Here is a 57,671-nt window from a genome sequence, read left to right on the forward strand (position 1 = left end):
GGTCGGGGCTGGGTATGTCACTGCCTGCGCGGGTGTGGTCCTCACACGCCGGCGGGGGTGGTGGGGGCCGGGCGGGGCTTGAACGGGGCGCCCGCGCCGGGAGCCCCCGGCGCGGCCTCCGCGTTCGTTGCGGCTTCGCTAGATGATCAGGGACAGGAGCAGGACCAGGCCGCCCGCGACCACCGAGATGATCGTCTCCATCACGGACCACGTCTTGATCGTCTGGCCGACGTCCAGGCCGAAGTACTCCTTGACCAGCCAGAATCCCGCGTCGTTCACGTGCGAGAAGAAGAGCGAACCCGCGCCGATGGCCAGGACGAGCAGGGCCGTGTGGGCCGTCGACATGTCGGCGGCGAGGGGGGCCGCCAGGCCGGCCGCGGAGATCGTGGCGACCGTCGCGGAGCCCGTCGCGAGGCGGATGGCCACCGCGATCAGCCAGGCGAGCAGCAGCGCCGGGATCGACCAGTCCTTGGAGAAGTCGAGGATCATCTGGCCCACGCCGACGTCGATCAGCGTCTGCTTGAAGCCGCCGCCCGCACCGACGATCATCAGCACGCCCGCGATCGGGGCGAGCGACTTCTCGACGGTGCCCGACAGGCGGTCCTTGGTGAAGCCGGCCGCGCGGCCCAGCGTGAACATGCCGACGATCACCGCGGCCAGCAGCGCGATCAGCGGCGAGCCGATCACGTCGAAGACCCGCTGCACCGTGGTCGCGGGATCGTCGACCACGATGTCCACCAGCGCCTTGGCGAGCATCAGGACGACGGGCAGCAGCACCGTGGCGACCGTGGCGCCGAAGCCGGGACGCTTGTCCAGCTCCTCCGAGGGGCGCTGCGGGATCATCTTCTCGGGCGCGGGGACGTCCACCCAGCGGGCGGCGACCTTCGAGAACAGCGGGCCCGCGATGATCACCGTCGGGATGGCGACGAGGACGCCGAGCGCGAGCGTGACGCCCAGGTTGGCCTTGACCGCGTCGATCGCGACGAGCGGGCCGGGGTGCGGCGGGATGAGGCCGTGCATCACGGAGAGACCGGCGAGGGCCGGGATGCCGATCCGCATCAGCGAGTAGTTGCCGCGCTTGGCGACCATCAGGACGACCGGGATCAGCAGCACGATGCCGACCTCGAAGAAGAGCGGCAGACCGATCACCGAGGCGATGAGGACCATCGCCCAGGGCATCGCGCGCCCGCCCGCCTTGGCGAGGATCGTGTCGACGATCTGGTCGGCGCCCCCGGAGTCGGCGAGCAGCTTGCCGAGGATCGCGCCGAGCGCGATCAGCACCCCGACGCCCGCGACGGTGTCGCCGAGCCCGCCGGTGAAGCTGGTGATGGCCTTGTCGAGCGGCGCGCCCGCGAAGGCCCCGAGCGCGAGCGACCCGACGGTCAGCGCGAGGAAGGCGTGCAGCTTGAACTTGGTGATGAGCAGGACGATGACGGCGATGCCCGCGAGGACGGCGATCCCCAGCTGGGCGTGGCCCGCGGAGGTGATCGGTTCGACGGGGTCCGCTGCCAACATCTCGACGCTGAGACGGGTCACGGTTGCTTCCTAGTACGTGGGTGGAACGCGCCGCCGGGGGCGCGGGAATCTTCCTTGCGGAGCAGGCTCAGCCGAGGTCGCCCAGGGCCCGCACGGCCCGCGCGGCGATCTCCTCGGGGGTGCCCGCGACATCGACGGCGACGCCCGCCTCGTCCGCCCCCAGGGGCTGCAACGTGGCGAACTGCGAGTCCAGGAGCGCGGTCGGCATGAAGTGGCCCTGCCGGTGCGACATCCGGTCCTCGATGAGCTCCCGGTCGCCCGTCAGGTGCACGAAGACGATGTCCGGGGCCGCGGCGCGCAGCCGGTCGCGGTAGCTGCGCTTCAGCGCCGAGCTGCTGACCACGCCGCCGCGCCCGGCCCGCCCGTGCGCCCAGCCGCCGATCGCGTCGAGCCAGGGCCACCGGTCGTCGTCGGTCAGCGGCGTGCCGGAGGACATCTTCTCGATGTTGGCCGGCGGGTGGAAGTCGTCGCCTTCGGCGTACGGAACGCCGAGCTGGTCCGCGAGCAGGGGGCCGATCGTGGTCTTGCCGGTTCCTGCCACGCCCATGACTACGACGACGTGGGGGGTGCTCATCGCTGCCTGCCTCGCTGTCTTCATCGACATCGGTCGGTTGTTCACGTCACTGAAACCCATTAGGTCTGACGAATTCAAGAGACTGTGACATAAAAGTCTGACTTATTGTTCCCGCGCCGATCCTCGTAGGCTTCCGCCATGACCGCACAGGCCCGAGGGCTGCACTCCCGCGTACTGGAAAGCCTCGGGCCCGCCATCACCGCGGGCGAGTACCCGCCGGGCAGCGTCCTGCGCACCGACGAGCTGGCCCAGCGCCTGGAGGTGTCCCGCTCCGTGATGCGCGAGGCGGTGCGGGTCCTGGAGTCCATGCACCTGGTCGCCTCCCGCCGCCGCGTGGGCGTCACGGTGCGGCCGACCGAGGAGTGGAACGTCTACGACCCGCAGGTCATCCGGTGGCGCCTGGCCGGCGCGGACCGGCCGCGGCAGCTGCGCTCCCTGACCGTGCTGCGCTCCGCCGTCGAGCCGGTCGCCGCGGGCCTCGCCGCCCGGCACGCCACGGCCGCCCAGTGCGCGGAGCTCACCGAGTGCGCCCTCGGCATGGTCGCCCACTCCCGCGGCCACCAGCTGGAGGGCTACCTGAAGCACGACGTCGCCTTCCACCGGGTGATCCTCAACGCCTCCGGCAACGAGATGTTCGCCCGCCTCGGTGACGTCGTCGCCGAGGTCCTGACCGGCCGCACCGCCCACCAGGTCATGTTCGAGGACCCGGACCCGCCCGCCGTCACCCTGCACGTCAAGGTCGCCGAGGCGGTCCGGGAGGGCGACGCCGTCCGCGCGGAGGCGCTGACCCGCGAGATCGCCCTGGGCGCCCTGGACGAGCTCGACATCCTCGCGCCCTGAGGACCTGCGCACGAGCGCCCGTACCGGGTCGGCCAGAATGGACGCCATGTCCCGACGCGCCGCACGCCCCGCCCCCGCCTCCTGCCCCTGCGGGCATCCGCAGCCGTACGAGAAGTGCTGCGCCAGGCTGCACCGGGGCGAGGCCGCCGCGAGCACCCCGGAGGAGCTGATGCGCTCCCGCTACAGCGCCTTCGCCGTGCGCGACGAGGGCTACCTGCTGCGCAGCTGGCACCCGCGGACCCGGCCGCCGCGCGTCGAGTTCGACCCGGCGCTGCGCTGGGTCGGCCTGGACATCGAGGAGACCACCGAGGGCAGCGCGTTCCACACCACGGGAACGGTCACCTTCCGGGCCAGGTACACCGATGGCGGTCGCCCGGACTCCCTGCACGAACGCAGCCGCTTCGAGCGCGTCGACGGCGCCTGGGTGTACGTCGACGGCACCTTCATCGACTGAGCCGTCTACTGGGCCGTCTATTGGGCCGTCGGCTGAGCCATCTACCGAGCCGTCTGCTGGGCCACCGACTGGGCCACGCCTGGGCCACCGACGAGCCGTCCGCCGACCGGCCCGTCGGGTGACCGGTCCCTCCCGCCGCCGCCCGCGAAGCCCCCACCCGTCCCCGTACCCGTAATCGCACATCGTCGTACACGCCGGCCCGGCGGTGTCCCCGCCGCCCCACCCGACGGGACCCGGCCACCGCGTGCCCCGTGCGCGTGGGGCTGCTGGGAGCGGGGCTTCACACGGGGTGTGAACCCGCGTCCCTGCGCCGCCCCTCCGGCCCTGCCCACGGGCCCAAACGCCCTGGCCCGCCCGCCAGTTCGACGCCCGCGCGGGGCCGCGCACATAGGCGGGAACCCTCGCTGCGGCCGACCGGCGCCGCCAGTAGCGTCTGCCTGCCCCCCCCTGTCCCGTACGCAGTAACGCGAGCAGCCGTGCGAAGGAAGAGGCGCCCGATGGCCGACACCGGACAGCACCAGCCGAGCTACGAGCGCTACCTGGGGGGCAGCCCCGAAGCGGAGCGCCGGCTCTTCGAGCGCATGGCGCGGGACCTGATGAAGGTCCAGGAGAAGAACCGTGCGGCGGCCCGTGCCGCCGGCGCGGACCGCGCCCTGCACGCCAAGGCGGCACTCGGCGTCCTCGACGCCCGGCTGCGCTTCGACGACGACCTGCCCGAGGACCTGCGCCACGGCTTCGCGCAGCCCGGCGCCGAATATCCGGCGACCCTGCGGCTGTCCAACGCGGGCGGCATCCGGCAGGCCGACGGGGCACCCGACCTGCGGGGCGCCGCCGTGCGCGTGGCCGTGTCCGCCGAGGAGAGCCACGACCTGCTCGCCACCAACCACCCCGTCTCGCACGCCCGCGACGCCCGGGAATTCGTCGCCTTCGCCAAGGCGATGGCCGGGGCCACCACGCCCCTGCGCAAGGGCCTCGCGCTCCTCGTCAGGCTTCCGCTCGCCGTCGGCCTGGCCCCCGCCGCCCGCATGCGCCGCACCGTGCGGGCGGCCACCCGGCACGCCGTGCACAGCCTGGCCGCCGAGACGTACTGGAGCCGCAGCGCCATTCTGTGGGGCGCGGCAGGACCGGTCCGCTACCTGCTGCGTCCCGTGGGCGCCGCGGGCGCCGCCGTGTCCGACCCGGCCCGCCGCGACCCGCAGTACCTGCGCCGCGAGCTGGAGACCCGGCTCGCCCGCCAGGACATCGTCTTCGAGCTGTGCCTGCAGCGGTACGTCGACGCCCGCCGCACGCCCGTCGAGGACGGCTCCGTGGAGTGGCTCGAGTCCGTCGCCCCCGCCGTGCCCGTCGCCCGGCTCACCGTGCCGAGCCGGGACCTCGACACCGCGGAGGCGCGCGGTGCCGCCGAGCGCGTCGAGGCCATCGGCTTCAACCCCTGGTACACCACCGAGGAGTTCCGCCCGCTCGGCAACCTCAACCGCGCCCGCAAGGCCACCTACGAGGCGAGCGCCGCCCACCGCGGCGGCCTGCGCTTCGTCACGGCCGCCCCCCTGCGCAACGGCATCCTCGGCGTGCCGTCCGCCGCCGCCTTCCGGCTCCTGAACCGCGCGGTGCCCTGGCACCGCCTGCCGGTGCCCGCGGGCCTGCTCAACCTCGTCTTCCTGCGCAAGGCGCTGCGCCGGTACAACCTCATCGACACCGACGTGCCCGAGGCGCCGCCGCGCACCGGGCCCGCCCCCGCGCCCTTCGACGAGCAACTGCGCACCGTCCGCTCCTTCGACGGCAGCTACAACGACCTCTCCGAGCCGGCCATGGGCGCGGTGGGCGCCGCCTTCGGACGCAACCTCCGGCCGGTCTACCGGCCCGACCTCTTCGACATCCCCAACCCGGTCACGGTCAGCCGCCAACTCCTGCACCGCGACACCTTCCTGCCCGCCACCTCGCTCAACGTGCTCGCCGCGGCCTGGATCCAGTTCCAGGTCCACGACTGGGTCAACCACCGCCGCCACAAGCCCGGCGGCAAGTCCGTCGAGGTGCCGCTGCCGCCCGGCACCACCTGGTTCAACACGCCCGGCGGGCCCGCCGAGCGGGTGATGCGCTTCGCCGACAACGAAGGCATCGACGTCCCCGGCGACCGGCCGCCCCTCCTCTTCGCCAACATGGCCTCCCACTGGTGGGACGGCTCCGAGGTGTACGGCGAGAGCGAGGCGACCGCCCGCTTCCTGCGCGCGCCCGACGGCGGCCCCGCCCTGCGCCTGGAGGAGGGCCACCTGCCGCTCGGCCCCGACGGCATCCCGCTCACCGGCTTCGCCGAGAGCTGGTGGATGGGCCTGAGCGCCCTGCACACCCTCTTCGCCCGTGAACACAACGCGGTCTGCGAGGCGCTGCGCCGGGCCTACCCGTCGATGAGCCAGGACGGCGTCTACCACACGGCGCGGCTCGTCGTCTCCGCCCTCATCGCCAAGATCCACACCGTGGAGTGGACGCCCGCGATCCTCGCCACCGAGGCGATCGACGTCGGGCTGCGCACCAACTGGTCCGGACCGCCGAGCAGTTGGCTGACCAAACTCGGCCTGTGGCTCTTCGAGGCACACTCGCTCACCGGCATCCCCGGCACCCTGCCGGACCACCACGGCGTGCCGTACTCCCTGACGGAGGACTTCGTCACCGTCTACCGCATGCACCCGCTGATCCCGGACGACTTCGAGATGCGCGAACACCGCTTCGGGCAGCGCCTGGAGAACCTCTCCTTCCACGACATCCAGGGCGCCGCGGCCGAGGCCGCCATCCGCAAGACCGGCCTCGCCGACACCCTGTACTCCTTCGGCATCGCCCACCCGGGAGCGATCACGCTGCACAACTTCCCGCACGCGCTGCGGCACTTCGAGCGCGACGGCGAGATCATCGACCTGTCCGTCGTCGACCTCGTGCGCACCCGCAGGCGCGGTGTGCCCCGCTACAACGACTTCCGCGAGGGCCTGCACAAGCAGCGCATCCGCCGCTTCGAGGACCTCTCCGAGGACCCCGACACCGTCGCCCGGCTCAAGGACGTCTACCGCTCGGTCGACGAGATCGACACCGTGGTCGGCCTGTTCGCCGAGAATCCGCCGCACGGCTTCGGCTTCAGCGACACCGCCTTCCGCATCTTCATCCTGATGGCCACCCGGCGGCTGCAGAGCGACCGCTTCCTGACCGTCGACTTCCGCCCCGAGATCTACACGCCGCTCGGCATCGACTGGGTGCAGCAGGGCGGCATGAACTCGGTCCTGCTGCGGCACTGCCCGGAACTCGCGGGCCTGCTGCCGCGCGGGGCGAGCGCGTTCGCGCCGTGGCGGCAGGTGCGTCCCGCGGGCGACGGCGGCGGACGTGCCGGCGGCTGAGGGCGGGCCGGGACACCCGGGCCTCGACGCCCTGTTCGCCCGCCCCCTCCTGGAGACGCTCTGGCGCCGCCGCACCCACCGGGTGAGCCGCGGCGCCACCGTCCCCGCGGGCTCGATGAGCTACCGCTCGCCGCACGAACCGCGCCCGCTGTCCGAGCTCGAGGAGGCGGTGCTGATCGCGCTGACCGGCTGCACCGGACTGACCATGCCGGACCGGCCCTTCGACGATCCGCGCGACGGCAAGCCCATCATGGCCAAGCCCAACATGACGATGGCGGGCCGTACGGCGGGCAGCCCCGACAACGCGCAGGGCACGCACTTCTTCCTGATCAACGACTCCGGCACGTACTTCCTGCGCCGGCTGCCCCCGGCGCCCGACACGCCCCTGGACGCGGCCGCGCTCCTGGAACGGGCCCGGCTCGCCAAGGTCCGCGTCCTCGACCACCGCCTGGACGTCGCCGACGGCCTGCGCGACTTCCCGGCCTACCTCGACTCCAACCGCTTCCTGTCCAACCTGCCGGGCACGACGCTCCTCTTCCCGGTCGTCGACCTCTCCCACCAGTACATCAACGCCCTGATGTACCTGCTCACCCAGCCGGACGGCGCCCGCCCCACCCTCGTCGACGACCGCAACTTCCACCGCACGGCGGGCGTACGGAAATGGGTCCGCAACGGCTTCCTCAATGCCGACCTGAAGCTGCCGCTGGGCGCGCTCGGCCCGCTGCGCACCCAGATCGAGGCGGACCTGCTCCTGCAGAACCTGATGCTGACCGCCGAGGCGATGGGCCTCGGCGCCTGGATCCACGCCTCCGTGAACCCGCAGATCGCGCTCGGCGACCCGAAGTTCTCCCGCGTCTACGGCCGGATGCTCGGCTTCACCTTCGTCACCCCGCGCTGGCGGCTGCCGGACGTGTGGCGCTGGCACGTCCCGCTCCCCGGGTACGCGGCCCTGCGCTCCCAACCGGTGGGCCTGCGCTCGCCCGGCGGGGAGCCCCTGATCGAGGCGGCCTGCCCGCCCGCGCACCGCACGATGGGAGAGGCGGTCGACGCGGTGATCCGCGCCAAGTTCGGCGCCGGCGGCGTCTACACCGACAAGGACGTCTTCGCCCGCATCTACAAGGGGGAGTACGGCGGGCGGTACCTGGCGGAGGCGAGCGAGTACGAGGACCGGGTGATCGCCTGCGCGCGGGACATCTGCGAGTACATCCTCACCACCCACCGCCGCTTCCCGGCCCACACGGACGCGATCCACGTCCCCGGCATCTGGCTCCAGGTCCACCACGTGGAAACGGAGTACTACGAGAAGTACTTCAGGAACGGCCTGACCCCCCACCACAGATCACACACGTCCACGTGGCACCCCTGAGCCAGTGACACCCCTGCCCCCCCCGAACCGAACCGAGACCAGCTGCGCCCATTCCAGCCGGTCCGGCGTTCGAGGCCATCGCGCGCGCTGCCGTGACGGACGAAGCCGCGCCCATTCCAGCCCGTCCGGCGTTTGAGGACGAACTCGGCGAAGCCGGTGACCTGCCGAGCCCCGCCCGGCGGAGCCGGAACGTCCGGGAAGGGGCGGGATCGGGGAAGGAGCCCCCTCCCTCACCCCAGCCCCGGCACCACGCAGTCGACAAGAAACGGCCCGGGCTCCGCCAGCCCCCGCTTCAACGACACCGCGAACTCCTCCGCGGACGCGGCCCGCTCCGCCGGCACCCCCATCCCCCGAGCCAGCGCGACGAAGTCGAGCACCGGCTCCGAGAGGTCGAGCAGTCGCCGCGACCGCACCCCACCCGCGACCGCCCCCACCGCCCCCAACTCCAGATTCAGGATCGCGTACGACCGGTTGTCGAAGACGACCGTCGTCACGTCGAGCCCCTCCCGCGCCTGCGTCCACAGCGCCTGCACCGTGTACATCGACGCCCCGTCCCCGACCAGCGCGAGCACGGGCCGGTCGGGACAGGCCACGCCCGCCCCCACCGCCAGCGGCAGCCCCTGCCCCATCGCCCCGCCGGTCAGCGTGAGCCAGTCGTGCGGCGGCGCCCCCGCGGTCGCGCCGGGCAGCCACAGCCCGGAGGTGTTGGCCTCGTCGACCACGACGGCCCCCTCCGGCAGCAGCGCCCCGATCACGGCGGCGGCCGTCTCGGCGGTCAGCTCACCGGTGGGCAGCGCGGGCCGCCCGGCCGCCGGACGCCCGGCGCGCGCGGGCGCCGCGGCACCCGCACCGGACGGGTCGACCACCTCGGCGAGCCCTTCGAGCGCGGCCGTCACGTCCTCGGCGCCCGCCGCGAGCGTGTGCACCGCACACCCCTCGGGCACCAGCACACCCCGCTGCCCCGGATACGCGAAGAAGGCGACCGGCGACGCGGCCCCGGCGAGCACCAGGTGCCGTACACCCGTCAACTGGCGCACCGCGTCCGCGGCGAAGTAGCCGAGCCGCTCGACCGGGGTCCGGCCCGCGCCCCGCTCCAGCCGCGCGGGGAAGGTCTCGCAGAGCAGCTTCGCGCCCGTCGCGGCGGCGATCCGCCCCGCCGCGGCGAGCCCGCCCCCGCGCACGGCGGCCCCGCCGAGCAGCAGCGCGACGCCCTCGCCGGAGCGCAGCGCCCCCGCGGCGCCGGTCACCGCGTCGACCGAGACGAGGCCCCGCCGCGCCGGGGCGGGCGGGACGGCGGCCGGGGGCGCGTCGACCGCGGACCAGGACACGTCGGCGGGCACGACCAGCGTGGCGATCGCCCCGGGCGGTCCGGTCGCGGCGGCCACCGCGTCCGCGACGTCACCACCGAGTCCGTCGGCCTGGTACGTGCGGCGCGTCCAGGCCGACACCGTGCCGGCGAGCGCCCCGATGTCGGACTCCAGGGGCGCGTCCAGCCGCTTGTGGCCCAGGGCGTGGTCCCCCACGACGTTGATCAGCGGGGTCGCGGCCCGCCGCGCGTTGTGCAGGTTCGGCAGGCCGCCCGCGAGACCGGGCCCGAGGTGCAGCAGGGTGCACGCGGGGCGGCCCGTCATCCGCCCGTACCCGTCGGCGGCGCCGGTCGCCACGCCCTCGAAGAGGCACAGCACGGGCCGCAGCAGGGGCGTTCGGTCCAGCGCGGCCACGAAGTGCATCTCCGAGGTGCCGGGGTTGGCGAAGCAGGCGCGCACACCCCCGTCCACGAGGCCGTCGATCAGGATCTGGGCTCCGTTCGGCATGGCGGTCCGCCTCTGCTCGGTGGCCTGGGCGCGCGGTGGGCGGCGGCGCCCGGTGCGTGGGGGAGGCCAGTCTTCACGGGGTCGCGGTCGCGGCGGCAGCCGGGATCCGGCCAGCCGGCGCGGGCGTGCCGGGGCCGAACCTGGCCCGGTAGCCGGACGGGCTGAGCCCGGTCTCGCGGCGCAGCCGGGCCCGCAGGCTGGCCGTCGTGCCCAGGCCGCTGCGGCGCGCGACGACGTCCAGGCGCTCCTCGCCGCGCTCGATGAGTCGGCAGGCCAGCGCCACGCGTTCGCCGGTCAGCCAGGCCAGCGGGGTGGTGCCGAGCTGGGCGCGGAAGCGGCGGTGCAGGGTCGCGGGACTGACCCCGGCGCGGGCCGCGAGGGCGGTCACGGTGAGCGGCCCCCCGGCCCCGGGGGCCGCCCCCGCGGGCTCGCCGAGCCGCTCCTGCGCCCAGGCGAGCAGGGGCGCGAGCGAGACGTCGGGGACATCGGGGACCGGACGTTCCACGAACTGCCGCTGCCCGCCGTCCCGGTGGGCGGCGAACACGAGGCGCCTGCTCACGGAGTTGGCGACCTCCGCGCCGTGGTCGCGGCGCACGAGGTGCAGGCCGAGGTCGAGGGCGGCCGAACTGCCCGCCGCGGTGAGGATGTCGCCGTCGTCCACGAAGAGCACGTCCGGTTCGAGACGTACGGCCGGAAACCGCTCCCGGAAGGAGTCGGCCCACTGCCAGTGCGCGGTGGCCCGGCGCCCGTCGAGCACCCCGGCCTCGGCGAGCGTGAACGCGCCGCTGCAGAAGCCCACCAGGCGGGCGCCGCGCGCGTGGGCCCGCCGGACGGCGGCCAGGACGGCGGGCCGTCGCGGCACGTCGGTGTCGGGCCGGTTGGGCACGATCACGGTGTCCGCGCGGTCGGCCGCGTCGAGCCCGGCCACCGAGGTCAGCGTGAAGAAGCCGTCCCGCATCCGGGTGTCCGGCTCGGGGGAGCAGAGCGTGAAGTCGTACAGCTCACGGCCCAGTTCGGGTCGGCGCAGGCCGAACACCTCGGTGGCGCAGCCGAGTTCGAAGGGGTTGGAGTTCTCGTCGACGATGACGACGACGCGGTGCGGTCCCGGCGGTCGAGGTGCCGGGGGTGCCGGGGGTGCCGGGGGCGTCGGGCGTGTTCGGGGCCGGAGCTGCGAGGATTCTTGCGGCATGTGCGATTTCTAGCACTCACCCGTCGTGCGGGGAACGGCGGATGATCACCTCATGAGCAACGAACCCCTCGCCCTGGACCGGGCCTTCGCCTCCTTCGACGCCCTGTGGAGCCCCCGCATCGTCACCTCCGTCAACGACTACGACGTCCGCGTCGCCAAGGTCGAGGGCGAGCACGTCTGGCACGTCCACGACGCGACCGACGAGTTCTTCCTGGTCCTCGGCGGCGAGCTGCACATCGACCTGCGCGAGCCCGCGGGGGAGCGCAGGGTCACGCTCGCGCAGGGCTCGGTCTTCACCGTCCCCCGCGGCACCGAGCACCGGCCGTCCGCCCCCGGCGGCGCGCGCATCCTCCTCTTCGAGCCCACCGGGACGCCGACGGTGGGCGACCGCCACGACGAGGTCCCGGACCATGTGGACGCGACGACGGGCCACCCGCTGCACACCTGAGAGTCCACCCCCGGGCCCACCCCACTCCACCTCTATTCAACTTTGACTAGGGTGGAGGCATGGCCGAGAAAATGATCCCGCTCCTGCCGTGCCGGACCATCCAGCCCGTCGTCGACTTCTACACGGCCCTGGGCTTCGCGACGACGTTCCTGCAGAAGAGCCCCTATCCCTACGCCGTCGTCGAACGCGGCCCCGTCGAGCTGCAGTTCTTTGGCATGAAGGAGTACGAGCCCGAGCAGTCCTACTCCGGCTGCTACGTCGTCACCGACGACGTGGACACGCTGCACGGCGCCTTCCGCGCCGGACTCAAGGAGGCGTACGGCAGGATCCCCGTCCGCGGCCTGCCGCGCATCGGACCGCTCAAGGACATGTCGTACGGCATGCGCCAGTTCCTGATGACCGACCCCGGCGGCAACAGCATCCGGGTGGGACAGCGGATCAGCGAGGACCAGGCGCACCGGCCCGCGCCCAAGGGCACCTTCGCGCGGGCCCTGCACACCGCCGACCTGTTCGCCGACTCCAAGGAGGACCTGCCGGGCGCCGCGAAGATCATCGACCGGGCCCTCGGCCTCACCGGCGAACGGCCCACCCCCGAACAGGAGCTGCGCCTGCTGGTCCTGCGCGGTGACCTCGCCCGGCGCCTCGGCGACGACGACCTCGCCGACCGCGTCCTGGCCCGCGCCGCCGCGCTCCCGCTCACCGACGCGGACCGGGCGGCCGCGCGCGACGCGCTGGCACGCCTGGCCGAACTGACGCGGTAGCCCGCGAGCGGGCGGGGCCGGGCGGCGGCCGCTCAGCCGACGTGCACCCGGGGCCTGCGCTCCGGATCCGGCTCCGCGCGGCGCAGCACCTCGCGGGTGACCGGCGCGACCTCGCCGTCGCCGAAGACGAGGAAGCGCAGCAGATGGCCGAGCGGGTCGCCCTCGGTCCAGTTGAAGTACGCGTGCGGGACCTGCCCCGTGCGGTCGCGGATCGCCATCAGGACCGCCGCCAGGGTGTTCGGCACCCCGGGCCCCGCCACCCGCAGCCGGCGCGCCCCGTGCTTCTCGTCGCCGTGCACCGTCAACTCGGCGGCGAAGTCGGAGGAGTTGCGGACGAACACCTCGAGGAAGAGCACGGGCTTGCCGCCCGGGATGTGGGTGTGCTCGCGCTGGCTGTACTCCTTGGCGCGGTACTCGGCGGTGCTGTGCTCCTGCGGCTCGTTCGCGATGATCCGCACCGGGCCCGACGCGGCGGCCGCGTCGACGAGCCGGGCCGCCTCCGCGTCGAACGCCACGCCGGACGAGCGCAGTTCGAAGGCGCGGTGCACCCGTGAGGCGAAGGAGGAGAGCACGATCGCCAGGATGAACAGCGCGGCGATCTTGATGCCGTCGGGCCGCTCCACCACGTTCGTCACCAGGGTGTACGCGAACACCGCGGTGATCAGCCCGAAGCCGACCGCCGCCCCGCGGTGCCCGCGCTGGTGCACGGCCACCGTCGAGGCGAACGACGCGGACAGCATGAGGACGAGGACGCCGGTGGCGTACGCGCCGCTCTGCGCGTCGACGTCCGCGTTGAACCAGAGCGTGATGGCGACCGCGATCGTCATGAAGACGAGGACCAGCGGCCGCACCGCCCGCGTCCACTCGGGCGCCATCCCGTACCGCGGCAGGTAGCGCGGCACGATGTTCAGCAGCCCGGCCAGGGCCGAGGCGCCGGCGAACCACAGGATGGCGATGGTGGAGACGTCGTAGACCGTGCCGAAGACCTCGCCGAGCCGCTCGTGCGCCAGGTGGGCGAGCGCGCGGCCGTTGGCGGGCCCGCCCTTCTCGAAGTCCTTCTGCGGGATCAGGATCGTCGTCGCCAGACTGGACAGCAGCAGGAAGCAGCTCATGATGACGGCGGCCGTGGTCAGCAGCTTGCGGGTGTCCCGGATGCGCCCGGCGGGCTTCTCGTACGTGTCCGTCGCGTCGCCCCGCACCTGCGGCATCACCGCGACACCCGTCTCGAAGCCGGACATGCCGAGCGCCAGCTTCGGGAAGACCAGCAGCGCGACGCCGATCATGACGAACGGCGACGAGTGCTCGGCCGTCATCGCGTCCCACCAGTCGCCGATCCGCACCGGCTCGGTGAGGACCACCCAGGCCGCGGTGACCAGGACGACGAGGTTCAGCGTCAGGAAGACGGCGACGAGCGTCACCGCCACCCCGATCGCCTCCCGGAACCCCTTGAGGAAGACCGCGCCGAGCGCGGCCACCAGGACCAGGGTGATCAGGACGTTCTCGCCGTCCAGCCAGTGCGGGGCGAACGGGTTCTCCACCACGTGGGCCGCCGCGTCGGCCGCCGACAGCGTGATGGTGATGATGAAGTCCGTCGCCGCGAAGCCGAGCAGCACCAGGACGAAGATCTTCCCCGACCACCAGGGCAGCAGCCGCTCCAGCATGTGGATGGAGCCCTCGCCGTGCGGGGATTCCTTGGCCACCCGCCGGTAGACGGGCAGTGCCCCGAGCAGGGTGAGGGCGATCAGCACCAGGGTCGCGAGCGGCGAGAGCAGCCCGGCGGCGAGCGCCGCGATGCCCGGCTGGTAGCCGAGCGTGGAGAAGTAGTCGACGCCGGTCAGGCACATCACGCGCCACCAGCGGTGCCCCTCGTGCTCGGCGGGCGGCTTGCCGTGCGGCCCCTGGTGCCGCGCCGTCCGCTCGGTGAGCCCGTCGAGGAGCCAGGCGCGCAGGCGGTGGGAGGACTTCGCGGTCATCCGCCCATCGTCGCCCGGCGGCGTCAGAAGTCCGTGAAGACCGGGCCGTCCGGCGCGAAGAACGCGCAAGGGAAGCGCTCGCCCGCGCGCGCGAGGACGCAACCTTGCCGCACCCACCCCGCCCGGCCGGCGGCCCGCCCCTGTCCGGGGCCGCCGTCCGCCGGGCCCCGTAAGGAGTACGCGCATGTCCGTCCTGACCACCGAGCCGAAAACCGCCCCACGGGACGAGGAGCCGCCCGACGACGGCGAACGCCACCGGCTCACCGCCGTCACCGGCCTCGCGGCGCTGTCCCTGGACGCGATGGCCTCGGTCGCCTACGGCCCTGAGGCCATCGTGCTCGTCCTCGCCGTCGCCGGCGGCCGGGGCCTCGGCCTCACCCTGCCGGTCACCCTCGCCATCGCCACCCTCCTCGCGGTCCTCGTCGCCTCCTACCGCCAGGTCATCGCGGCCTTCCCCGACGGGGGCGGCTCCTACGCGGTGGCCAGGACCCACCTAGGCCGCCGCGCGGGCCTGGTCGCCGCCGCCTCCCTGGTCCTGGACTACGTCCTGAACGTCGCGGTCGCCGTCACCGCCGGAGTCGCCGCCCTCACCTCGGCCTTCCCCGGCCTCCACGGCGACCGGCTGTGGCTCTGCCTCGCCGTTCTTGCGCTGGTCACCGCCGTCAACCTGCGCGGCATCGCGGACTCGGCGCGCGCCTTCATCGCCCCCACCGCGGTCTTCGTGCTCGCGATCCTCACGCTGATCGTGGCCGGCCTGTTCCGCTCCGCGCCGGTCAGCACCGAGGCCGCCGCGGGCCACGCCTCCGTCGTCGCGGACGACGCCACCACCGTCGGCGCCCTGCTCCTCCTGAAGGCCTTCGCCGCCGGCTGCTCGGCGCTCACCGGCGTCGAGGCCATCGCCAACGCCGTGCCGTCCTTCCGCACCCCGCGCGCCCGACGCGCCCAGCACGCCGAGATCGCCCTCGGCGCAATCCTCGGCGTCATGCTGATCGGCCTCGCCGTGCTGATCTCCCGCTTCCACCTCCAGCCGGTCGAGGGCGTCACCGTCCTCGCCCAGCTCGCCGACGCCTCCCTCGGCCACGGCGTGGCGTTCTACGTCATCCAGTTCGCCACCATGACCCTGCTCGCCCTCTCCGCCAACACCTCCTTCGGCGGCCTCCCGGTGCTGCTCCGGCTGCTCGCCCGCGACAACCACCTGCCGCACGTCTTCGCCCTCAAGGCCGACCGCCAGGTGCACCGGCACGGCGTGCTCACCCTGGCCGGGATCTCCGCCGCCCTCCTGGTGTTCTCCGGCGGCGACACCAACACGCTCGTCCCGCTCTTCGCGATCGGCGTCTTCGTCGGCTTCACGCTCGCCCAGACCGGCATGGTCGTCCACTGGCACCGTGAGCGCGGCCCGCGGTGGCGGGGCAAGGCCGCCCTCAACGGCCTGGGCGCCCTCCTGACCGGCGTCTCGGCTGTCGTCGTCACCGCCACCAAGTTCCCCGAGGGCGCCTGGCTCATCGTGGTCGCCCTGCCCCTGCTCGTCGCCGCCTTCGAAGCGGTCCACCGCGCCTACGCCCGGATCGGCGAGCGCCTCGGCCTCGGCCACGTCCCCGACCGCCCGCACCGCGACCGCTCCCTGGTCGTCGTCCCCGTCTCCGCGTTGTCCCGCCTCACCAGCGAGGCCCTGACGGCCGCCGTCTCCCTGGGCGACGAGGTGCGCGCCGTGACCGTCTGCCACACCGACCCCGAGGACCGCGCCCAGGCCGAGGCGCTGGAGCGGGACTGGGCGCTGTGGAACCCGGGAGTGGACCTGGTCCGCCTGCCCTCGGCCCGGCGCACCCTGGGCCGCCCGGTCGCCGCGTACGTACGCGACATCGAGACCGCCGCCCCCGGCACCCGCGTCACCGTCCTCATCCCCGAGGTGGAGCCCGAGCACCCCTGGCAGCGGGTGCTGCACAACCAGCGGGGCGCGGTCGTGGCGCACGCCGTGCGGCGCGGCACCGACGCCGCGGTCTGCCGCCTGCGGCTGCGGATATCGCCAGGTGACAGCTGATCCGAGCCGATCCGCGGGCCCGTCGGGCGCGGACCGTCAGAGAGCCGTCAAGACGGCCGAAAACGCCGTATGGAGGACGTCAACGACGGCCGGGGAGGGCCGAAACGGAGGTTTCCTCTAACCGTCCGACCCGGTGATTCACCCATCCACTTCTTCCTCAGGAGCTCACGATGGCCGACCTGGCCTTCGTCGTCACCACGATCGCGGTCTTCGCGCTGGTGGCACTTGTCGCCAAGGGGGTGACCAAGCTGTGACCGCCGAGAACATCGTCGGCCTCATCGTGGCCGTCGCCCTGCTGGGCTACCTCGTCCTCGCCCTCGTCTTCCCGGAGAGGTTCTGAGTACGGATATGAGCCCCGTCCTTGCTGGTGTGCTCCAGCTGCTCGCCCTCACAGCGGCGCTCGCCCTGGTCCACCGCCCGCTGGGCGACTACATGGCCCGCGTCTACTCCTCGAAGAAGCACCTTCGCGCGGAGAAGTGGATCTACAAGGCCATCGGCGCCCACCCCGACACGGAGATGCGCTGGCCCGCCTACCTGCGCGGCGTCCTCGCCTTCTCCGCGGTCAGCGTCCTCTTCCTCTACCTGCTGCAGCGCCTGCAGGGCTCGCTGCCCGGCTCGCTCGGCTTCAAGGCCATCGACCCGGACCAGGCGTTCAACACCGCCGCGTCCTTCGTGGCCAACACCAACTGGCAGTCGTACTACGGCGAGCAGGCCATGGGCCACGTCGTGCAGACCGGCGGCCTGGCCGTGCAGAACTTCGTCTCGGCGGCCGTGGGGATCGCCGTGGCGGTGGCCCTGGTCCGCGGCTTCGCCCGCTCGCGCACCGGCGAGCTCGGCAACTTCTGGGTCGACCTGGTGCGCGGCACCGTCCGCATCCTGCTCCCGATCGCCGTCCTCGGCGCGCTCGTCCTGGTCGCCTGCGGCGCCATCCAGAACTTCGCCGGCATCCACGAGGTCGGCCAGTTCATGGGCGGCACCCAGCAGTGGAACGGCGGCGCGGTCGCCTCCCAGGAGGTCATCAAGGAACTCGGCACCAACGGCGGCGGCTACTTCAACGCCAACTCCGCGCACCCCTTCGAGAACCCCGACGCGCTCTCGAACCTGTTCGAGATCTTCCTGATCCTGGTGATCCCCTTCGCCCTGACCCGGACCTTCGGCAAGATGGTCGGCTCGGTCCGCCAGGGCTACGCGATCCTCGCCACGATGGCGACGATCTGGCTCGGCTTCACCGCCCTGATGATGTGGACCGAGTTCCACCACGGCGGCCCGGCGTTCGACCTGGCCGGCGGGGCGATGGAGGGCAAGGAGACCCGCTTCGGGATCGGCGGCTCGGCGATCTTCTCGGTCGCCACCACGCTGACCTCGACCGGCGCGGTCAACTCCTTCCACTCCTCGTACACCGGCTTCGGCGGCGGCATCGACATGCTGGGCATGCAGCTCGGCGAGATCGCCCCCGGCGGCACCGGATCCGGCCTCTACGGCATGCTGATCATGGCGATCATCGCGGTGTTCATCGCGGGCCTCATGGTCGGCCGCACCCCGGAGTACCTGGGCAAGAAGATCGGCACCCGCGAGATCAAGCTGGCGGCCTGCTACATCCTCGTCACCCCGGCCCTCGTCCTCGGCTTCACGGCCGTCGCGATGGCGCTGCCCACGCCCGGCGACTCGATGACGAACTCGGGCGCGCACGGCTTCTCCGAGATCCTCTACGCCTACACGTCCGGGGCCAACAACAACGGCTCGGCCTTCGCGGGCCTGAACGCCGACACGCAGTGGTTCAACAGCACCATCGGCCTCGCGATGCTGCTCGGCCGCTTCCTGCCGATGGTCTTCGTCCTGGCCCTGGCCGGCTCGCTGGCCGAACAGCGGCCCGTCCCGGCGACCGCCGGCACCCTGCGCACCGAGAAGCCGCTCTTCACCGGGCTGCTCGTCGGCACCATCATGATCATCACCGGTCTCACCTACTTCCCCGCGCTCGCGCTGGGACCGCTTGCCGAGGGGCTGGCGTCATGAGCACTCACACCACGCAGCACGACCGCGACGACCGCGAAGGAGGCGCCGTGGCCACCGCGGAACGCGCCCCCCACCAGGACGTCCCCACCGGCCACCAGGCCACCGCCGACGGCCGGGTCGGCGCCGGCCTCTTCGACCCCGCCCAGCTCCTCACCTCCCTGCCGGACGCCGTCCGCAAGCTCGACCCGCGCGTCATGGTCAAGTCGCCGGTCATGTTCGTCGTCCTGATCGGCTCGGTGGTCACCACCGTGCTCGCCCTCAAGGACCCGGGCGACTGGTTCGGCTGGGCGATCACCGCCTGGCTCTGGCTGACCACGGTCTTCGCCAACCTCGCGGAGGCCGTCGCCGAGGGCCGCGGCAAGGCCCAGGCCGACACCCTGCGCAAGGCCAAGACCGACACCGTCGCGCGCCGCCTGACCGGCACCGCCGAGGAGCCGGTGCCCGGCACCGACCTGCGCATCGGCGACCTCGTCGTCTGCGAGGCGGGCGACATCATCCCCGGCGACGGTGACGTCGTCGAGGGCGTGGCCTCCGTCGACGAGTCCGCGATCACCGGCGAGTCCGCCCCCGTCATCCGCGAGTCAGGCGGCGACCGCTCGGCCGTCACCGGCGGTACGAAGGTCCTCTCCGACCGCATCGTCATCAAGATCACGACGAAGCCCGGCGAGACGTTCATCGACCGCATGATCAACCTGGTCGAGGGCGCCGCCCGGCAGAAGACGCCCAACGAGATCGCGCTGAACATCCTCCTCGCGTCCCTCACCATCGTCTTCCTGCTCGCCGTCGTCACCCTCAAGCCCTTCGCGATCTACGCCGGGGCCGACGAGCAGACCTCGCTGATCGTCCTGACCGCCCTGCTCGTCTGCCTGATCCCGACGACCATCGGCGCCCTCCTCTCCGCCATCGGCATCGCCGGCATGGACCGCCTGGTCCAGCGCAACGTCCTCGCCATGTCGGGCCGCGCCGTCGAGGCCGCGGGCGACGTCTCGACGCTGCTCCTCGACAAGACCGGCACCATCACCCTCGGCAACCGCCAGGCCGCCGAGTTCGTACCGGTCCGCGGCACCACCGAGGCCGCCCTCGCCGACGCCGCCCAGCTCTCCTCGCTGGCCGACGAGACGCCCGAGGGCCGCTCCATCGTGGTCCTCGCCAAGGAGAAGTACGGCCTGCGCGAGCGCCACCAGGGCGAGCTGACCGGCGCCGAGTGGGTGGCGTTCACCGCCCAGACCCGGATGTCCGGCGTCGACGTCGACGGACGCAAGGTCCGCAAGGGCGCCACCGGATCGGTCATCGCCTGGGTCGAGGAGCGCGGGGGAGTCGTCGCCGAGGACGCCCGGCAGCTCAACGACCGGATATCCCAGGCGGGCGGCACCCCCCTCCTGGTCGCCCTGGAGGACGCCGACGGCGCCCGCGTCCTCGGCGTCATCCACCTCAAGGACGTCGTCAAGGACGGCATGCGCGAGCGGTTCGACGAGCTGCGCCGCATGGGCATCAAGACCGTCATGATCACCGGTGACAACCCGCTGACCGCCAAGGCCATCGCGGACGAGGCGGGCGTGGACGACTTCCTCGCCGAGGCCACGCCCGAGGACAAGATGGCGCTGATCAAGCGCGAGCAGGCGGGCGGCAAGCTCGTCGCGATGACCGGCGACGGCACCAACGACGCCCCCGCGCTCGCCCAGGCCGACGTCGGCGTCGCGATGAACACGGGCACGTCGGCCGCCAAGGAGGCCGGCAACATGGTCGACCTCGACTCCAACCCGACCAAGCTCATCGAGATCGTCGAGATCGGCAAGCAACTCCTCATCACCCGGGGCGCGCTGACGACCTTCTCGATCGCCAACGACGTCGCGAAGTACTTCGCGATCATCCCGGCCATGTTCGCGGTCGCCTACCCGAGCCTGGACAAGCTCAACATCATGGGCCTGGCCTCGCCCGAGTCCGCGATCCTCTCGGCGGTCGTCTTCAACGCCCTGATCATCGTCGCGCTCGTGCCGCTCGCCCTCAAGGGCGTGCGCTACCGCCCGATGAGCGCCGACCGCATGCTCCGCCGCAACCTCGGCATCTACGGCCTGGGCGGCCTGGTCGCCCCCTTCATCGGCATCAAGCTCATCGACCTGCTCCTCTCCCTCATCCCCGGAATCGGCTGACCCACGATGAACAACTCCGCAGGAAACGCGGGACGTCTGCTCTGGGCCGCACTGCGCGCCCTCCTCGTCCTGACCGTGGTGACGGGCGTGCTCTACCCGCTGGCCGTCACCGGCGTCGCCCAGGTCGCCTTCCACGACAAGGCCAACGGCTCCGAGGTGAAGGCCGACGGCAAGGTCGTCGGCTCCGAGCTCATCGGCCAGCGCTACGACCTGCCGCTCAAGAAGGGCCAGGAGACGGCCGAGCCGGACCTCAAGTGGTTCCAGCCGCGCCCCTCCAACGGCCTCGGCGAGAACAGCGTCAACACCCAGTACAAGCTGATCCTGTCCGGCGCCACCAACCTCTCCGGCGACAACAAGGACCTCATCCGGCAGGTGAAGGACGCCCAGGCGGCCGTCATCAGGGACAACTCCACCAAGGGCCACCGGATCAGCCCCTCCGACGTGCCCGCGGAGGCGGTCACCTCCTCCGGCTCCGGCCTCGACCCGCACATCTCCCCGGCCTACGCCGACCTCCAGGTGCGCCGGGTCGCCGAGCGGAACCACCTGGGCGTCGCACAGGTCCGGAAACTGGTCGACGACCACACCGACGGACGGACCCTCGGCTTCGTGGGCGAGCCGCGCGTCAACGTCCTCCGGCTCAACATCGCCCTGAAGGAACTCACCGAGAAGGGCTGACGGGCCCGTCCCGCACCGGCGGGAACCGGCGGACCCGGCCACGGCCGGGGCCCGCCGGCTCCCACCGCCACGACACCTACGGCGCCCCGCACGGCGCCACCGGCCCGAAGGGGGCGCCACACCGATGACCCGGGTCCTTGTGGTCGAGGACGACACCCAGCTCGTACGAGCGCTGGTGATCAACCTCCAGGCACGCAAGTACGGGGTGGACGCGGCCCCCGACGGAGCCACCGCGCTGCGCCTGGCCGACGCCCGCCGGCCCGACGTCGTCCTCCTCGACCTGGGGCTGCCCGACATGGACGGCATCGACGTGCTCCGGGGGCTGCGCGGCCGGACCCGGGCCCCGGTCCTCGTCCTCACCGCCCGACGCGGCTCCGACGAGAAGGTGGTGGCGCTCGACGCGGGCGCCGACGACTACATCACCAAGCCGTTCAGCATGGACGAGCTCCTCGCCCGCCTGCGCGCCGCGGTCCGCCGCACCGAGACCACCCCCGCCACGCGCGAGACGGCCGCGGTCACCACCGACGACTTCACCGTCGACCTGGTCGCCAAGAAGGTCACCCGACACGGCCACGACGTCCGCCTGACCCCCACGGAATGGCAGCTCCTGGAGATCCTCATCCGCCACCCGGGCCGCCTCGTCCCCCAGCGCCGCCTGCTGCTCGACGTCTGGGGCCCGTCCCACGCGACGAAGACGAACTACCTGCGCGTCTACATGGCCCAGCTCCGCCGCAAACTGGAACCGGACCCCTCCCACCCGCACCACCTGATCACGGAACCGGGCATGGGCTACCGCTTCGAACCCTGACGCCGGTCCTCACCGTGCCGGCGGCCGGCCGAGGGGCGTGCCGGGCCCGTGGGGCGCCGCGGGGGAGACGGCCAGCTGGTCGTCGGCGATGCCCTGCACCACCGACGGCTCCACGAGCGCGACACTCGCCAGATGCTCGGCCCAGCCTGCCGTGCCGAGGACCTGGGCCAGCAGACGTCTGGTGTGCGGAGCGTCCGTGTGCTTCGCCAGCTCCAGCAGGGCCCGCACCCGCAGCTGGGGGTCGGGGATCCCGTGCGCCGCTTCCTCCGCGTGCCCGTGGCGACCGAGCAGCGTGAGAGTCGTCGTCAAGTCGACCAGGACGCGGGACCGTTGCTCCTGACGCAGCAGGCCGACGAGGGACTCGATGTCCCTCACCAGGTCGAGACAGCGGTTCCGGTCCCCTGCTTCGGCCCGGGAACGGGCGACCCTGCCGAGAGCCGAGGTCCTCCGGTGGAGGTCCTGGACCTCCCGTGCGAGCGCCACGGCCCAGTCGTGGTCGTGAAGCGCGAGGGCGAGGTCGATCAATTCACTGTGGATCTGCGCCTGTTCGCCGGTCCGCTGCGCCCCGTGGGTCAGCGCCGCGGCCTGGTGCCCGAGCCCCTTGGCCCGCTCCGCGTCGCCCATCGCCATCAGGGTGCGAGCCAGGTTGAGGAGGGCGAGGCCCTGTTGGCAGGCGTTGCCGGTGGGGTCACGAAAGCGCGTCTCCGCCGTCTCGGCGAGCCGGTGGGCGCGCTCGTCGTGCCCCAGCAGGGCATCCAGGTGCGCCAGGCCCACCAGGGCGTCGATCTGATCCTGCGGACCGAGCAGCGACCGACTGAGCTCCTCCGCCCGCGCCCTGAGCTTGTGGGCGCGGTCATGCGCACCGTCGACCGCGTACTTCCGGGCCAGGTCGAGGAGAAGGTGGAGCCGCCTGACAGGCGTGCGGATCAGCGCGGCGAGGGCCTCGGCCAGGTCAGGCTGCTCCATGTCCACCGCGGCCACCCGCACGAGGGCGACGAGTTCCCCTTCCCTGACCCCGGAGACCGCGGGCAGCTCCGCGACGCACTCCTGGGCGCTGATCGCTCCCCCTTTGACGAGCTGCAGGAGCGCCCGGATACGCCGGTCCGGCACGGACACGCTCCGTGCCAGGAGACGGGCGAGTTCGAGGTCTCCCGCGTCGCATACCGCCATGACGACCCTGACCAGAACCACCGACCTCTCGCTGGAGGTCAGCGGGCCCTGGGCCAGTGCGGACGCCTCCTGGGACAGGACCCCGGCGTGTTCCCGCCGCCCTGCGCGTGCTGCCGTACGGGCGAGTTCCGCCACGATGCGCGCCCGTGCGGCCGGTTGAGGCAGCGCGGACGCGATGGCCTCCGCCTCGGCCGAGAGGGCTTCCCACCGTGCGGGATCTCCCGCGACGGCGGCCGCCAGCGCCAAGATGTTCAGTGCCTGCGCCCTGCGGAACGGGTCGGGGACGGTCCGTACGAGATCGAGGGCGTGGGCGTGCTCGCCCAGGTGCGCTAGGGACACGGCGACACTCCTGATCGCGGCCGCCTTGTGCGACGGCTTGGCGATGCTCAGTGCGCTTCGTTCGGCTCGTTCGGCGAGCCGCCGGGCGCGGGCCGGATCGCCCGCGGCGATGGATGCCTCGACCAGGTCCGACAGGGCACTGACCGTCTGGCGGGGGTCGTCCACCGAGAGGACGACGGCCTCGGCTCCGGCCAGATCGCCGACCGCGCACCGCGCTTTGGCCACGTCCGCCAGCACACGGGCCCGTACGCCCGCCTGACCGGCCGTGCCGGCGAGGGCGTGCGCCCGGCTCAGGTCGCCGGACGCGAGGAGCGTCTCCACCAGCGCCAGGAGGGCGCGGTTGTGGCGGTCCGGCACGACGATGCTGTGCAGCACGGCTTCCGCCCGCTCCGGCGAACCCAGCGCCGCCCACAGCGCCGCAAGACCCACGGGAACATGGTCGTTCCGCGCCTTCAACGCGTCGTGGTGCAGGGCCAAGCGGGCCATGGCGAGCAGGTCCGGGTCCTGCTGGCCGAGGATCATCTCCTGCGCGGCCGTGACCTCCGCGAAGGCGGCGGCGTCGCCGCCCGTCACCTGGAGCATCCGGTTGTGGCGACCGGTGTCCGTGGCGCCCGCGACCATGCGCGGCAGATCGTTCGCGATCCGCAGGGCCCGGAAGTAGCCGTGCAGCAGAAACTCCGGAGTGCGGGCGGGCCAGCCCTGCTTCCGGTAGTCGTCCGACCATTGGTGGAGCCGCTCGCGATGACCGGCCACGCCTCTGTCGCCCAGCACCCGCAGAGCCGTGCTGCGCAGCTCGTCGTGGCCGAGGACGTACACCTCCTCCTTGGCCCAGGGGCTCAGCAGCGACGAGAAGGTCCGGCCGGGCACCGAACGGATGTGACGCCCGACCGTGTAGGGGGACGCGCCCGTGAGTTCGGCCAGGTCCTGTTCGCTCAGGCCGCCGTCGGCGGCGGTGATGAGGCCGAGGATCTCCCGCTCCAGACCGGGTGCGTCCGCGAGCCGCTGGAGTTCCCGCTCCGCGTCGGCCCTGACCGCCTCCGCATGGGGCGACACCGGGAGGTCGCGCACGACCCGGGGATCGCGCAGCGGATGGCCGTCCGGCACATCGGCCGGAAGGGGAGGGTGGGGGCGGCCGGCGACAATGACGCGGAGCCCCGCCGGAGGCCGCGCGGGGAGCAGGGCCGCGATGCTGTACGACTCCGGCAGGGCGGTCACGCCCTGGTCCTCGTCCAGCCCGTCCACCACGAGCACCAGACGCCTGGCACTCGCCCGGCACGCACGGGCCGCCTCGTCGAGCAGGCTGAGCAGATGCCCTTCCCGTGTGGCGTCGGTGACCTGGGCGGGCATGGGCCGGCCGAGGAAGGCCGCCAGCTGCTCCATCACCACGTCGCAGAACCCGATGCGGTCGTTCTGGCCGGCGAACCGGCCCGTGACGAAGAAGGGGACGAGGTGCACGCCCTCCGGTGGATGCAGGGCGAACCACGAGAGCAGCGCCGACTTGCCGGCCCACGCGGGACCTCGCAGCCACAGGTAGGAGCTCTCCTCCGCTCCGGTGCAGAAGGCCGCCAGAGCGGCCAGCTCTTCCGTGCGTTCCCGCAGGCACGGCGGTGCGATCCGGCGGATCTGCTCCGGGTATCCGGTCCGGGCCACATGACCGGGCGCGGTCACGGTGATCCCGCCGTCCACGATCAGGGCGCCGGAGACCGCGACACCGCCCACGGCGCGCGCGTGCCCGGTGCCCGTCGCCTCCACGTTCTCCCGCCCCCACACGGATCGCTCGCCGGCCAACGGCACTGCCCTCGTCTTCACTGGTCAGGTCGGTCACCGACGTGTCGGTGCGGTGACGCATGCAGGAACGATGGTGTCAGAACCGGTGAGCGCCGCTGGTGGCTTCGCCCTCATCGAAGGCATCGGTGACCGGAGCGCACCCACGGCGCGGCGCGGAGCTCCCGGGGGCGGTCACGACACAGCCCGGAAAGCAAAAAACCCCACGTGAAGTGGGGTCTCAGCTGGTGTCCGAGGGGGGACTTGAACCCCCACGCCCGATAAAGGGCACTAGCACCTCAAGCTAGCGCGTCTGCCATTCCGCCACCCGGACAAGGTGTCTGTCGTCGCGGGGCGCTCCCCGCAGCGACACAGAGAACATTACCAGGCTTCCAGGGGTACTCGATCACCCCTGTGGTCGGCTGTGAACTGCGGATGACGACACCCGCCCGGCCTTGGGCGAGGGGCCGCGGAGAGAGAGGATGAAGGGGACCACCAGCAGCGAATGCGGGAGGAGCCAGCGTGAGCGGGTCCAGCACGGGTAAGGCCGTCACCGGTGAGGACGAGGTCGTCGACCTCTGTCGCGAACTGATCCAGATCGATACGAGCAACTACGGCGACCACTCGGGCCCGGGGGAGCGCAAGGCCGCCGAGTACGTCGCGGAGAAGCTCGCCGAGGTCGGCCTCGAACCCAAGATCTTCGAGTCGCACCCCGGCAGGGCCTCGACGGTCGCCCGGATCGAGGGCGAGGACCCGTCGCGGCCCGCGCTCCTCATCCACGGCCACACGGACGTCGTCCCGGCCAACGCCGCCGACTGGACGCACCACCCCTTCTCCGGGGAGATCGCGGACGGCTGCGTGTGGGGCCGGGGCGCCGTCGACATGAAGGACATGGACGCGATGACCCTCGCGGTCGTGCGCGAGCGCATGCGCACCGGTCGCAAGCCCCCGCGCGACATCGTCCTGGCCTTCCTCGCGGACGAGGAGGCGGGCGGCACGTACGGGGCGCGGCACCTCGTCGACAACCACCCGGACCTCTTCGAGGGCTGCACGGAGGCGATCAGCGAGGTCGGCGGCTTCTCGTTCACCGTCAACGAGAACCTCCGGCTCTACCTCGTCGAGACGGCCCAGAAGGGCATGCACTGGATGAAGCTGACCGTGGACGGCACCGCGGGACACGGCTCCATGATCCACAAGGACAACGCGATCACCGAGCTCAGCGAGGCCGTCGGGCGGCTGGGCCGGCACAAGTTCCCGGTGCGGGTCACCAAGACCCTGCGGCACTTCCTGGACGAGCTGGGCGACGCGCTCGGCACCGAGCTCGACCCGGAGAACATGGACGAGACGCTCGCCAAGCTCGGCGGCATCGCCAAGCTCATCGGCGCCTCGCTCCAGAACACCGCCAACCCGACGCAGCTCGGCGCGGGGTACAAGGTGAACGTGATCCCCGGGCAGGCCACCGCGCACGTCGACGGCCGCTACCTGCCTGGCTACGAGGAGGAGTTCCTCGCCGATCTGGACCGCATTCTCGGTCCGAGGGTCAAGCGCGAGGACGTACATGCCGACAAGGCATTGGAGACCACCTTCGACGGAGCGCTCGTCGACGCGATGCAGACCGCGCTGCGGGCCGAGGACCCGATCGCCCGTGCCGTGCCGTACATGCTCTCGGCCGGCACGGACGCCAAGTCGTTCGACGACCTCGGCATCCGCGGCTTCGGCTTCGCGCCGCTGAAGCTGCCGCCGGAGCTGGACTTCGCCGGCATGTTCCACGGCGTCGACGAGCGGGTGCCGGTCGACGGCCTGAAGTTCGGTGTCCGGGTGCTCGACCGGTTCATCGACGCCTCGTGACGTGCGCCGCACGTGAGCTGACGTGACCTGACGTGACACGGCCGGGACCCTTCGGGAACCGGCCGTTTTACGTGCTGAAACGACTCTCCAATAATCGCCAGCGCGTACGTACTTGACTGAAAAGAGTGAAAGCCCGCGCGCGCTCGTAGCCCCACTACTTCCCCCTCGTTACAGGTGGTGCAGTCCGCGGCTGGGACTGCATTTGCCAACAAGGAGGAATAATGATCAAGAAGGTCGTCGCTGCTGCGGCTGCCACTGGTGGTCTCGTGCTCGCTGGTGCGGGCATCGCCGCTGCCGACGCCGGTGCCCAGGGTGCCGCCGTGAAGTCCCCCGGTGTGGTCTCGGGCAACGTCATCCAGGTCCCGGTCCACGTGCCGGTCAACGCCTGCGGCAACACGGTCTCCGTGATCGGGCTGCTGAACCCCACCTTCGGCAACACCTGCATCAACAAGTGACGTTGTTGTGCCTCACCCCGTGAAGGGCTGAGGCCGTCGGCCCCGGAGTGCGCGCCATGCACTCCGGGGCCGACGGGCATGACGCGTCCGGGCAAGCGGGCCCGTACGCATTCCGGAAGGCAAAGGCAGGGAACAGCTATGCGACAGGTCACGCGCAAAGGCCTGATCACCGTGGCGGCCGCCACCGGCGTGCTCGCCGCGACCGGCGGATACGCGCACGCGGACTCGGGCGCCGACGGGAGCAGTTCGGATTCCCCGGGCGTCCTGGCGGGCAACAGCGTGCAGCTTCCCGTGCACGTCCCGCTCAACGTGTGCGGAAACACCGTGAACGTGGTCGGGGTCCTCAACCCGGCGGCGGGCAACAAGTGCGCCAACACCTCCCACGGAGGCGGTGGCGGCGGTGGCTACGGCGACGACGGCGGCTACGGCGACAACGGCGGGCACCACCAGTCGGGCGGCGGATCCACCGCTCACGGCCACACCGGCGACTCGCCGGGCGTCGGCTCCGGCAACAACGTGCAGCTGCCGATCCACGCCCCCGTGAACGTCTGCGGCAACAGCGTCACCATCGGCGGCCTCGGCAACGCCGCCATGGGTAACGAATGCGCCAACGACGACGGCGGTACGGTCACGCCGCCGAGCGGCGAGAAGCCCCCGACGGGACCGGAGCACCCCGGGAAGCCGGAGCAGCCGGGCAACCCCGGCACGCCCGAGCAGCCCGTCAAGCCCGCGCACCCGGGCAAGCCGGGTCAGCCCGGCACCCCGTCCTCCCCGCAGCAGGTCAGCCCGGTCGACCGTGCGATCCCGAACCAGCCGGGCGCCCAGGCCGTCACCCCGCCCGAGGGCACCTCGCAGCTCGCGTCGACCGGCAGCGAGCTGCCGCTCGGTCTCGCGCTGCCGGTGGGCGCGGGCGCGCTGATCGCGGGCACCGTGCTCTACCGCAGGGCCCGGGCGACCGCCTGAGACACCCCGCGTCCCAGGGCGCCGAACGGAGCGGGCCCCGCCGTGGCGGGGCCCGCTCCGTTTCTCGTGCGCGTTCTCGTGCCCGTTTCCCGTGCCCGGTCCGCCCGGCCCGTCCGCGCCGCGGGTCAGGCCCGGCGGTTCACCAGGTCGCTCTCAGCTGGCGGATGATCCGCCGTTTCAGCCGCACTCTGCGGCTTCCGTCGGGGTGCAGACTCAGGCGGTCCAACTCCCAGTGTCCGTACTCGGCGTGGTCCGTCAGCAGGCGCGTGGCTTCCTTGCGGGTGACCCCGCGCGGTACATACACGTCGACAAATTCGTATTCCGGCATCGCATCTATTGTGCGGGCATGGGCCCGGTACGGATAGCGTCTGCACTATGTCTGATGCTGCGCAGCCCACCGCTGCCGAGGTACGTGCCGCCGCCGAGGCGGTCAAGACCGCGCTCGACCGCCACCTGGCCGCGGTCGAACGCAGGTCGGGCGAGGACGATCCCGCCGTCTACGAGGCGTTCAACGAACTCGCCGCGGCGGCCGAGGAGTACGACGAGCTCCTCTACGACCGCTACGACGAGGTCACCCCCTTCGAGATCCCCGGCACGGACGACGCCCTGCCGCCGTACCAGGGCCCGGACGAGGCGAACGCCCTGAGCGTGCTGATCCGCCGCGACTACACCGTGGTGGAGCCGCAGCGGCTCCTCGCCCAGGCCCAGCGGGTCGCCGACCTGGAGGCGGGCCGGGACACCGGAGCCGGTTCCGCCGACACCGTGCACAGTGCGCTCGGCGTCCTCTTCGGCGAGTTCGAACCGGACGAAATCTCCTCCCGGCACAAGGAATTCGGCCTGGAGGAGGGCGACTCCACGCTCTGGGTCAACGCGGTGGACGCCCCGGCCGAGCCGGGGGAGTGGCTCGACGCCCCCTTCGACCAGGCCGACCCGCACCGGGTGGTGTGCCGCTTCGACGTCAGCGTGGTCTTCGACGACGAGCTGGACGACGAGGGCCTCGACGGCCTCGACACGGACGACGACATCGACCCGGACGTGGCGGTGCCGCTCGACGAGATCGACGACGAATCGGACGACGAATCCGATGGACCCGACGAACCGGATGATGCGGTCGACGGTGTACGACGGCGCGGGGCCGCCCACCCGTAGGACCGGGCGACGCTCATGGTGCCCGCCGCCCCCGTCCGGGGGTGGCGGGCACACCCGCATCCGGGCCCGGGCCCGGCGGGTCAGGCCGTGGCCGCCGGCACCTGCGGGCGCAGCAGCGTCTGCAGCCGCGTCGTACGGTCCTTCCACAGGCGCTCCGCGACCGCGCGGGGCAGCGCCTGCTCCACGCCCTGCACGACCGAGAGATGCCGCTCGCCGCGGCTGAACGCGGTGTACACCCAGGGGCGGGTCAGCTGTGCCGCCGCGTCGCCCGGCAGCACCACGACCACGGCCGGCCACCGCTGCCCCGCCGCCTGGTGCGCCGTGAGCGCCCAGCCGTGCCGCACCTCGCGCTCCACCCGCTCCTTGGGGACGACCACGGGCGCGCCGTCGCACTCCAGGTGCAGCCCCTCCGCGTCCGCGCGCACCACGCGGCCGAGCGTCGTGCGGCCCGCCGCGGGCGCGTGGGCCACCCGGTCGTCCGGGTCGAAGCCGCCGAAGCGGCCGGGGCCCGGATTCAGCCGTTCCTTCAGGGCGGCGTTGAGCGCGCGGGTGCCCGCGGCGCCGCCGTGGCCCGGCGTGATGACCTGCGTCTGCCCGGCGGGTACGCCGATCGCCCGCGGCACCGAGTCCGCGACGAGCTGCACGGTGCGGTGGATCGCCTCGGCGGCGTCGCGCACCGGGACCAGGACGACCTCCTTGCCGGGGGCCTCGACCTGGTTCAGCTCGCCGATGGCGATGCCGGACGTCAGCTCCCCGAGGGGGCCCGGGTCCGGGGTGCGGGAGACGACCTGCGGGCAGCAGCGCGCGGCGAGCAGGTCGGCGAAGACCCGGCCAGGACCCGCCGACCACAGCACGCCGGGATCGCCGCTGAGCACCAGGCGGGCGCCGTCCGGCAGCGACTCGACGAGCATCGCCGCGCTCTCCACGTCCAGCTGCGGCGCGTCCAGGACGACCAGGAGGTCGAGCGCGAGCGCGCCGTCCGCGTCCCGGCCGGGGCCCTGGGCGCCGGAGAGCAGCCCCGCCACGGTCACCGCGCCGTCCGCCCGGTCCGTCGCCCGCGCGAGGCGGTCGCGGCCCTGGCCGGCGTGGGCGGCTGCGCAGACCCGCAGGCCCAGCGCCGCGGCGGCGGCCACCAGGGCCGCGGGCTCGGCCCGCGCCTCCTCGCCGCCGGAGTGCAGCACGAGGCCGTGCCCGGCGACGGCGCGGATCAGCTCGGCGGCCGACCCGGACGTCCGGGCCGCGGCGGCCTCCCAGTCCGCTTCCCGCGGGCCCGGGGCGTCGTCCTTGGCCGACGAGTTGATCACGCGGGCGAGGCCGTCGGCGAGACTCTCCTCCGCGAGGGCGTACCGCTCCAGGCCGATCAGGACGCGGACGGGGCGCTCCGGCTCGGCGTCCTCCTCCGCGCCGTCCGCCGCGTCCCGCGCGCTGTCCTCGTCGGCGCGCTGGACCGGCACGTCGGTCCCTTCGACGGCGTCCTGGAAGACCAGGGCGTCGCCCTCGGCGACGGCGCTCTGCACGGCCGCGTCGGGGTCCGGCACCGCACGCTGCCCGAGGGCCGCGGTCAGGGCCGACGCGTCGAGCGCGGTGTGCCCCGCGACGGCGGCCTGCTCCAGGAGCCATACGGTGACCGCGCGCCCCCTGCGCTCGTCGTCGGGCCCGCACTCCGGGCCGAGCAGTGCCCGGGCGAACCCGTCGGCCTGCTCGGGCCGCACGCCGGTGACCCGCAGCAACTGCCAGGGGTCCGCGCGCAGTTGGTCGTCGGCGCCGTCACCGAGCGCGGCCGCCGTCGGCGCGGCGAGCGCGGCCGGGGCGCCTCCCTCGGCCAGCACGGCGCCGACCGCCTCGACGGCCTCGGCCGCGGGGGCCTGCGCCCCGGCCTCCCGCGGCGGGCGCACGGGCTCGGGCGCGCGGGACGGGGCGGGCCTGCGGGGGGCCGGCTCCGGCTCACGGAAGGCGCTCGCCACCGGCTTGTCGCCGCTCTCCACAGCCCGCACGGCGGCCAGCAGATCGGCGGCGGTGCCGCTCAGCTTGGTCCCGGCGTCGATCGGCGCCTGCTTCGCTGCCTTGCGCTGCTCGATGCGCTCCCGCAGCTCCCGCTGCGCGGCGATCTCGGCCTCGGCCTCGGACAGCTCGGCGCCTTCGGCCTTCTCCTTGCCGTCGGCGTCTGTGTCTGTGTCTGTGTCTGTGGCGGCGTCAGACTCCGTGTCGCCGTCGCCGTCGCCACCGGCACCGTCGTCCTCGCCGGACTCTTCGACCGTGTCCGCCGTGTCCGCCGTGTCCGCCGTGTCCGCCGTGTCCGTCGCCTCCGGGGCGTCGTCCGGCGAGGTCCCGCTCTCCGGTGTCGTGGGCGCCGTCGGTGTGGTCTCCTCCGCGCCCGGTGACTCCGCTTGCTCCGCGGCAGCGGCCCCGGGGTCCTCCGCGGCGGCGGGTTCCGTACTCACAGCGTGCTCCAGTCGTGATCGGGATAGCGGTGCACGGGCGCCGACACGTCGTCGAGCGCCCGGCAGATCTCGTCAGGAAGACTAAGGGTCTCCACTGACAATGCGGCCGTGAGCTGCTGCGCGTTGCGCGCGCCGACGATCGGGGCCGTCACTCCGGGGCGGTCCCGCACCCAGGCGAGGGCGACCTGCAGCGGGGTGACCGCGAGCCCGTCGGCCGCGGTCGCCACCGCGTCGACGATGCGGCTCGCCGTGTCGTCGAGGTAGGGCGCGACGAAGGGCGCCAGGTGGTCGGAGCCGCCGCGCGAGTCGGCGGGCGTGGCGTGCCGGTACTTGCCGGTGAGCACGCCCCGGCCGAGCGGCGAGGACGGCAGGAGCCCCACGCCCAGGTCGAGGGCGGCCGGCAGCACCTCGCGCTCGACGCCGCGCTGCAACAGCGAGTACTCCATCTGGGTGCCGGCCAGCCGGGTGCGCGAGCCGGGCAGCGCGAGCTGCCAGGTGGCCGCCTTGGCCAGCTGCCAGCCGCAGAAGTTGGAGACGCCCGCATAGCGGGCCCGCCCGCTGCTGACCGCCAGGTCCAGGGCCTGCAGCGTCTCGTCCAGGGGCGTCCCCGGGTCGAAGGCGTGGACCTGCCACAGGTCCACGTGGTCCGTGCCGAGGCGGGTGAGCGAGGCGTCGAGCGCGGCGAGCAGATGGCCCCGCGAGCCGTCGAAGCGCCGCTCGGGGTCGGGCACGCTGCCCGCCTTCGTCGAGATGACCAGATCGCGCCGGGGCACGAGCCGCTCGATGAGGCGCCCGAGCAGGTATTCCGCCTCGCCGTCGCCGTACACGTCGGCGGTGTCGACGAGGGTGCCGCCGGCCTCCCAGAACACCTTCAACAGGTCGGCGGCGTCGTTCTCCTCGGTGTGCCCCCAGGTGAGGGTGCCGAGTCCGATGCGGGACACGCGCAGGCCGGTGCGGCCGAGATGCCTCTGCTCCATGGGCGCTGAGATTACTGGCCGGATCCCCGTGGCGGGCGAGCCTGTGGACAAACCAGCGACTGTGGAGAACCCGGTCACCCGTTCCAGGAGATCCGGTCACCCGTTCCCTCCGTCACTGACGGATCCACCACCGCGCGCTACAGTCCCCGGCACAAGGACGTTACTGATGAGTAAAGCGGTAAGGGGATCGGTCATGCAGCTCGGGATCAACCTCGGCTACTGGGGCGCGGGGATGGACGCGGACAATCTCGCCGTCGCCAGGGAGGCCGACCGGCTGGGCTACGCGGTGTGCTGGGCCGCGGAGGCGTACGGCTCGGACGCCGCCACGGTGCTGTCCTGGGTGGCGGCGCAGACCGAGCGGATCGACATCGGTTCCGCGATCTTCCAGATCCCGGCCCGGCAGCCCGCGATGACCGCGATGACGGCGGCCACCCTGGACTCGCTCTCCGGCGGCCGCTTCCGCCTCGGTCTCGGCGTCTCGGGCCCGCAGGTCTCCGAGGGCTGGTACGGCGTGAAGTTCGACAAGCCGCTGGCGCGCACCCGCGAGTACGTGGACATCGTCCGCAAGGCCATGACCCGGGAGCGCCTCTCGTACGAGGGCGCGCACTGGACGCTGCCGCTGCCCGGCGGCCCCGGCAAGCCCCTCAAGCTGACCGTCCACCCGGAGCGCGAGCACATCCCGCTGTACGTCGCCGCGATCGGCCCCAAGAACCTGGAGCAGACCGGCGAGATCGCCGACGGCGCCCTGCTGATCTTCCCGGCCGCCGAGCACCTGGAGGAGACCGCGGTCCGCCACCTGCGGGCGGGCCGCGAGAAGGCGGGCAAGACGCTGGAGGGCTTCGACATCGTCCCGACGCTGCCGCTGGCCGTCGGCGAGGACTCCCAGGTCGGCGCGCTCGCCGACATGTTCCGGCCGTACACCGCGCTGTACGTGGGCGGCATGGGCAGCCGCAAGCAGAACTTCTACAACCAGCTCGCGCAGCGCATGGGCTACGAGAAGGAGGCCGCCGAGATCCAGGACAAGTACCTCTCGGGCGACAAGGAGGGCGCCGCGGCCGCCGTGCCGCAGCAGCTGATCGACTCGACCACCCTGCTCGGTTCGGTGGACCGGATCGCCGACCGCATGCGGGCGTACGCGGCCGCAGGCGTCACCACGCTCACGCTGGCCCCGGCGGGCTTCACCCTGGAGGAGCGCCTGACCGCGCTGCGCGCCGGCACGGAGGCCCTGGAGCGCTCCGGCGTCGCGTAGCGCGTGCGGCCGGAAAGCGGCCTGAGGAGGGACCTGGCGAGGGCCTGCGGCGGGACCTGCGGCAGGGCCCGAGGAGCGGCCTGCGGAGGGCCGGGGGAGAGCCGGGGGATTCGGAGAAGTCAGCGGCCGTGGTGGGGGCTCGGGGGGTCTTCCCCGCCACGGCCGTCACGGGTAACAACGCGCCACCGGGCGCGCGGTTACGGCCTCGTGGCGGTGTCGGCGTCCTTCGTTCGGCGCAGTGGGCCGCGGCACCTGTTGCCCGACACGCGACCTCGCACTTGACTATTTCTTTGCGGAGGTTCGCGCACAGGGGCATGGAGGTGCCAGTGATGCTGTCGGCCAGGAGTGTCTTCAGGGAGATCCTCGACCAGGACGAGTCGTTCCGGCTCTTCTGCTCCATCGCCGCCAGCGGCGAGGCCCAGGGCGGCTGGGAGAACGGGCGCATCGCCGCCCTCGTCCCCGAGGGCGAGCGCGCCCTCGCCCCCAAGATCGCCCGGCACGGCGCGGACGAGGACAAGCACGGCAGGATCTTCCACGCCCTGCTGAAGAAGCGCGGCCTGCGGCCGGTCGCCGTGCCGCACGAGACCGACTACACGATGCTCCTGGAGAAGCACGGCATCGGCCTCGCGCACGAACAGCTGAAGGCCGACAAGCCGCTCACCGTGCCGGACATCGTCACCTACCTCGCGCACAGCAGAGTCACCGAACAGCGCGCCTCCGAACAGATGCGGCTGCTGCTGCGCTACTTCGCCGACCACCCGGACATCGGCCGCGCCGTCCGGATGATCTCCGCCGACGAGGACAACCACCTGGCGTACTGCCACGAGGAGTTGCTGCGCTTCGCGCGCGCCGGGCACGGCCGGGCGATCCAGCGCACCCTGCGCGAGTGCGCGCTCGCCGAGATCCGCGTCTACCGCGACGTCAGCCTGTCCGTGATGGACCACATGGGCCGACTCCTCCACTGGCCGCACGCCAAGCGGCAGCTGCTCACCGGCGGCATCCACGCCATGTACGCCGCCGAACGGGCCGGCGGCTGGCGGCGGATGGTCTCCCTGCGGATGCCCGAGCGGCGCGACGCCCTGGGCGGTCCCGCGACCGCCGCCCCCGAGCTCGCCTGACGCCCGGGCGCCGGGCCGCGCGCTACAGCCAGCCCCGGCGCTTGAACAGCCGGTACAGCAGGACCTCCAGGACGGCCATCAGGAGGATCACCGCGGGATAGGTCCACCACCAGTGCAGCTCGGGCATGTGGTCGAAGTTCATGCCGTAGATGCCGGCGATCATCGTGGGGACCGCGGCCATCGCCGCCCAGGCCGAGATCTTCCGCATGTCGTCGTTCTGCCGCACGCTCATCTGCGCCAGATGCGCGGACAGAATGTCCGACACCAGCCGGTCCAGGCCCTCCACCGACTCGTTCACCCGCGTCAGGTGGTCGTTGACGTCCCGGAAGAACGGCTGCGCCGAGCCGTCCACGAAGGGCACCGACGCGCTGAAGGGGCCCACTCCGGAGAGGCGGGCCAGCGGCAGCGCCAACGGTCCCGTGGCCCGGCGGAATTCGAGGATCTGCCGCTTGAAGGTGTAGATCCGCGACGCCGTGTTCCGCGACGCGCTGCCGCCGTCCGGCGAGAAGACCTCCGCCTCCAGGACCTCCAGGTCGGCCTGCAGCTCGTCGGCGACCTCCAGGTAGTGGTCCACCGAGGCGTCCGCGATCGAGTACAGGACCGCCGTCGGGCCGTGCTTGAGGACGTCCGGATCGGCCTCCAGACGATGGCGTACGACCCCCAGGGGCGCGCCCTCGCCGTGCCGGACGGTCACCACGAAGGAGTCGCCCACGAAGATCATGACCTCGCCGGAGGAGACCGTGTCGCTGTCCGGCTCGTACACGACCGGCTTGAGGACCATGAACAGCGAGTCGTCGTAGACCTCCAGTTTGGGCCGCTGGTGGGCCTTGAGGGCGTCCTCGACGGCCAGTGGGTGCAGCCCGAACTCCTGGCTGACCTTGTCGAACTCGTTCGCCGTCGGTTCGTGCAGACCGATCCACACGAACGCGTCACCGGCCGCCCTGGCCTCGTCCAGGGCATCGGAGAAGTCCTCGGGGCCTTCGGTACGTCGCCCCTCGCGGTAGATGGCGCAGTCGACGATCACACAGCGCATTCTTCCCAACCTGCACTCCGGTCGCACCCCCTCGGGCGCATAGGCTGAGCCGCATGCCCACGCTGATCCTCGTCCGGCACGGACGCTCCACGGCCAACACCGCCGGCCTGCTCGCCGGGTGGACCCCCGGCGTGGCCCTCGACGAGCGGGGCGCCGCGCAGGCCGCCGCGTTGCCCGGGCGGCTCTCCGCGCTGCCGATCGCCGAGGTCGTCGCCAGCCCCCTGCAGCGCTGCCAGGAGACCGTGGCGCCGCTGCTCGCCGCCCGCCCCGGCCTCCAGGCCCACACGGAGGACCGCATCGGGGAGTGCGACTACGGCGACTGGTCGGGCCGCAAACTCGCCGAGCTCGTCGACGAGCCGCTGATGGAGGTCGTCCAGCGGCACCCGTCCGCCGCCGCCTTCCCGGGCGGCGAGTCCATGCGGGCCATGCAGACGCGGGCGGCCGAGGCGGTCCGCGAGTGGAACGCGCGCGTGGAGCGCGAGCACGGCGAGGACGCCGTCTACCTGATGTGCTCGCACGGCGACATCATCAAGTCCCTTGTCGCGGAGGCCCTCGGCCTGCACCTCGACCTCTTCCAGCGGATCTCCGTGGAGCCCTGTTCCGTCACGGTCATCCGCTACACCCGGCTGCGCCCCTTCCTGGTCCGCCTCGGGGACACCGGCGACTTCGCCTCGCTGGCGCCCCGTGAGCAGCCGTCCGGCGGCGACGCCACGGTGGGTGGCGGTGCGGGCGCACCGTGATCGTCGCCCGCAGTAGGGTGAACCGGGCCGGAGCGGCGCCCGCGGCTCACCCGTAGCAGCCCAGCCGCTCGGGCCGTTCCAGCCGCCGCGTCGGATCCGTCGCGGCACCCCCGTACCCCGCAGTCGATCCAATGGAGACAGGACGTGTCCCGTCAGGTGTTCCTCTACGACCCCCCGGAGCGATTCGTCGCGGGCACGGTCGGGCTGCCCGGACGGCGTACGTTCTTCCTCCAGGCCTCCGCGGGGATCCGGGTGACCAGCGTCGCCCTGGAGAAGACCCAGGTGGCCGCGCTCGCCGAGCGCATGGAGGAGCTCCTCGACGAGGTCGTGCGCCGCAGCGGCGGCAACGCGGCCGTGCCGGCCGTGGCGCCCACCGAGGTCGCCGACAGCGCGCCGCTCGACTCCCCCGTGGAGGAGGAGTTCCGGGTCGGCACGATGGCCCTCGCCTGGGACGGCGAGGAGGAGCGGATGATCGTCGAGGCGCAGGCGCTCGTCGAGCTGGACGCCGAGTCCGAGGACGACCTCGCCGAGGCCGAGGAGAGACTCCTCCAGGACGAGGAGAACGGCCCGCCGATGCTCCGCGTCCGCCTCACCGGCGCGCAGGCCCGCGCCTTCGCCAAGCGCGCCCTGGACGTCGTGAACGCGGGCCGCCCGCCGTGCCCGCTGTGCAGCCTCCCGCTCGACCCGGAAGGACACGTATGCCCGCGCCAGAACGGATACCGGCGGGGAGCGTGAGCGTCGACGACCCCGTGGCGCTCCTCACCCACGGGGAGCTGACCGTACGCGGCCGGATCCGCGAGGCCTCGAACGCGGTGCTCTACTGCACGGTCGCGTACGAGGGCCAGGAGGCCGCCTGCGTCTACAAGCCGGTCGCCGGGGAGCGGCCCCTGTGGGACTTCCCCGACGGCACGCTCGCGCAGCGCGAGGTCGCCGCGTACGAGGTGTCGCTGGCCACCGGCTGGGACCTGGTGCCGCCGACCGTGCTGCGCCAGGGGCCGCACGGCGAGGGCATGTGCCAGCTGTGGATCGAGGCGACGGGCGACACCGAGCTGCTCGCCCTGGTCGACGGCGAGGAGCCCGGCGAGGGCTGGAAGGCCGTCGGTCTCGCGCAGGTCGACGAGGAGCGCACCGCGCTGCTCGTGCACGCCGACGACGTCCGTCTGCGGCGGCTCGCCGTCCTCGACGCGGTGATCAACAACAGCGACCGCAAGGGCGGCCACCTCCTGGCCACGGGCGAGCGCCTCTACGGCATCGACCACGGCGTCACCTTCCACGCCGAGAACAAGCTGCGCACGCTCCTGTGGGGCTGGGCGGGGGAGCCCCTGACCGACGAGGCGGTCGGCGCCCTCCAGGTCCTGCGGGACGGCCTCAAGGAGGGCGCCGCGCTGGCCGAGCGGCTCTCCGCGCTGATCACCCCCGCCGAGGCGGGGGCGCTGCGCGCGCGGGTGGCCGCGCTGCTGGCTTCGGGGCGCCACCCGGAGCCCTCGGGGGAGTGGCCCGCGATCCCCTGGCCGCCGGTCTAGCCCGTTCGCGCACCCGGCCGGGCGGGCCGGGCGCCGGGCCGCCGCAGGGCCGCCGCAGGGCTCGGAAGGGCCCTCGCGGGGCCCCGTCGGGCCCGGCACACGGGGCCCGATCCCGCAAGAGCGCGGGTCCGGCCATCGCTTCGTTGATCCCCACTCGTATGCGGACGGCCCGTCCGGTTAGGCTCATGGCATGCATGCCTGGCCCGCTTCTGAGGTCCCCGCCCTTCCCGGCAAGGGCCGCGACCTCCGGATCCACGACACCGCGACCGGTGGACTCGTCACCCTCGACCCCGGTCCCGTCGCCCGTATCTACGTCTGCGGCATCACTCCGTACGACGCGACCCATATGGGTCACGCGGCGACCTACAACGCGTTCGACCTCGTCCAGCGCGTGTGGCTCGACACCAAGCGGCAGGTTCACTACGTCCAGAACGTGACCGACGTGGACGACCCGCTCCTGGAACGCGCCAACCGCGACGGCAAGGACTGGGTCGAGCTCGCCGAGGGCGAGACCGCGCTGTTCCGCGAGGACATGACCGCGCTGCGCCTCCTGCCGCCCCAGCACTACATCGGAGCCGTCGAGGCGATACCCGGCATCGTGCCGCTCGTCGAACGCCTCCGGGACATGGGCGCCGCCTATGAGCTGGAGGGCGACGTCTACTTCTCCGTCGAGTCCGACACCCACTTCGGGGAGGTGTCCGGGCTCGACAGGGCGGCCATGAAGCTGCTCTCCGCCGAGCGCGGCGGCGACCCGGACCGTCCGGGCAAGAAGGACCCGCTCGACCCGATGCTGTGGATGGCCGCCCGTGAGGGCGAGCCGAGCTGGGACGGCGCGAGCCTGGGCCGCGGCAGGCCCGGCTGGCACATCGAGTGCGTGGCGATCGCCCTCGACCACCTGGGCATGGGCTTCGACGTGCAGGGCGGCGGGTCCGACCTCGCCTTCCCGCACCACGAGATGGGCGCCTCGCACGCGCAGGCGCTGACCGGCGAGTTCCCCTTCGCCAAGGCGTACGTCCACGCGGGCATGGTCGCCCTGGACGGCGCGAAGATGTCCAAGTCCAAGGGCAACCTCGTCTTCGTGTCGAAGCTGCGGCACGACGGGGTCGACCCGGCGGCGATCCGGCTCGCCCTCCTCGCGCACCACTACCGCGCGGACTGGGAGTGGACCGACGGCGTCCTCGAAGAGGCCGTCGAGCGGCTCGGCCGCTGGCGTGCGGCGGTGTCCCGTCCCGACGGGCCGCCCGCCGAGGCGCTCGTCGAGGAGCTGCGGGAGGCTCTGGCGAACGACCTGGACGCGCCGGCCGCGCTGGCCGCGGTCGACCGGTGGGCCGCGGCGCAGGCCGCGGACGGGGGCGTGGACGAGGGGGCGCCGGGGGTGGTGTCGCGGGCCGTCGATGCGTTGCTTGGCGTGGCCTTGTAGCGGTTCGTCCTGTGGCGGTCGGCCTCTGGCCAGGTCGATCGCCCTCCGGGCTCGTCCTCAAACGCCGGACGGGCTGGGGGTGTGCGGTCGGTTTTTGGGTGCGGGTTGATCGCCCTGCGGGCTCGTCCTCAAACGCCGGACGGGCTGGGGGGGGTGCGGTCGGTTTTTGGGTGCGGGTTGATCGCCCTGCGGGCTCGTCCTCAAACGCCGGACGGGTTGGGGGGGTGCGGTCGGTTTTTGGGTGCGGGTTGATCGCCCTGCGGGCTCGTCCCCAAACGCCGGACGGGTTGGGGGGGTGCGGTCGGTTTTTGCGTGCGGGTCGATCGCCCTCCGGGCTCGTTCTCAAGCGCCGGACGGGCTGGGGGGTGTGCGGTCCGTTTTTGCGTGCGGCTCGCGTGGGGGTGCTTCTTCGGAAATCCAGGTGGGGGATCGCAAAGTCCATGGCCCCGGGGCCCGTTGAGGCGCTAGACCTCCGCCATGAGATCTCCCACGCGCTTCAGATCGGCGGCCGCGGCCGCGCTTCTGGGTCTTCTCGCGGTGTTCGCGGGGCCCGGTGGCGGGGCCGCGCAGGCCGCCGGCGAGTCCGCGACCACCGTCGGTGACGTCACCGGCTTCGACGCCGACGGGGCCGTCTACCGGCTCGCCGCGGGGAAGGCCGCGGCCCGCGTCAGTTTCGTTTCGGCGGACACCTTCCGGCTCGAACTGGCCCCCGACGGCACGTTCACCGACCCGGTCGGCAAGGACATCGTCCTGCCGCAGGGCGACCCGCCCCGCACCCGCTGGGCGGACAAGGGCGACCGCTACGAGCTCAGCACCTCCAAGGTGACGCTCCGCGCCTACAAGTCGCCGCTCCGCTTCGCCCTGTACCGCGCCGACGGCAGCCGCCTCTGGGCCGAGACCGAGGGCCTGTCCTGGACCAAGGACGCCACGACGCAGAGCCTGGCGCGCGGCGCCGACGAGCAGTTCTACGGCGCGGGGATGCAGAACGGCCGCGGCAACACCTCGCACCGCGGCAAGAAGGTCGAGGTGAGCGTCGACTACGACTGGGACGACGGCGGGCACCCCAACTCCGTGCCCTTCTACCTCTCCTCCCAGGGCTACGGCGTCTTCCGCAACACCTACGCGCCCAACACCTACGACTTCGCCGAACCGGTGACCGCCACCGCGAAGGAACAGCGTTTCGACGCCTACTACTTCGCCGGCCGCGGCGACGACGCGGCCAAGGACGTCATCGGGCAGTACACGAAGCTCACCGGCAAGCCCTTCCTGCCGCCGGTCTACGGCATGGAGATCGGTGACGCCGACTGCTACCTGCACAACGCCAACCGCGGCGAGCGCCACACCCTCGACTCCCTGAAGGTCGCCGACGGCTACGTCGAGAACGACATGCCCAACGGCTGGATGCTCGTCAACGACGGCTACGGCTGCGGCTACGAGAACCTCGCCGAGACGTCCAAGGGCCTGGCCGAACGCAAGATGAAGATGGGCCTGTGGACCGAGGACGGCCTGGAGAAGATCGCCGACCAGGTCAAGGCGGGCCAGCGCGTCGCCAAGCTCGACGTCGCCTGGGTCGGCGACGGCTACAAGAAGGCCCTCGACGGCTGCAAGGACGCCTACCGGGGCATCGAGGACAACAGTGACGCGCGCGGCTTCACCTGGGCCCCGGAGAGCTGGTCGGGCGCCCAGCGCTGCGGCGTGCAGTGGTCCGGCGACCAGAGCGGCAGCTGGGAGTACATCCGCTGGCAGATCCCGACGTACGCCGGGTCCACCATGTCCGGCATGGCGTACACCACCGGTGACGTCGACGGCATCTTCGGCGGCAGCCCCAAGACGTACGTACGCGATCTGCAGTGGAAGATGTTCCTGCCGGTCACGATGACGATGGACGGCTGGGCTGCCAGCGACAAGCAGCCCTTCCGCCAGGGCGAGCCGTACACCTCCATCAACCGCAGGTACCTGAAGCTGCACGAGTCGCTCCTGCCCTACCTGTACTCGTACGGCCACGAGGCGACGAAGACCGGGGTGGGCGCCGTCCGCCCGCTGGCCCTGGAGTACCCCCATGACCCCAAGGCCGCGACCGACGCCGCCAAGTACGAGTTCCTGACCGGCGAGGACTTCCTCGTCGCGCCCGTCTACCGGGACACCACCACCCGCGACGGCATCTACCTGCCCCAGGGCACCTGGACCGACTACTGGACCGGACGCACCTACCAGGGCCCGACCACCGTCGACGGCTACAGCGCACCCCTGGACACCCTGCCCCTGTTCGTGAAGGGCGGCGCCACCGTGCCCCGGTGGCCCGGCGGCATCCGCTCCCACGAGGACCGGAGGGCCGACTCCCCGCTGGCCTGGGACATCTACCCGCAGGGCACGTCCTCCTTCGAGCTGTACGAGGACGACGGTGTGACCCGCGAGCACCGTGCGGGGAAGTACGCCACGCAGCGCGCCGAGGTGCGGGCACCGCGCTCCGGGGCGGGCGACGTGCGCGTGCGGATCGGCGCGAGCAAGGGCTCCTTCGACGGCAAGCAGTCGGCGCGGCCCTACGCGTTCACCCTGCACACCGGGGACGCGCCGAGCCGGGTCGGGCTCGACGGGAAGCGGCTGCCGCGGCTCACCTCGAAGAGCGCGTACGAGAAGGCCGGGCAGGGCTGGTTCTACGACCGGGACGACCGGGGCGGCGTCGTGCGGGTGAAGACGCCCGCGCGGCGGACCGACCGCGCCTTCGAGCTGACGCTCGACGACACCAGCGCCGTCGGCGGCGCCCGGCCCGGCGCGACCGCGGCCGTGACCGCCCCCGCGGGCCAGGAGCTCGGCGCGGGCACGCCGGGCAAGGTCGCCGTCGACATCACGGCGGGCACCGAGGACGCCACCGGCGTCGACGTCGCGCTCGACGCGCCGAAGGGCTGGACCGTCGACCACGCGAAGGTCGGCCGGATCCCGGCGGGCACCACCCGCCGCGTCGAACTGGCCGTCACCCCGGCCAAGGGGGCCGACCCCGGCGAGCGGACGCTCGGCGCGCGCGCCCGCTACCGTTCGGCGGGCCAGGACCGCACCGCCACCGGCCGCCTCGCGCTCGGCGTGATGCCCGAGGCACCCGGCAAGGACACCTGGGCGAGCGACATGGTGTGGCTGAAGTCCACCAACGGCTACGGCCCCGCCGAACGCGACCGCAGCAACGGCGAGTCGGGCGCTGCCGACGGACACCCGCTCACCCTCGCGGGCACGACCTACGAGAAGGGGATCGGCACGCACGCCGACTCCGTCATCGAGGTCTATCCGGGCGGCCGCTGCACGAGGTTCACCGCGGACGTCGGCATCGACGACGAGATCAACGGCTACGGAGAGGTGGCCTTCTCGGTCGAGGCCGACGGCAGGACGCTGTGGACCTCGCCGAAGGTGACGGGCGCGTCGGCGACCGTCCCGGTCGACGTCGACGTGCGCGGCGCCCGGCACGTGGAGCTGAAGGCCACCGACACCAACGGCTCCAAGAGCGGGGACCACGCGGACTGGGCGGCGGCCCGGTTCAGTTGCGCCTGAGCGGGCCCCGGCAGGGAGCGGCGCCGGGCGGGGAGGTCTCTCCGCCCGGCGCCGCCGTCCGTTCACGCAGGGCGCTCGGCGCCCGCGCGGACCGTACGGACTACTTGGCGACCACGATGGCCAGCAGATAGTCCGGGTTGGCGCTGTCGTAGTACCCGATCACCTGCTGCCCGAAGGCGAAGGCCTCCTGGACCTCGTCGCGGGTCCGCGGGTCGGGATTGACGAACGCCCGCCAGTCCTCGTCCACTTGCAGGTACAGGATCGAGGCCTGGCCGGGGAGCGGCTGGACGACGTCCCAGAAGGCCGTCGCGATGTTGGACGCGAGCGCCCGGGTGGAGATCTCCGGCGCCTGCGCCTGCGGGATCTGCTGCTCCTGTCCTGCCTGCTGCTCCGGGCCGAACTGCTGGAGCAACTGCTGGAACGGCTGCTGCCGGCCCAGCTGCTGGAGCTGCTGCCGCAGGTGCGGCGGGAGATGCGGCTGCTGGCCTTGCTGGCCTTGCTGACTCTGTTGGCCGATGCCCGGTTGTCCGGCGCTCTGTTGGCCGAAGCCCGGCTGGCCCATGCCTTGCTGGCCCTGCTGTCCCATGCCCTGCTGTCCCTGCATGCCCTGTTGACCGGGCATGGTGTGCTGGGACTGCACGCCCTGCATGCCTTGCTGGGGGTCGTACGACTGTCCGTACGACTGGCCGTACGCCTGCTGGCCGAAGGGCTGTTGCTGGTACTGCTGCTGGCCCTGCATGCCCTGCTGGCCCTGCGTCTCCTGCGGGAGCTGCTGCGGCGGGGCCGTGCTCGGGCTCTGCTGCCGGCCCTGTTGCTGCGGGCCGCCGTACTGCTGTCCTTGGTGCCGGCCCAGCTGACTCATCTGCGGGGTGGTGTTCATGCGGGTGCCACCTTCCCTCAACGGTTGTGGTCCTTCAGCAGTGCTGGAGTGGTGCGACGGTGCGGGGTGTCCGGGGTGGCTCAGCCCGTGACGACCAGGCCGACGATCTCGTCGTCCGTGAACCAGACGCGCACGTCCGGCCGGCCCCCGGCGAAGGCGGCGTGCACCGCCTGCCGTGTCTCGGGCGAGGGGTGTTCGAGGGTGCGCCACCCGCCGGCCACGAACAGCCGCAGCCGCGGCGGAAGTTCGGGCGGGTAGGGGAGCAGCTCGTCCCAGTACCGCTCGGCCTGTCCCGAACCCACCGCCGACGGCAGCAGGTTCGTGACCGCCCCCTTGATGTCGGGGCGGTTGCCGATCCGCTGCGACGCGGGCCTGCCCGGCGCGTCCTGCTGCGGCGAGCCCGTCGCGCGCAGCACGTCACGGGCCTGGTCCGGGGTCATCGGCCGACGGCCCGCCGCCTTGAGCATGCCCTGCAACGCGGCCAGCGCGCCGACGACGATCGGCGACGCGGAGGACGTGCCGGAGAACGTGTCCGTGTACCAGGCGATCTCGTCGGAGCCGCCCTGCAGATCGCCGGGCCGGTCCCAGGCGCCGCCGGTCGTGGTGGTCTCGCGGCCCCATCCCTGGGCGTCCACCCGGGCGCCGTAGTTGGAGAACGCCAGGCGTGAGCGGTCCGGGCCGTGGTCGCGGCCGTGCGTGCCGGGCGGCGGTGCGCCCGCGCCGACCAGGACCGCGCCGGAGGAACGGTGGGCGGGGTTGAAGGGGTTGCGCCACGAGGACGGGAAGCCGTCCGGGCGCCGCTCGTAGACCGCGTCGTCCAGGGATTCGGCGCCGTTGCCCGCCGCGCCCACGACGAGGATGCCCTTCGCCGTGGCGTACCGCACCGCGGCGTAGTCGTCGGGCCACCACTCGATGGCGATGTAGCCACGCTGGTCGGCTCGTTCCTCGAAGTCGAACTGCGGGCCGGGGCGGTGCAGTTCGAGCAGGATGATGTCACCGGCGCCCAGCCGCTCGGCCGCCGCGTGGATGGTGGCGGCCGTGCCCAGCGGCTGGAAGGAGGCGACCGCCGTGACGGCCTGCGGCACGATGCCGGTGATGCCGAGGGTGTTGCGGTCGCCGCCGATGACGCCGATCACCGCGGTGCCGTGGTTGCGCCAGGACAGGTCCTCGATGGGCGTGCCGACGACGACGCCCGCGAGCTTCGCGGACAGGTCCTCGTGGCGCAGCTGCCAGGCGCCCTCGACGTCGATGACGGTGACGCCGTCGCCGGAGCCGCCGAGCCGCTGCCAGGCCCACCCGGCGTCGATGCCCTCGGGCGCCGGCTTCAAGTAGCCCTGCCTGCTGATGAAGTCGGGCGTGACGGGCATGCCCTCCTTGCGGCGCCCGGCGGTGTCGTCGAGGTCGTGGGGCCGGGCCGTCGAGGAGTCGAGGGAGGCCGGGACGGCGCCCGGCTTGACGTACGCCGTGTCGATGCCGGGCAGCGCCGCCATCCGCGCGCGCAGCTCCTCCGCGCGGTCGTCGCCGCCCCGGACGCGGTAGAAGAGCGCGAGGTCGGGCACGTCGTCCTCGCCCGCGGCGGGCGGCGCTGCGGCGCGCAGCCGCTCCTCGTTGCCGAACAGCGGCTCCAGGGAGAGCTGTTCGTCGGTGAGGAACATGTTCAGGGCGGACACGTCGGTGCCGGAGGCCGAGCGGACGTCCCGCTCCTCGGCGCGCAGCCGGGCCTCGGGCCGGGCGACGAGGATCAGCTCCTGCTCGGCTCCTTCGTACGCGAATCCCGTGGAATCGGGTCCCGGTCCGCCGGCTCCTGGGTCCCGTGCCGGGTCTGCCTGCTCGGTCATCGCTTCACCGCTCCCTTCCGTGCTTCGGGGGTGCCGTGCCGTGCGCTGGGGTCAGGTCTTCGGGGCACACCCTGCTACGGGCCGGGCGGCACGTCCACCCCCTTTCGCACCGCAGTGTTTGAAAGGAAGTTGAAGCGGGAACCCCGGGCAATTCGGCTGGAAGGCGATGTCACGCCCTCAACACGCCAAAGGTGTACGAGACGCCTGCGTGTGCTGGGGTGCGGGCGGCGTCCTGGGGCTGCGCGGTGGGACGGCACCGGGGATGCCGCAGGGGCAGGGCGGGGACACGTCAGTGGGGCGGCACCCTCGTGTGTGCCGCCCCACTGATGCGGGCCGGGCCTCGGTGGCCCGGGAGGTCGGGTCAGTCGTCCGAGGTGTCCGACGGCGTGTCGGAGGGGCCGGAGTCCTCGCTGCTCCCGGTGCCGTCGCCGCCGTCGTTGGTGCCGTTGTCGCTCTCGGCGGCCTGGCCGGGGCGCTGGGTCGGCTTCGGCTTCGGCGGCCGGGTGCGGTCGCTGGGGGTGTCCCGCAGGTACGCGGCCCCCTCGCCGCCGTCCCTGCGCCGCAGATAGCGCTCGAACTCGCGGGCGATGGCCTCGCCCGACGCCTCGGGGAGCTCGGCGGTGTCCCGGGCCTCCTCCAGCGACTGGACGTACTCCGCGACCTCGCTGTCCTCGGCCGCGAGCTGGTCCACGCCCACCTGCCAGGCGCGCGCGTCCTCGGCCAGCTCGCCCAGCGGGATCCGCAGGTCGATCAGGTCCTCCAGGCGGTTCAGGAGGGCCAGCGTGGCCTTGGGGTTGGGCGGCTGCGAGACGTAGTGCGGGACGGCCGCCCAGAGGCTGACGGCGGGGACGCCCGCGTGCGTGCACGCCTCCTGGAGGATGCCGACGATGCCCGTGGGGCCCTCGTACTTGGTCTCCTCCAGATCCATCGTGCGCGCCAGGTCGGGGTCGGACGTCACGCCGCTGACCGGGACGGGGCGGGTGTGCGGGGTGTCGCCGAGCAGCGCCCCCATGATCACCACCAACTCCACGCCCAGCTCGTGCGCGAAGCCCAGGATCTCGTTGCAGAACGACCGCCAGCGCATGGACGGCTCGATGCCCCGCACCAGGACCAGGTCGCGCGGCTTGTCGCCGCCGACGCGGACCACCGAGAGCCGGGTCGTCGGCCAGGTGATCTTGCGCACCCCGCCGTCGAGCCACACCGTCGGGCGGTTCACCTGGAAGTCGTAGTAGTCCTCGGCGTCCAGCGCCGCGAACACCTCGCCCTTCCACTCCTTGTCGAGATGCGCGACCGCGGTGGAGGCGGCGTCGCCGGCGTCGTTCCAGCCCTCGAACGCGGCCACCATGACCGGGTCGACCAGCTCGGGTACCCCCTCGAGCTCGATCACCCAGGCCTCCTTCCGACGTTCCCTTGCGTACGCCCCAACCTTACGGCGTCGGCAGGGTCCGTCCGCAGCCCCCTTGCGTGGGGGAGTGCGTGATCACTGCCCACGTCAGGGCCCGGGAAACGGCGGGTTCGCGCCGGGCGGAGCGAGGTGTTCACCCAGCGCAGCCGGACGGTCTCACAGCGTCGTGCGCAGCCACTGCTCGACGCTCGCGATGTGCACGGTCGCCCATGACCTGGCCGCCTCGGCGTCACGGGCGCGCAGCGCGGTGAGGATCGCCCGGTGCTCGTGCAGGGTGCGGCTGACCGCGTCCTCCTGGGTGAGGCCGCGCCAGACGCGGGCCCGGGTGGTGGGTCCGGAGAGGCCGTCGAGCAGGGAGCACAGGACGGAGTTCCCGGCCGACTGGACGATCCCGCGGTGGAACTCCAGATCGCTGGCGACCAGCTCCTCCACCGAGGGCTCGGCGCCCAGGGCGTCCAACTGCTCGCTCAGGGCGTCCAGTTCGGCGTCCGAGATGTGGGCGCAGGCCATCGCCGTGGCGGCCGGTTCCAGGATGCGGCGCACCGCGAGGAACTCCAGGACCGTGTCGTCGCGGTGGAAGTCGACGACGAAACTGAGCGCCTCCAGGAGGAGTTGCGGGTCCAGGCTGGTCACGTACGTGCCGTCGCCCTGGCGCACGTCGAGGATGCGGATGAGTGCGAGGGCGCGCACCGCCTCGCGCAGCGAGTTGCGCGAAAGGCCCAGTTCGGCGGCGAGTTCGCTCTCCTTCGGCAGCCGGTCGCCGGGGCGCAGCGCGCCTGAGACGATCATGCCCTTGATCTTCTCGATGGCCTCGTCGGTGACAGCCATGGGGACCTCGCCTCAACAGTCAAAAGAGTCAAAAAGACATCCGATGTATCAGGCGATTATGGACCGGTGCGCGGCTGCCCCGCAGGTAGTGCGGGGAACCGCCCATCATTCTTCGGGGACAGGCGCGTCATCCCCGGCTACCCGGCAGCCGAAGCGGCGACGGCCGGTCAGCCGAAGCGGCGACGGCCGGTCAGCCGAAGCGTTCGATCCGGATGCGGTCCACCGGCTGGCCGCCGTCGACGAGCAGTCGCGAGGCGTGCTCGGCGAATCCGTTGGACCCGCAGATGTACGCCTCCCAGCCGCCGTCGGGCCGTCCCGCGGGGTCGAGGAAGGGCGCCAGGTGGGCGGCGCCGAGCCGGCCCTCGGAGCGGGTGAGGACGACGGTGGTCTCGTCCGCGTACTCGCGCGCGTAGATCAGGTCCTCGGGCGTGCGTGCCGAGACGATCAGGCGCAGCGGCAGGTCGAGCCCCGCGAGGCGGTGGTGGCGCACCATCGACATCAGCGGCACCACGCCCGAGCCCGCCCCGAGCAGCAGCGCGGGACGGTCGCCCGGCCACGCGAAGAAGCCGGACAGCGGCCCGCGCACCTCGACCGTGTCGCCGACGCGCGCCACGGCGTGCAGGTGCCCCGACACCTCGCCGCCCGGCACGTGGTCGAGGGTCAGTTCGATCTCGCCGCTGCCGTCGGGCGCGGAGGCGATCGAGTAGTGCCGCTGGGCGACGTAGCCGTCCTCGGCGGTGAGCCGCAGCATCAGGTGCTGGCCCGGCAGGTGCCCCTGCCACTCGGGCACCTTCAGCCGGAACGTCGAGGCGGCCGGGGTCTCCCTGCGGATCTCCAGGACGGTCGCGCGCTGCCACACGGCGGCGGCGCGGTTGCTCACCGCGATGCGGCCGGGCACGGCGAACGCCGTCGGCGGCACGAAGCCGCCCGCGGCCCGTGCGGGGGCGGAGGCAGGGGTGGGGGTCTCAGTCACCGGCGTAACGCTCCTCGGCCCACGGGTCGCCCCGGTGGTGGTAGCCGTTCTGCTCCCAGAAGCCCGGCTCGTCGCGGTCGGTCAGGCGCAGCCCCGCGACCCACTTGGCGCTCTTCCAGAAGTACAGGTGGGGGACGATCAGCCGGGCCGGGCCGCCGTGCTCGGCGGGCAGCGGCTCGTCGCCGTACTCCCAGACGATCCACGCCCTGCCGCCGGTCACGTCGGCCAGCGGGAGGTTCGTGGTGTAGCCGGTGTGGGAGTACGCGATGACGTGCGTCGCCGTGTCCAGCGGGCGGGCGGCGGCCAGGAAGGTGTCCAGGCTCACCCCGCCGAAGCGCACCCCGAACTTGGACCAGCTCGTCACGCAGTGGATGTCGCCCCGGTACTCGGCGGCGGGCAGCGCGTGTGCCTCGTCCCAGTTCCAGGTGCGCGGGGCCGCGACCAGGCCGTCGACGCGGAACGTCCAGTCGGCCGCCGCGAGGCGCGGGGTCACCTCCGCGGACAGCACGGGCCAGCCGTCGCCCGCGTCGTACTGTCCGGGAGGCAGCCGCGGGTCGCGGTCGGCGGCGCGGGCGCGGCCGGTGAAGCCGCGGGTCGGTTCGTGGGCGGTGCCCGGTTCGTACGCGGTGTCCGGTCCGTGCGCGGTGCTCGGTTCGTACGCGGTGTTCGGGGTCGTGTCGGTGCTCTGGGTCATACGGTGTTCGCCTTTTCGTGGGCCGTCGCCGCGCTGCTCAGCTCCCGCAGGACGGCCTGCTCGTCGAGGGTGAGCAGGGCCCGGTCGCGCATCAGGACGCGGCCGTCGACCACGGTGTCCCGGACGTCGGCGGCCGCAGCCGCGTACGCGAGGGTGGACCACGGGTCGTGCCGGGGCGTGAGGTGCGGCGCCGCCAGATCGAGGACGATCAGGTCCGCGCGCTTGCCCGCCTCCAGCGAGCCCAGCTGGTCGCCGAGGCCGAGCGCACGCGCCGATTCGATGGTAGCCATCCGCACGGCCTGCTCGGCGCCGACCGCAGTGGGGTCGCCGCCCGCCTTGTGCACGAGGGCCGCGACCTTGACCGCGCCCAGCAGGTCCAGTGTGTTGGAGCTCACAGCGCCGTCCGTGCCGAGGCCGACGGTGACGCCCGCGTCGAGCAGGTCGGGCACCCGGGCGATGCCGCAGCCCAGCTTCAGGTTCGACACCGGGCAGTGGGCGACGGACGTGCCCGTGCGGGCCAGCGTCGCGATCTCCGCGTCGGTCAGGTCGACGGCGTGCGCGAGCAGCGTGTCGGGGCCGAGGACGCCGAGCGCGTCGAGGAGCTCGACCGGACGCATGCCGTGCTGCTCGGTGACCATGGCCACCTCGCCCGCGTTCTCGGCCGCGTGGATGTGCAGCAGCGCGCCGTGCTCCCTGGCGAGCGCGGTGATCGCCGTGAGCTGCTCGGGGACCAGGGTGTACGCGGAGTGCGCGAAGAGGACGGGGCGGCCGCCCGGCACCGGCGTACGGCCCTTGAGGTCGTCCGCCGCCCAGCCGAGCCGCTCCGCGTAGGGGCGGCCGTCCGGCGGTTCCGGCACGTCCATGAAGGTCGGCCCGGTCAGCAGCCGCCACCCGGCCGCACGGGCCGCGGCCTCGGCGGCCTCGTGGAACCAGTACATGTCCAGGGCCGTGGTGACCCCGCCGCGCACCGACTCGGCGATGGCGCCCCGGAGCCCGGCCGACACCGTCTCCGGGGAGAGCAGCGCGGCCTCGCGGGGGATGACGCGGGCCAGGAAGCCCTGCAGCGTGAGGTCGTCGGCGATGCCCCGCAGCAGCGTCATCGCGAGGTGGGTGTGCGTGTTGATCAGGCCCGGCAGCACGAGGCAGCCGCGCGCGTCGATCTCCTCGGCCGCCTCGTACGCGTCGCGCAGCCGGTCGGCGGGCCCCACCTCCACGACGCGGCCCCCGCGCACGGCGACGGCGCCGTCCGGCACGACGGTGCCCGCCGCGTCGACGGTCAGCACCTCGCCGCCGTGCACCAGCAGGTCTATGGCGCCGCCGCGGTCCTGGGCCGGCAGGTCAGTGGGGTGCATCGGTTCCGTTCTCCCTGGTCGCCATGGTTCTCGTGGGGTGTCCACGGTCGTCCTGCGTGCGGTCAGCGCTCGGTGGAGGCCAGCAGGCGCAGCGCGTCCAAGGCTATCCGGGCGCCCCGGTCGACCCCTTCGGCGACCACGTTCCGGTGCGGGTCGTAGCCGCCGGTCGCCTCCTCGTCGACCAGCTCGTCGGCGTTCGCGCCGTCCACGACCAGCGCGCCGCCGGCCGTCAGGCCGTGCGTGGCGGCGAAGACGAGCAGCGCCGAGAGCTCCATCTCGATCGCGGCGATCCCGGCGGCCGCGTACGCCTCGCCGGGCAGCGGCAGGAAGCCCGGCTGGAAGGCGGCCCGCGTCCACACCACACCGCGGTGGTACGGCGCGCTGGCCGCCCGCGCCGCGCGCTGCAGCGCGAGCACCGCCTCGGGGGCCGAGAAGGCCGGGTACTCGGCGGGGATCAGCTGCTGGGTGACGCCGTCGTCGCGCACCGCCGCGTCCGCGACGACCAGGTCGCCGTCGCGGATGCCGGGGCGGATCGCGCCCGCCGTGCCGAGCCGCAGGAACGTGTGGACGCCCGCCTCGGCGAGCTCCTGGAAGAGGAGGATCGCGCCGGGTGCGCCGACGCCGTGCGAGGCGACGACGACGGGCGTGCCCTGCCAGCTGCCGGTGAACGTCCGGTATTCGCGGTGGTACGACACCTCCTCGGCGTCGGTCAGCAGGTCGGCGACGGCCGCCGCCCGGCCCGGGTCGCCGACGACGACCGCCTGCGGGGGCAGTCCGGTGCGGGGGACGCGGGTGATGGGCAGCGCGTCGGAGAGCGACGTCATGATCAGGCTCCTACCAGGGGCGTGGACGGGGGCGCGGGTGCGGCCGGGGGAGGGGACGAGGGCGTGGACGGGGGCGACGGCCTGCGGCGGCGCCTGCGCCGGGCGGTGGAGACGAAGAGGGCGACCAGGGTCACCACGTAGGGGGCGGCGTCGGTCGCCTGCTGCGGCAGGCCGTTGCCCTGCAGCCGGAAACCGACCGCCTCCGCGACGCCGAACAGCAGCCCGGCGAGCAGCACCCCGAGCGGCAGCGCCCGGCCGAGCATCACGGCGACCACGGCGATCCAGCCGCGCCCCGCCGTCATGTTCTCCGAGAACAGCGTGACGTTGCCGAGGGCGAGCTGGGCGCCCGCGAGACCGCAGAGCAGCCCGCCCGTGAGCACGGCGGCGTACTGGTACCTGGCCGGGCTCACCCCGAGCGTCGCCGCCGCGTCGGGCGCCTCGCCGACCCCGCGCAGCCGCAGCCCCCACGGGTGACGCGCGAGGAACACCGCCGCGACGGCGACCGCGGCCCACGACACGTACACGAGCGGCGAGTGCCCGGACAGCACAGGCCCGACGAACGGGACCGCGGCCAGGCCCGGCAGGTCGACACCGCCCAGGCCCGCGAGATCCGGGTCGGAGAAGGTGCCCTGCACGCCGAAGACGGTGCGCAGCAGGAACCCGGTCAGGCCCACCGCGAGGAGGTTGAGCGCAACGCCGAGGACGACGGCGTCTCCTCGCAGGCTGATGGTCCCCACGGCGAGGATCATCGCGTACGCGGCGGAGGACAGGGCCGCGAACAGGACACCGAGCCAGGCGCTGCCGGTGAACCAGCTGCCCGCGACCGCGCTGAAGCAGCCGATGAGCATCATGCCTTCGAGGCCGACGTTGAACACGCCGGCCCGCTCGCACACCGCGCCGCCGAGCGCGGCGAGCAGGATCGGGGTCAGGGCGAGGAGCGCGGAGTGGAACAGCGCGGAGTCGACGGACATCAGAGGTCCCCCTCGGTACGGACGGACTGCTCGGCATGCACGGCCGGTGCCCGCACCGCGACCGGCGCCGTCGGCGTGGCCTTCCCGGCGCGCCGCCATACGAGCCGGAGGCGCGCGGCCAGGAAGACGATGACGACGGCCTGGAGCACCTGGGTGAGCTCGCGCGGCACCTCCGTGGTCCGCTCCATGGCGAGCCCGCCCACGTCGAGCGCGGCGAAGAAGAGCGCGGCGAGCGCGGTGCCGACGGGCGCGGCGGAGGCGAGGAGCGCCGCCGTCAGACCGGTCCAGGTGTGCCCGGCGGCGGTCAGCGACCCGTCGATGAAGCGGTACGGGAAGCTCAGCACCCCGATCGCGCCGACCAGCCCGGCGACGGCGCCGGACAGCGCCATCAGCCGCAGCGTCAGGCGCGGCCGGTCGACGCCCGCGTACGCCGCGAAGCGGGGGTTGAGCCCCGTCATGCGGATCTCGTAGCCGGTGGCGGTGCGGGCGTCCGCGAAGACGAAGACGGCCGCGGCGGCCACGACCAGCAGCAGGCCCACGGTGACCGTCGACGTGCCGAAGGCGGGCAGCTCCACCCCCTCCGGGAGCCGCCGTGTCTGCGGCAGGCTCGACCCGTCCTCCTTGAGCGGGAAGCGTGCGAGGTAGGAGGCGAAGGACATCGCCGGGTAGCTCAGCAGCAGGCTGCTCACCAGCAGGGGCACGCCGAACCGGTTCTGGCACACGGCGGCGAGCGCGGCGTATCCGGCGCCCGCCGCCATCCCGGCGAGCAGCGCGGCGACGACGGCGAGCGGCGCGGGCAGCGGGACGTACAGGCCGGTGGCCGCGGCGGCGATCCCGCCGAGCACCAACTGCCCGTCCCCGCCCAGGTTCAACAGGCCCGCCCGCATCGGCACGGCGAGCGCGACGGCGAGGCCCAGGATGCTGGTCCCGGTGGTCAGCGTGGACCCGATCCCGTCGGGCCCGAGCGCGCCGCCGATTACGGAGCCGTAGGCGCCGAGCGGGTCGGCGCCGGTCCCGACGAGGAACAGTGCCCCGACGAGCACGGCGGCGACGACGGAGTGCAGGGCGGGCGACCGCAGCACCCGCCCCACCGGCGAGCGCCCGTCGGACAGACTCTGGACAGCCATGTCAGGGTGCCTCCTCGGCGACCGGAGCGGGGACGGGGGCGGGGACGGGAGCGGGCGCCTGCGCCGGATCCGGATTCGGCGGGTGCGGCGGGTGCGCGCCCGCCATCGCCAGGCCCAGACTGTGCTCGTCCGCCTGCTCCCGCGTGAACTCGGCGGCGACGGCGCCCTCGTACATCACGAGGACGCGGTCCGACAGGCCGCGGATCTCGCTCAGTTCGGCCGAGACGAGCAGGACCGCGTGGCCCGCGTCGCGGTGCGCGATCAGGTGGTCGTGGATCGTCTGGACGGCGCCGATGTCGACCCCGCGGGTCGGCTGCTCGACGATCAACAGGGGTGCCTCGTGGGCCAGTTCGCGGCCGATGACGAGCTTCTGCAGGTTGCCGCCGGACAGCGAGCCCGCCGGGTGCCCGGCCGAGGCCGCCTTGATGCCGAAGCGCTCGACGAGGTCGCGCGCGTGCTCGCGGAGCCAGCCGGGCCGCAGCAGGCCGTGGCCGCGGTGGTGCCCCATGGCGAGGTTCTCCGCGACCGTCGCGGCCGGGGCCGTGCCGACCGCCGTCCGGTCCTCGGGGACGTAGGCGAGCCCCGCCGCGCGCCGTCCGGCCGCCGACGCGCGGCCGATGTCCTGTCCGGCGAGCGTGACCCGGCCCGCGGTGGCGGGACGCAACCCCGCGACGGCCTCGGCCAGTTCGGACTGGCCGTTGCCCGCGACGCCCGCGATGCCGACGATCTCCCCGGCCCGGACGGTCAGCGACACGTCGCGCACCCCGTCCGCGACCAGATGTTCCACGGTCAGGACCGGACCGCCCGGCGAGCCCGCCGGATGGATCCGGTCCAGCTCCACCGCGCGGCCCGTCATGGCCGCCGCGATGCCGTCCGCGCTGGTGTCGGCGGTGCGCAGGCGGGCCGCGACCCGCCCGTCGCGCAGCACGGTCACCGCGTCGCTGCCCTCCATGACCTCACGCAGCTTGTGCGTGACCAGCAGCACCGTGCGGCCCTCGTCCGCGAGCGAGCGCAGCACCCCGAAGAGGGCGTCCGCCTCGGCGGGGGTGAGCACCGCGGTCGGCTCGTCGAGGATGAGCGTGCGGGCGCCCCGGTGGAGCAGCTTGAGGATCTCCACGCGCTGGCGCACGCCCACCGGCAGGTCGCCGACCTTCGCCGCCGGGTCGACGGCCAGCCCGTGCTCCGCGGCGAGCGCGGCCACCCGCCGCACCGCCGCCGCCCGGTCCGTGAGACCGAAGCGGCGCGGTTCGGCGGCGTACACGACGTTCTCGGCGACCGTGAAGGACGGGAACAGCTTGAAGCTCTGGTGCACCATGCCAAGGCCCGCGGCGATCGCCTCGCTCGGGCTCGCGAAGGACACCTCGCGCCCATCGAGCAGGATCTGCCCGGCGTCCGGCCGCAGCAGCCCGTACAGGACGGACATCAGCGTCGACTTGCCCGCGCCGTTCTCACCCATCAGGGCGTGGATCTCGCCGCGCCGCACGGTCAGGTCGACCCGGTCGTTGGCCAGGGTGCCGGGGAGCGCCTTGGTGATGCCGCGCAGTTCGACGGCGGGGGCGGACCCCGCCGCCGTGTCAGGCCGCGGGGTCATCGACGGTCAGCTTTCCGGCCGCGATGTCGTCCCGCAGCTTCTTCACGCGCTTCAGGACGTCCGCGTGGGCGGGCTCGGCGATCACGCACTTCGAGTCGGCGAGCCCCGGCTCCAGGCCGGTCAGCGACATGCCGCCCTCCTTGAGGCCGTACGAGACGGTGGTGCCGCCCTTGCCGTCCAGGATCTGCCCGATGCCCTTCTCCACGGCCACGTCGGTCTTCTTCAGGACGTTGTCGACGACGACACCGGGGCTGGTCAGGCACTGGTTGGCGTCCACGCCGTAGGCCCGGAAGTCCTTGGCCTCCGCGGCCTGGAAGACACCCGTGTTGCCGGCGGCCGCGGCGGCCATCACCTGGTCGGCGCCGCCCGATGCGAGGGTCGCCGCCTGGTCCTTGGCGCGCGCCGCGTCGTTGAACGGCGACTGGCCGCCCACGAACAGCGTCCGCGCACCGACGCCCGGCCGCACCTTCTTCGCACCGGCCGCGAAGGGTTCGCTGTAGCGGCGGAACTGCGGGGTGTCGAGCACGTCGACGGACCCGACCTTCTTGCTCCTGGTCAGCAGACCCGCCTCGGCGCCCGCCAGGTAGACCGCCTCGTGCTCCCGGAAGACGGCGCAGGTGACGTTCTTGTACGTCTTCTTGGTGCACGCGTCGACCAGCAGGAACTGCTGCTTGGGGTGGGCCTCGGCCTGCTGCGCCACGATGTCCGCGAACTCGAAGCCGACCAGCGCGACGACGTCGGGCGCGGCGTCCACCGCCGAGGCGACGTTCTGCTGGCGCGAGTCGGTGTCGCTGCTCTGGAAGACCTTCTGCGCACCGCCGTGTGCCTTCGCCGCGGCCTTGACGCCGGACACGGCCAGCTTGAGGAACTCGTTCTGGGCGACGGGGTCGGGCGTGACGAGGGTGAACGCCGTGCCGCCGCCCCCACCGCCCGAATCGCCGTCCTTGGCCGCCGCGTTGCAGCCGGTGGCGAGCAGGACGGCGCCGACGGTCGCGGCGGTGAGTCTCAGGGACGTGCGCGTGCGCGGAGACAGCAGGGACATGGCATCGCCTTCATGGAGGTGCCCGGGGGCCGGGCGGTGACAGGAGAGGTCGTACGTGCTGAAACGGTGTCGCTCAGCAGGAACAGCGGCGACAGCGGCACATTCGGCGGCCGCAGGACACGGCGGGGCAGCACATCGCGCCGGTTTTCGCGGCCATGGCTGTCCTCCTCGCACCGTGGATCGGATCGATCTGTCCTGGGTGGCGGCGAGGGTAACACCGGATTTCGGACAGCCGCACGAACGTCTCGAAATGTGGTTCGAGCACGTCAGGTACGGTGACGTCACCCCTCCTCCCATGGCCGGTATCGCCCCATTTCATTCGGAGTTGAGCTCATGAACAGCCAGGAACTGCGCGCCGTGACCTGGACGGCGGCCGTGGAGGACGGCGCCCCGTCGCTCTCCCT

Annotated in this window: 46 protein-coding genes and 1 tRNA gene (1 of these 47 running past the window's edge); 24 read left to right on the forward strand and 23 right to left on the reverse strand. The window is 73.0% G+C overall.

The genetic code is table 11. The features are described 5' to 3' along the window. Positions 1–138: 138 nt before the first annotated feature. A complete protein-coding gene (locus ACFYXE_RS36610) occupies positions 139–1,536 on the reverse strand; it encodes a gluconate:H+ symporter (protein WP_389320383.1) in 1,398 nt (465 codons plus the stop codon). Between the two features lie 67 nt (positions 1,537–1,603). Then, complete coding sequence (locus ACFYXE_RS36615; RefSeq protein ID WP_361177227.1) at positions 1,604–2,110, reverse strand: gluconokinase; 507 nt, start codon at positions 2,108–2,110, stop codon at positions 1,604–1,606. Positions 2,111–2,248: 138 nt separating this feature from the next. On the opposite strand from ACFYXE_RS36615, the gene ACFYXE_RS36620 reads away from it, so the two are divergent. The 4 genes from ACFYXE_RS36620 to ACFYXE_RS36635 all read left to right on the forward strand — a co-directional run bounded on the left by ACFYXE_RS36620 (position 2,249) and on the right by ACFYXE_RS36635 (position 8,147). Continuing rightward, a complete protein-coding gene (locus tag ACFYXE_RS36620; protein WP_361177225.1) occupies positions 2,249–2,950 on the forward strand; it encodes a FadR/GntR family transcriptional regulator in 702 nt (233 codons plus the stop codon). 46 nt (positions 2,951–2,996) lie between these two features. Then, complete coding sequence (locus tag ACFYXE_RS36625; protein ID WP_361177223.1) at positions 2,997–3,404, forward strand: YchJ family metal-binding protein; 408 nt, start codon at positions 2,997–2,999, stop codon at positions 3,402–3,404. A 497-nt stretch (positions 3,405–3,901) separates the two neighbouring features. Further along, entirely contained in the window at positions 3,902–6,781 is a 2,880-nt protein-coding gene (locus tag ACFYXE_RS36630) for a peroxidase family protein (protein ID WP_389320388.1), read from the forward strand. Further along, positions 6,768–8,147 carry a hypothetical protein gene (locus ACFYXE_RS36635; protein ID WP_389320391.1) on the forward strand — a complete coding sequence of 460 codons (1,380 nt, stop codon included), beginning with the start codon at positions 6,768–6,770 and terminating at the stop codon, positions 8,145–8,147. The genes ACFYXE_RS36630 and ACFYXE_RS36635 overlap by 14 nt, the downstream gene beginning before the upstream one ends. A gap of 230 nt (positions 8,148–8,377) precedes the next feature. Here the strand turns inward: ACFYXE_RS36635 and ACFYXE_RS36640 are convergent, their stop codons facing one another. Both ACFYXE_RS36640 and ACFYXE_RS36645 read right to left on the reverse strand, forming a co-directional pair. Continuing rightward, on the reverse strand, positions 8,378–9,961 hold the full coding sequence (locus ACFYXE_RS36640; RefSeq protein ID WP_389320394.1) for an acetolactate synthase large subunit: 1,584 nt from the start codon (positions 9,959–9,961) through the stop codon (positions 8,378–8,380). 73 nt (positions 9,962–10,034) lie between these two features. Next, positions 10,035–11,150 carry a helix-turn-helix domain-containing protein gene (locus ACFYXE_RS36645; protein ID WP_389320397.1) on the reverse strand — a complete coding sequence of 372 codons (1,116 nt, stop codon included), beginning with the start codon at positions 11,148–11,150 and terminating at the stop codon, positions 10,035–10,037. Positions 11,151–11,202: 52 nt separating this feature from the next. Here ACFYXE_RS36645 and ACFYXE_RS36650 point away from each other — a divergent pair, with 52 nt between their 5' ends. Both ACFYXE_RS36650 and ACFYXE_RS36655 read left to right on the forward strand, forming a co-directional pair. Next, positions 11,203–11,598, forward strand: coding sequence for a cupin domain-containing protein (locus ACFYXE_RS36650; protein WP_389320400.1), 396 nt, complete (start codon positions 11,203–11,205; stop codon positions 11,596–11,598). A gap of 59 nt (positions 11,599–11,657) precedes the next feature. Beyond that, positions 11,658–12,359 (forward strand): bleomycin resistance protein, encoded by a 702-nt coding sequence (locus tag ACFYXE_RS36655; protein WP_389320403.1) that lies wholly within the window; start codon positions 11,658–11,660, stop codon positions 12,357–12,359. 32 nt (positions 12,360–12,391) lie between these two features. On the opposite strand, the gene ACFYXE_RS36660 is transcribed toward ACFYXE_RS36655, so the two are convergent. Further along, positions 12,392–14,332: an amino acid transporter gene (locus ACFYXE_RS36660; RefSeq protein ID WP_361177211.1), complete on the reverse strand. Its 1,941-nt coding sequence runs from the start codon at positions 14,330–14,332 to the stop codon at positions 12,392–12,394. A gap of 184 nt (positions 14,333–14,516) precedes the next feature. Between ACFYXE_RS36660 and ACFYXE_RS36665 the strand changes: the two genes are divergently transcribed. The 6 genes from ACFYXE_RS36665 (at position 14,517) to ACFYXE_RS36690 (ending at position 22,016) form a co-directional block, all read left to right on the forward strand. Further along, the gene (locus tag ACFYXE_RS36665; protein WP_389320406.1) at positions 14,517–16,370 is read left to right on the forward strand and encodes an APC family permease; all 1,854 of its coding nucleotides are present in this window, start codon (positions 14,517–14,519) and stop codon (positions 16,368–16,370) included. A 250-nt stretch (positions 16,371–16,620) separates the two neighbouring features. After that, positions 16,621–16,710, forward strand: a complete 90-nt coding sequence (gene kdpF / locus ACFYXE_RS36670; RefSeq protein ID WP_055544543.1) for a K(+)-transporting ATPase subunit F — start codon at positions 16,621–16,623, stop codon at positions 16,708–16,710. A gap of 8 nt (positions 16,711–16,718) precedes the next feature. Further along, a complete protein-coding gene (gene kdpA / locus ACFYXE_RS36675; protein ID WP_361177208.1) occupies positions 16,719–18,383 on the forward strand; it encodes a potassium-transporting ATPase subunit KdpA in 1,665 nt (554 codons plus the stop codon). Then, positions 18,380–20,533: a potassium-transporting ATPase subunit KdpB gene (kdpB, locus tag ACFYXE_RS36680; protein ID WP_389320412.1), complete on the forward strand. Its 2,154-nt coding sequence runs from the start codon at positions 18,380–18,382 to the stop codon at positions 20,531–20,533. Before kdpA ends, kdpB begins: the two co-directional genes overlap by 4 nt. A gap of 6 nt (positions 20,534–20,539) precedes the next feature. Continuing rightward, positions 20,540–21,208 carry a potassium-transporting ATPase subunit C gene (locus ACFYXE_RS36685; RefSeq protein WP_361177204.1) on the forward strand — a complete coding sequence of 223 codons (669 nt, stop codon included), beginning with the start codon at positions 20,540–20,542 and terminating at the stop codon, positions 21,206–21,208. 124 nt (positions 21,209–21,332) lie between these two features. After that, positions 21,333–22,016, forward strand: a complete 684-nt coding sequence (locus ACFYXE_RS36690) for a response regulator (protein WP_389320416.1) — start codon at positions 21,333–21,335, stop codon at positions 22,014–22,016. Between the two features lie 9 nt (positions 22,017–22,025). Here ACFYXE_RS36690 and ACFYXE_RS36695 read toward each other — a convergent pair whose 3' ends face one another. Both ACFYXE_RS36695 and ACFYXE_RS36700 read right to left on the reverse strand, forming a co-directional pair. Further along, a complete protein-coding gene (locus ACFYXE_RS36695; protein ID WP_389320419.1) occupies positions 22,026–25,313 on the reverse strand; it encodes a hypothetical protein in 3,288 nt (1,095 codons plus the stop codon). 222 nt (positions 25,314–25,535) lie between these two features. Next, positions 25,536–25,623 (reverse strand) — tRNA-Leu (locus tag ACFYXE_RS36700). A gap of 188 nt (positions 25,624–25,811) precedes the next feature. On the opposite strand from ACFYXE_RS36700, the gene ACFYXE_RS36705 reads away from it, so the two are divergent. From ACFYXE_RS36705 to ACFYXE_RS36715, 3 genes are all read left to right on the forward strand, one after another. Beyond that, positions 25,812–27,137 carry a M20/M25/M40 family metallo-hydrolase gene (locus tag ACFYXE_RS36705; RefSeq protein WP_389320422.1) on the forward strand — a complete coding sequence of 442 codons (1,326 nt, stop codon included), beginning with the start codon at positions 25,812–25,814 and terminating at the stop codon, positions 27,135–27,137. A gap of 221 nt (positions 27,138–27,358) precedes the next feature. Further along, on the forward strand, positions 27,359–27,592 hold the full coding sequence (gene chpH, locus ACFYXE_RS36710; RefSeq protein ID WP_361177196.1) for a chaplin ChpH: 234 nt from the start codon (positions 27,359–27,361) through the stop codon (positions 27,590–27,592). A 138-nt stretch (positions 27,593–27,730) separates the two neighbouring features. Next, the gene (locus ACFYXE_RS36715) at positions 27,731–28,555 is read left to right on the forward strand and encodes a chaplin family protein (protein WP_389320426.1); all 825 of its coding nucleotides are present in this window, start codon (positions 27,731–27,733) and stop codon (positions 28,553–28,555) included. A gap of 139 nt (positions 28,556–28,694) precedes the next feature. Here ACFYXE_RS36715 and ACFYXE_RS36720 read toward each other — a convergent pair whose 3' ends face one another. After that, complete coding sequence (locus ACFYXE_RS36720; protein WP_150219581.1) at positions 28,695–28,883, reverse strand: DUF5703 family protein; 189 nt, start codon at positions 28,881–28,883, stop codon at positions 28,695–28,697. 47 nt (positions 28,884–28,930) lie between these two features. On the opposite strand from ACFYXE_RS36720, the gene ACFYXE_RS36725 reads away from it, so the two are divergent. Further along, complete coding sequence (locus ACFYXE_RS36725) at positions 28,931–29,704, forward strand: hypothetical protein (protein WP_389320430.1); 774 nt, start codon at positions 28,931–28,933, stop codon at positions 29,702–29,704. 80 nt (positions 29,705–29,784) lie between these two features. Here ACFYXE_RS36725 and ACFYXE_RS36730 read toward each other — a convergent pair whose 3' ends face one another. Beyond that, positions 29,785–32,145, reverse strand: a complete 2,361-nt coding sequence (locus tag ACFYXE_RS36730) for a helix-hairpin-helix domain-containing protein (protein ID WP_389320433.1) — start codon at positions 32,143–32,145, stop codon at positions 29,785–29,787. Next, the gene (locus ACFYXE_RS36735; RefSeq protein ID WP_389320436.1) at positions 32,142–33,122 is read right to left on the reverse strand and encodes an aldo/keto reductase; all 981 of its coding nucleotides are present in this window, start codon (positions 33,120–33,122) and stop codon (positions 32,142–32,144) included. The genes ACFYXE_RS36730 and ACFYXE_RS36735 overlap by 4 nt, the downstream gene beginning before the upstream one ends. A gap of 193 nt (positions 33,123–33,315) precedes the next feature. Here ACFYXE_RS36735 and ACFYXE_RS36740 point away from each other — a divergent pair, with 193 nt between their 5' ends. After that, entirely contained in the window at positions 33,316–34,371 is a 1,056-nt protein-coding gene (locus tag ACFYXE_RS36740) for an LLM class F420-dependent oxidoreductase (RefSeq protein WP_361180648.1), read from the forward strand. 329 nt (positions 34,372–34,700) lie between these two features. Further along, positions 34,701–35,489, forward strand: a complete 789-nt coding sequence (locus ACFYXE_RS36745) for a ferritin-like domain-containing protein (protein ID WP_389320439.1) — start codon at positions 34,701–34,703, stop codon at positions 35,487–35,489. 22 nt (positions 35,490–35,511) lie between these two features. Here ACFYXE_RS36745 and corA read toward each other — a convergent pair whose 3' ends face one another. Then, on the reverse strand, positions 35,512–36,513 hold the full coding sequence (corA, locus tag ACFYXE_RS36750) for a magnesium/cobalt transporter CorA (RefSeq protein ID WP_389320442.1): 1,002 nt from the start codon (positions 36,511–36,513) through the stop codon (positions 35,512–35,514). Between the two features lie 62 nt (positions 36,514–36,575). On the opposite strand from corA, the gene ACFYXE_RS36755 reads away from it, so the two are divergent. The 5 genes from ACFYXE_RS36755 (at position 36,576) to ACFYXE_RS36775 (ending at position 43,742) form a co-directional block, all read left to right on the forward strand. Continuing rightward, positions 36,576–37,262: a histidine phosphatase family protein gene (locus ACFYXE_RS36755; RefSeq protein ID WP_389320445.1), complete on the forward strand. Its 687-nt coding sequence runs from the start codon at positions 36,576–36,578 to the stop codon at positions 37,260–37,262. 144 nt (positions 37,263–37,406) lie between these two features. Next, positions 37,407–37,997 (forward strand): DUF3090 domain-containing protein, encoded by a 591-nt coding sequence (locus ACFYXE_RS36760; RefSeq protein ID WP_361180642.1) that lies wholly within the window; start codon positions 37,407–37,409, stop codon positions 37,995–37,997. Further along, positions 37,961–38,785, forward strand: a complete 825-nt coding sequence (locus tag ACFYXE_RS36765) for an SCO1664 family protein (RefSeq protein WP_389320449.1) — start codon at positions 37,961–37,963, stop codon at positions 38,783–38,785. Before ACFYXE_RS36760 ends, ACFYXE_RS36765 begins: the two co-directional genes overlap by 37 nt. 190 nt (positions 38,786–38,975) lie before the next feature. After that, a complete protein-coding gene (mshC, locus tag ACFYXE_RS36770; RefSeq protein ID WP_389320452.1) occupies positions 38,976–40,205 on the forward strand; it encodes a cysteine--1-D-myo-inosityl 2-amino-2-deoxy-alpha-D-glucopyranoside ligase in 1,230 nt (409 codons plus the stop codon). Positions 40,206–40,682: 477 nt separating this feature from the next. After that, positions 40,683–43,742, forward strand: coding sequence for an NPCBM/NEW2 domain-containing protein (locus ACFYXE_RS36775; protein WP_389320455.1), 3,060 nt, complete (start codon positions 40,683–40,685; stop codon positions 43,740–43,742). 100 nt (positions 43,743–43,842) lie between these two features. Here ACFYXE_RS36775 and ACFYXE_RS36780 read toward each other — a convergent pair whose 3' ends face one another. The 12 genes from ACFYXE_RS36780 to ACFYXE_RS36835 all read right to left on the reverse strand — a co-directional run bounded on the left by ACFYXE_RS36780 (position 43,843) and on the right by ACFYXE_RS36835 (position 57,267). Next, positions 43,843–44,622, reverse strand: coding sequence for a hypothetical protein (locus ACFYXE_RS36780; RefSeq protein WP_389320458.1), 780 nt, complete (start codon positions 44,620–44,622; stop codon positions 43,843–43,845). 80 nt (positions 44,623–44,702) lie between these two features. Beyond that, positions 44,703–46,460, reverse strand: a complete 1,758-nt coding sequence (locus ACFYXE_RS36785) for a S8 family peptidase (RefSeq protein WP_389320461.1) — start codon at positions 46,458–46,460, stop codon at positions 44,703–44,705. 361 nt (positions 46,461–46,821) lie between these two features. After that, positions 46,822–47,847 (reverse strand): PAC2 family protein, encoded by a 1,026-nt coding sequence (locus ACFYXE_RS36790; protein WP_389320464.1) that lies wholly within the window; start codon positions 47,845–47,847, stop codon positions 46,822–46,824. Between the two features lie 174 nt (positions 47,848–48,021). Further along, positions 48,022–48,693 carry a FadR/GntR family transcriptional regulator gene (locus ACFYXE_RS36795; RefSeq protein WP_389320467.1) on the reverse strand — a complete coding sequence of 224 codons (672 nt, stop codon included), beginning with the start codon at positions 48,691–48,693 and terminating at the stop codon, positions 48,022–48,024. A gap of 190 nt (positions 48,694–48,883) precedes the next feature. Next, positions 48,884–49,666, reverse strand: a complete 783-nt coding sequence (locus ACFYXE_RS36800) for a ferredoxin reductase (RefSeq protein WP_389320470.1) — start codon at positions 49,664–49,666, stop codon at positions 48,884–48,886. After that, positions 49,659–50,360 (reverse strand): sulfite oxidase-like oxidoreductase, encoded by a 702-nt coding sequence (locus ACFYXE_RS36805; protein ID WP_389320473.1) that lies wholly within the window; start codon positions 50,358–50,360, stop codon positions 49,659–49,661. Before ACFYXE_RS36805 ends, ACFYXE_RS36800 begins: the two co-directional genes overlap by 8 nt. Beyond that, positions 50,357–51,712, reverse strand: a complete 1,356-nt coding sequence (locus ACFYXE_RS36810; RefSeq protein ID WP_389320476.1) for an amidohydrolase — start codon at positions 51,710–51,712, stop codon at positions 50,357–50,359. Before ACFYXE_RS36810 ends, ACFYXE_RS36805 begins: the two co-directional genes overlap by 4 nt. A gap of 62 nt (positions 51,713–51,774) precedes the next feature. Next, positions 51,775–52,536, reverse strand: coding sequence for a purine-nucleoside phosphorylase (locus tag ACFYXE_RS36815; RefSeq protein ID WP_389320479.1), 762 nt, complete (start codon positions 52,534–52,536; stop codon positions 51,775–51,777). A 2-nt stretch (positions 52,537–52,538) separates the two neighbouring features. Continuing rightward, complete coding sequence (locus ACFYXE_RS36820) at positions 52,539–53,507, reverse strand: ABC transporter permease (protein WP_389320482.1); 969 nt, start codon at positions 53,505–53,507, stop codon at positions 52,539–52,541. Further along, entirely contained in the window at positions 53,507–54,634 is a 1,128-nt protein-coding gene (locus ACFYXE_RS36825; RefSeq protein ID WP_389320485.1) for an ABC transporter permease, read from the reverse strand. Before ACFYXE_RS36825 ends, ACFYXE_RS36820 begins: the two co-directional genes overlap by 1 nt. Before the next feature lies 1 nt (position 54,635). Continuing rightward, complete coding sequence (locus ACFYXE_RS36830; RefSeq protein ID WP_389320488.1) at positions 54,636–56,225, reverse strand: ABC transporter ATP-binding protein; 1,590 nt, start codon at positions 56,223–56,225, stop codon at positions 54,636–54,638. Continuing rightward, positions 56,209–57,267 carry a BMP family ABC transporter substrate-binding protein gene (locus ACFYXE_RS36835; RefSeq protein ID WP_389320491.1) on the reverse strand — a complete coding sequence of 353 codons (1,059 nt, stop codon included), beginning with the start codon at positions 57,265–57,267 and terminating at the stop codon, positions 56,209–56,211. Before ACFYXE_RS36835 ends, ACFYXE_RS36830 begins: the two co-directional genes overlap by 17 nt. 333 nt (positions 57,268–57,600) lie before the next feature. Here ACFYXE_RS36835 and mtnA point away from each other — a divergent pair, with 333 nt between their 5' ends. Continuing rightward, positions 57,601–57,671, forward strand: partial view of an S-methyl-5-thioribose-1-phosphate isomerase gene (mtnA, locus tag ACFYXE_RS36840; protein ID WP_389320494.1) — the 5' portion only. Its footprint extends 1,000 nt past the window's final position; only the first 71 of its 1,071 coding nucleotides appear in the window; it begins with the start codon at positions 57,601–57,603; its stop codon lies beyond the right edge, outside the window.

The sequence above is a fragment of the Streptomyces sp. NPDC002564 genome (genome assembly GCF_042889645.1).
GTDB lineage: Bacteria > Actinomycetota > Actinomycetes > Streptomycetales > Streptomycetaceae > Streptomyces.

Coding starts and splice junctions, on each gene's coding strand:
- ACFYXE_RS36615 (WP_361177227.1), bottom strand. CDS start 2,110: ATGAGCACCCCCCACGTCGTCGTAGTCATGGGCGTGGCAGGAACCGGC.
- ACFYXE_RS36620 (WP_361177225.1), top strand. CDS start 2,249: ATGACCGCACAGGCCCGAGGGCTGCACTCCCGCGTACTGGAAAGCCTC.
- ACFYXE_RS36625 (WP_361177223.1), top strand. CDS start 2,997: ATGTCCCGACGCGCCGCACGCCCCGCCCCCGCCTCCTGCCCCTGCGGG.
- ACFYXE_RS36630 (WP_389320388.1), top strand. CDS start 3,902: ATGGCCGACACCGGACAGCACCAGCCGAGCTACGAGCGCTACCTGGGG.
- ACFYXE_RS36640 (WP_389320394.1), bottom strand. CDS start 9,961: ATGCCGAACGGAGCCCAGATCCTGATCGACGGCCTCGTGGACGGGGGT.
- ACFYXE_RS36645 (WP_389320397.1), bottom strand. CDS start 11,150: ATGCCGCAAGAATCCTCGCAGCTCCGGCCCCGAACACGCCCGACGCCC.
- ACFYXE_RS36650 (WP_389320400.1), top strand. CDS start 11,203: ATGAGCAACGAACCCCTCGCCCTGGACCGGGCCTTCGCCTCCTTCGAC.
- ACFYXE_RS36655 (WP_389320403.1), top strand. CDS start 11,658: ATGGCCGAGAAAATGATCCCGCTCCTGCCGTGCCGGACCATCCAGCCC.
- ACFYXE_RS36660 (WP_361177211.1), bottom strand. CDS start 14,332: ATGACCGCGAAGTCCTCCCACCGCCTGCGCGCCTGGCTCCTCGACGGG.
- ACFYXE_RS36665 (WP_389320406.1), top strand. CDS start 14,517: ATGTCCGTCCTGACCACCGAGCCGAAAACCGCCCCACGGGACGAGGAG.
- kdpA (WP_361177208.1), top strand. CDS start 16,719: ATGAGCCCCGTCCTTGCTGGTGTGCTCCAGCTGCTCGCCCTCACAGCG.
- kdpB (WP_389320412.1), top strand. CDS start 18,380: ATGAGCACTCACACCACGCAGCACGACCGCGACGACCGCGAAGGAGGC.
- ACFYXE_RS36685 (WP_361177204.1), top strand. CDS start 20,540: ATGAACAACTCCGCAGGAAACGCGGGACGTCTGCTCTGGGCCGCACTG.
- ACFYXE_RS36690 (WP_389320416.1), top strand. CDS start 21,333: ATGACCCGGGTCCTTGTGGTCGAGGACGACACCCAGCTCGTACGAGCG.
- chpH (WP_361177196.1), top strand. CDS start 27,359: ATGATCAAGAAGGTCGTCGCTGCTGCGGCTGCCACTGGTGGTCTCGTG.
- ACFYXE_RS36715 (WP_389320426.1), top strand. CDS start 27,731: ATGCGACAGGTCACGCGCAAAGGCCTGATCACCGTGGCGGCCGCCACC.
- ACFYXE_RS36720 (WP_150219581.1), bottom strand. CDS start 28,883: ATGCCGGAATACGAATTTGTCGACGTGTATGTACCGCGCGGGGTCACC.
- ACFYXE_RS36725 (WP_389320430.1), top strand. CDS start 28,931: ATGTCTGATGCTGCGCAGCCCACCGCTGCCGAGGTACGTGCCGCCGCC.
- ACFYXE_RS36735 (WP_389320436.1), bottom strand. CDS start 33,122: ATGGAGCAGAGGCATCTCGGCCGCACCGGCCTGCGCGTGTCCCGCATC.
- ACFYXE_RS36740 (WP_361180648.1), top strand. CDS start 33,316: ATGCAGCTCGGGATCAACCTCGGCTACTGGGGCGCGGGGATGGACGCG.
- ACFYXE_RS36745 (WP_389320439.1), top strand. CDS start 34,701: ATGCTGTCGGCCAGGAGTGTCTTCAGGGAGATCCTCGACCAGGACGAG.
- ACFYXE_RS36755 (WP_389320445.1), top strand. CDS start 36,576: ATGCCCACGCTGATCCTCGTCCGGCACGGACGCTCCACGGCCAACACC.
- ACFYXE_RS36765 (WP_389320449.1), top strand. CDS start 37,961: ATGCCCGCGCCAGAACGGATACCGGCGGGGAGCGTGAGCGTCGACGAC.
- mshC (WP_389320452.1), top strand. CDS start 38,976: ATGCATGCCTGGCCCGCTTCTGAGGTCCCCGCCCTTCCCGGCAAGGGC.
- ACFYXE_RS36775 (WP_389320455.1), top strand. CDS start 40,683: ATGAGATCTCCCACGCGCTTCAGATCGGCGGCCGCGGCCGCGCTTCTG.
- ACFYXE_RS36780 (WP_389320458.1), bottom strand. CDS start 44,622: ATGAACACCACCCCGCAGATGAGTCAGCTGGGCCGGCACCAAGGACAG.
- ACFYXE_RS36785 (WP_389320461.1), bottom strand. CDS start 46,460: ATGACCGAGCAGGCAGACCCGGCACGGGACCCAGGAGCCGGCGGACCG.
- ACFYXE_RS36795 (WP_389320467.1), bottom strand. CDS start 48,693: ATGGCTGTCACCGACGAGGCCATCGAGAAGATCAAGGGCATGATCGTC.
- ACFYXE_RS36805 (WP_389320473.1), bottom strand. CDS start 50,360: ATGACCCAGAGCACCGACACGACCCCGAACACCGCGTACGAACCGAGC.
- ACFYXE_RS36810 (WP_389320476.1), bottom strand. CDS start 51,712: ATGCACCCCACTGACCTGCCGGCCCAGGACCGCGGCGGCGCCATAGAC.
- ACFYXE_RS36815 (WP_389320479.1), bottom strand. CDS start 52,536: ATGACGTCGCTCTCCGACGCGCTGCCCATCACCCGCGTCCCCCGCACC.
- ACFYXE_RS36820 (WP_389320482.1), bottom strand. CDS start 53,507: ATGTCCGTCGACTCCGCGCTGTTCCACTCCGCGCTCCTCGCCCTGACC.
- ACFYXE_RS36825 (WP_389320485.1), bottom strand. CDS start 54,634: ATGGCTGTCCAGAGTCTGTCCGACGGGCGCTCGCCGGTGGGGCGGGTG.
- ACFYXE_RS36830 (WP_389320488.1), bottom strand. CDS start 56,225: ATGACCCCGCGGCCTGACACGGCGGCGGGGTCCGCCCCCGCCGTCGAA.
- ACFYXE_RS36835 (WP_389320491.1), bottom strand. CDS start 57,267: ATGTCCCTGCTGTCTCCGCGCACGCGCACGTCCCTGAGACTCACCGCC.